Genomic DNA, 55,295 nt, shown 5'->3' with positions numbered 1-55,295 from the left:
CTCTGCCAGAGCAGGAAGCCGCCCAAGCGCTGCTCGCCGGAGGTGCGGATGACCAGGTCGGGGTCGGGCTGGCCCTTGGTGTAGAGGTGGTCGGCGATGTGCTCGACGTCGATCTGGCCGGCCAGCTCCTCGAGGGTGGTGCCGCGCTCGGCGTGCTCCTGCAGCAGGGAGCGGACCGCATCGGCGATCTCGCGGCGCCCGCCGTACCCCACGGCCACGTTGACGAGCATCCCGTCGACCTCGCGGGTCGCCTCGGCGGCGGCCTTGAGCCGCTCGGCGGTCCGGGCCGGCAGCAGGTCGAGGGCCCCGACGGGGTGCAGGCGCCAGCGCTGCTGGGCGGCGAGGCTGTCGACGGCGTCCTCGATGATCTCCAGCAGCGGGGCGAGCTCGGCGGCCGGCCGGTTCAGGTTGTCGGTCGAGAGCAGCCAGAGGGTGACGACCTCGATGCCCACCTCGTCGCACCAGCCGAGCAGCGGCTCGATGTTCGCCGCGCCGGCGCGGTGGCCGTGCGCGGTCTCGCGCCCGACGGCGCGCGCCCACCGGCGGTTCCCGTCGAGCATCACCCCGACGTGCTTGGGCAGCTGCTCGGTCGGCAGGCGGCGCAGCATCCGGGCCTCGTAGGCCGGGTAGAGCACCCGTCGCACGCCCCGCTTCCAGTCCGCCACGGGCAGCAGGGTACGCCGCCGGGCCGGTCCCCCGGACCCTCCGGACGGTCCCGTCCGCAGGTGACGTCGACCGTCACACCCGGCACCCGACCGGGTCACTCCCGCCGGCCGGTAACTTCGTGGCATGAGCCGGAGCAACGACGTGCGCGCAGGACTGGAGCACCGACTCGAGCACCTCGGCGAGTCGATCCACGACACGATCGCCGAGATCAAGCCGAAGCTGCGGGGCTGGCTGCACCTGGCCAGTGCGCCGATGACCCTGGCGGCGGGCATCGTGCTGGTGGCCCTCTCGCCCGACGCGACCACGCGCATCGGGTCGGCGGTCTTCACCGCGACCGCCCTGCTGCTCTTCACGGTCTCCGCGATCTACCACACCGGGACCTGGTCACCGCGGACGTGGGCGTTCCTCCGCCGCTTCGACCACTCGAACATCTTCCTGCTCATCGCCGGCTCCTACACGCCGTTCGCGCTGATGCTGCTCGACGGCCTCGAGCGGACCGCGCTGCTCACCGCGGTCTGGACCGGAGCGCTGCTGGGCGTGGGCTTCCGCGTGTTCTGGACCGATGCCCCCCGCTGGCTCTACGTCCCCATCTACATCGCCCTGGGGTGGGCGGCGGTGTTCTTCATCCCGAGCCTGCTCGACGGCGCGCTCGACCTCGGCATCGGCATCGGCGTCGCGGTGTTCGTGATGATCGTGGCCGGCGGGATGCTCTACACCCTCGGCGGCGTCGTGTACGGCTTCAAGCGGCCCAACCCGTGGCCGCGCTGGTTCGGCTTCCACGAGGTGTTCCACACCTTCACGATCCTGGCCTTCGCCGCGCACTACGTGGGCGTCTCGCTCGCGACGTACTCCCTGCGCTGACCCCGTCGGAGGTCCGTCGGGGTCCGTCGAGGTCCGGCCGGCCGGTCAGCCGAGCGGCGGCCCGGTCGTCGCGCGCAGCACCAGCTCGGTCGGGAGCACGACGTCGTCGGGGACCTCCTCGGTCACCTCGCCGAGCCGGGCGAGCACCTGCCGGGCCGCGGTGCGGCCCTGCTGGTCGACCGGCTGCCGGATCGTGGCGAGGTCGAAGAACGACGCCGCCTCGTGGTCGTCGATGCCGATGACCGACAGGTCCCCCGGCACGCTGCAGCCGGTCTCCCGGGCCGCGCGCAGCACCCCGATGGCCATCTCGTCCGAGGCCGCCAGGACGGCCGTCGGCGGCCGCTCGGAGGCCAGCAGCCGTCGGCCGGCGGACAGGCCGCCGTCCATGGTGAACAGCCCCTCGGCCTCGAGTGCCGGGTCCGCCGCGATGCCGGCGTCCGCGAGCGCCGCCCGGTAGCCGCGGCGGCGGGCCGTCGGCACGGCCAGGTCGAACGGCAGGTCGTCGCCCAGGCCGCCGACGTACCCGATCCTGCGGTGACCCAGCGCGACCAGGTGCTCCACGGCGGTGCGCGCGGCCGCGTGGTCGTCGATGCGCACGCTCGGCCAGCCCTCGACCGAGGAGCCCACCAGCGCGACCGGCCGGCCAGCCCGCTCGAGCTGGCGCACCTCCTGGGCGGTCGGCGTCAGGCCGAGCACCAGCATGGCGTCGGCCCGCTTGGTGAGCAGGCCGCGGCCGAAGACCCGGTCACGGGCGTGGGTGTCGCCGGCGAGGTTGTAGAGCAGCAGGTCGTAGCCGCGCTCGCGCAGCACCTGCTCGGCGCCGTGCACGACGGTGCCGAAGAACCACCGCGTCACGAACGGCACCACCACCGCGACCGTGCGGGTGCGGCCGGTCGCCAGCCCCCGCGCGCTCGCGCTGGGCACGTAGCCGAGCCGGACGGCCGCGTCGACGACCCGCTGCCGGGTCTCCTCGGAGACCCGCGGGAGCCCGCGCAGCGCGCGGGAGACCGTCGCGGTCGAGACGCCGACCTCGCGGGCGAGGTCGTCGATGCTGGTCATCGGGCCCCCACCCGCGGGCCGGTCACCCCTTGACGCTTCCCGCGAGCAGGCCGCGGACGAAGTAGCGCTGCAGGGCCAGGAACACCACGAGCGGGACGATCAGCGACACGAACGCGCCCGCGGACAGCAGGTACCAGTCCTGCCCGCGCGTGCCCGAGAGCTCCGCGAGCCGCACCGTCAGCGGGGCGATCTCCGGGTTGCTGCCGAAGACCAGCGCGACGAGCAGGTCGTTCCAGACCCACAGGAACTGGAAGATGCCGAACGCCGCGATCGCGGGCGCCATGAGCGGCAGCATGATCTTGGTGAAGATCTGCACGTGCCCCGCGCCGTCGACCCGGGCGGACTCGATGAGCTCGCCGGGGATCTGGTTCATGAAGTTGTGCAGCAGGTAGATCGCAAGCGGCAGCGCGAAGATCGAGTGCGAGAGCCAGATCGTGTAGAGCCCGCCGCCCGGCGCGTCCGAGCCCGCGAGCGGCTGCAGGTTGAACGGCGGCTGCACGTAGAGCTTGAGCAGCGGGATCATCGTGACCTGGATCGGCACGATCTGCAGCGCGAAGATCGCCACGAACAGGAAGTCGCGGCCGGGGAACTTCATCCACGCGAAGGCGTAGGCCGCCATCGTCGCGATGCTGATCGGGATCAGCACCGAGGGGATGGTGATGACGATCGAGTTGATGAAGTACGTCGCGAGGTTGGTCGTGGAGCCGTTGAGCACCTCGTCGTAGTTGTCGAGGGTGAACCCCCAGTTCCACAGCGACGTCCACCAGCCGCTGCTGGTGATCTCCTCCTCGGGCCGGAAGGAGGTGACCAGCAGGCCGAAGGTCGGGATGGTCCACACGACCGCGATGACCACGGCCGCCAGGGACGCCCACGGCGAGCTCAGGCCCCGCTTGGCGCTCGAGGCCACGGACTCCTGGGCGACGATCGCCTCGACGCCCTTCTCCTCGGGGATGACGGTCATCGTGCCTCCAGCTTGCGCATCTGACGGACGTTGTAGATCACGATCGGCATGACGAGCACGAAGATCAGGACGGCGATCGCGGTGGCCGTGCCCTGGTCGTAGGAGCGGAAGTACTCCACGTAGAACTGGTAGGCCAGCACGCTGGTGTCGTAGTTGCCACCGGTCGTCGTGCGGACGATGTCGAAGGCCTTGAGCGTGGTGATGCTGATCGTGGTGAGCACGACGATGAGCGAGGGCCGGATGCTCGGCACGGTGATGTGGCGGAACATCTTCATGCCGCCCACGCCGTCGAGCCGGGCCGCCTCGATGATGTCCTCGGGGATCGCCTTGATGGAGGCCGAGAGGATCGTCATCGCGAAGCCGGCCTGGACCCAGATCAGGATGACGATCAGGAAGACGGTGTTCCAGGGCTCGGTGAGCAGGAACCGGTAGGAGTCGATGCCGACCCAGTTGAGCAGCTGGTTGGCCAGGCCGATCTGGCCGCGGCTGCTGTCGCGGTAGTCGTAGACGAACTTCCAGATGATCGACGCGCCGACCAGCGAGATGGCCATCGGCAGGAAGATCAGCGCCTTGGCGAACTTCTCGAACCGGGAGCGGTCGACCAGCACGGCGTACACCAGGCCGACGAGGGTGGAGACGACCGGCACCAGGATCACCCAGGCGGCGGTGTTGAGCAGCACGCGCACCTGGTCGGAGTCGGTGAAGATCGTCTGGTAGTTCTCGAGCCCGACGACCTCGTCGCCGGTGTTGTCGAGGAACGACTGGTAGATGCTGGTGATGGCCGGGTAGAGCAGGCCGAGGGCGATCAGCAGGACCGCCGGCAGCACGAAGGCGGCCGACTGCACCAGCTCGCCGCGGCGCGACCGGAGACGTTGGGTCAGCAGCAGGATCAGCCCGACCACGGCGAAGAACACCGCGACCGCGATCACCATCTGGGTGAACTTCTCACCGGTTGACATGGGGCACTCCGGAGGGCTCGGGCCGGGCGCGGACGCTCACCGGCCGGGTCGTACGACGGGGGCAGGACGACAGAGGCCTCCCGGCCGGTCGTCACGACCGGCCGGGAGGGTCCTCAGTCACTCCTCCCAGGACTCCTCGATCTTGGTGAGGGAGTCCTCGGTGCTCTGGTCCTGCGCGATCCAGGCCGTCATCTCGGTCCAGAAGGAGCCGGCGCCGACGGCACCGGGCATCTGGTCGGAGCCGTCGAAGCGGAAGACCGCGTCGGGGTCCTGGAAGATCTCCGCCGACAGCTGGTCGATCGGGCTGGAGAGGTTGGAGATCTCCAGGCCGGTGTTGGCGCTGACCCAGCCGCCGCCCGGGGTGGCCTTGGCCTTCTCGTTGGCCCACACGTCGCTGGACAGGTAGGTCTGGAAGGCCTGGACCTCCGGCTCGTCGGAGAACGCCGCGACGAACTCGCCGCCGCCGAGGACCGGGCTGCCGAAGTCCTCACCGATCGCCGGGAGGTAGAAGGCGAAGACGTCGCCGTCCTCGGCGATCTTGGTGCCCTCGGGCCAGTTGGCGGCGTAGAAGCTCGCCATCCGGTGCATGGCGCACTCCTCGTCGAGGATCGGCAGGCCGCCCTCCTGGAAGGGGGTCGTCGCGATCGACTTCACGTCGCCGATGCCGCCGTTGACGTACTCCTCGTTCTTGAGGATCCCGCCGACGGTGTCGAGGCCCTCGACGACCGCGGGGTCGTTGAAGGGGATCTCGTGGTTGACCCACTGGTCGTAGACGTCCGGGCCGCCGGTGCGCAGCAGGACGTCCTCGAGCCAGTCGGTGGCCGGCCAGCCGGTCGCCTCGCCGGACTCGATGCCGGCGCACCAGGGCTTGATCTTGCCGTCCTGGGCGATCTGGTCGGACAGGGCGATCATGTCGTCCCAGGTCTCGGGGATCTCCCAGCCGTTCTCCTCGAACATCGACGGGGAGTACCAGACGAACGACTTGACGTTGGCGCCCAGCGGGGCGGCGTAGAACTTGCCGTCGACGCTGCCGTAGCCCTTCCAGTCCTCGCCGAAGAACTCGTCGACGTTCGCCTCGGTGCCCTCGGGCGCCTCGACGACCTTGCCGGTGCTGACCAGGTTCTTCAGCAGGCCCGGCTGCGGGACGTAGGCGATGTCCGGCGGGTTGCCGGCCTGCACGCGCACCTGCAGCTGCGCCTCGAACTCCTTGGAGCCCTCGTACTTGACGTCGGCCCCGGTGCAGTCCTCGAAGACCTTCCAGGAGTCGATGTGCGGCTGGTCCTCGGGGGCGACGATCGAGGTGTAGACCGTGACGTCGCGACCGCTCAGGTCGCCGAACTCCGTCAGGCCCTCGCACTCGGCCTTGCCCTCGCCGGGCGAGGTGCCGCCGGCGCTGCCGCCGCCGCCTTCGCTGTCGTCGGCGCACCCTGCGAGCACCGCGCTGGCGGCGAGCAGGACGGCCGCGCCTGCGAGGCCGGATCTCTTCAGTGAACGCATGCGTTCTCCCTATCTTGTCCCGTGGTCGGTCGCCTGCGTCGGACTCGCGGCGACCGTGCCGCAACAGATGCAAGCGCTTGCGCACCCTGTGGTCAAGGTCACCGGCGGGGCGTCGCGTCACGATTCTGTAACACGACCGTCGCCTCGCGGTCCCCTGGGTGGAAACGCTTCCACTGGTCTGGACCAGCGCCGTGCCGAGTCGTCGCCCGGAGAGGTCGGCAGGGCGGTCGTCGGCCCGGTCCGGCCGTCACCCGGCGCGTCGTACCGTTGAGGCATGGCGACCATCGAGCTGACCGCTGCGAACTTCGAGCAGAACGTCGCGGGGAGCGACATCCTCCTCGTCGACTTCTGGGCGAGCTGGTGCGGCCCGTGCCGCCAGTTCGCGCCGACCTACGAGGCGGCCTCCGAGCAGCACTCCGACATCACCTTCGGCTCGGTCGACACCGAGGCCCAGCAGGAGCTCGCCGCAGCGGCCCGGATCACCTCGATCCCGACGCTGATGGCGTTCCGCGAGGGGATCCTCGTGTTCGCCCAGCCCGGTGCGCTCCCGCCGCAGGGCCTCGAGCAGCTCATCGGCGCGGTGCGCGAGCTCGACATGGACGACGTGCGTCGCCAGGCTGCCGCGGCCGGCCAGGACACCGCCGGCGCCTGACCCGGCGCGCGGCGACCCGGCGTGCTTGGATCGGGCGGTGGACGCCGAGGACTGGGACGAGCGGTACGCCACCAGCGAGCTCGTCTGGTCCGCCGGGCCGAACGTGTTCATCGCCGAGGCCTGCGCCGACCTGCCCCCGGGCCGCGCGCTCGACCTGGCGGCCGGCGAGGGACGCAACGCCCTCTGGCTGGCTCACCGCGGCTGGTCGGTGACCGCGCTCGACTTCTCCCCGGTCGCGCTGGACAAGGGCCGCCGGCTCGCCGGCGACACGGCCGTGGAGTGGGTGCTGGCCGACGCGACCACCTGGCGCCCGCCGGCCGGCACGGCGTACGACCTGGTGGTGGTGGCCTACCTGCAGCTGCCCGCCGTCGAGCGCCGCGCCGCCGTCGCGACGGCGTACGACGCACTGGTGCCGGGTGGCACGCTCCTGCTCGTCGCGCACGACAGCAGCAACCTCGCCGAGGGCACCGGCGGCCCCCGCGACCCCGCGGTGCTGATGACCGCCGAGGACGTCCTCGGCGACCTCGCCGACCGGCCGCACGAGGTGGTGCGGGCCGAGCGCGCCGCGCGCACCGTCGAGCCGGGTCACGGCGGGGAGGCCGAGCGGACGGCGTGGGACTGCGTCGTTCAGGTCCGGCGCGCGAGCGCGCCGCCGGGGGCTAGCCCAGCGGGCTGATCGTCACCGTCGCGTGGATGAACGCGTGGTCGGTCGCGGACCGCACCGGAGCGCCGTAGTCGACGACGTGACCGCTGAAGGACACTCCCCCGACGCCCATGATCTTGTCGATCTTCACGGGCCCGGCACCCACGCAGGACGACGGCGTCGCGCCGTTCGAGCCGACCATGCCCGTCGCCGCGGCGACGCGGCAGCCGAACTCGGTGTGCTCGTTGGTGTCACCCATCAGCAGCACCGGGTGGCCGCTGGCGCGCAGCCGCTGGACCAGCGCGATCTCGGCGGCCGTGGCGCTGTCGCGGTCGGCCTCCTGGTCGCGCGGGGAGTTGTGGACGTCGATCACCCAGAACTCGCCACCGGTCGCCAGGTCGCGCAGCAGCACGTACGGGATCGGGCGCTGCTGGTGGTCGAACGTGGTCGTGATGGAGCCGCTGTCGACGAGCGTGAAGAGGTCGTTGCGCCAGCCGATCTGGAGCCGGACGCCCTGGTTCCCCAGCGCCTGGCCCGGCCAGATCGTCCAGCCCGGCAGGCGGCCCTGCAGGACCGCGAGCTGGTCGTCCTGCACCTCCTGCAGCCCCACGAGGTCGACCCCGCGGCCGAGGATCGTCGTCGCGTGCATCGCGGCGCGTCCGGTGCCGTTGGCGCGGTGCTGGCTGCCTTGGACGTTGAGCGTGCCGATGTCGAAGGTGAACGGCGCACCGCTCGCCTGCCCGGTCATGGCGGTGGTCCCGGACTCCACCGCGTCCACCAGGCCGGCGGCCGACCGCACCGAGACCTTCGGCAGGCGGCGCAGCGGGGCGCCGGCCTCCTCGAGGCGGTACGGCGGGGCGGCCGGCGCGACGAGGCCGGAGACTGCTGCGACGCGGCCACGGGAGGCCTCGGCGGCGCGGCCCGCGGACCGCGAGACCTGGTCGGCACGGGCGACCACGCGGGCTCCGCTCACCTCTGCCGGCGTGCCGACCGCGATCGGCACGCGCACCTCGCGCGGGGCGAGGGTCAGGCCGGCGGCAACCGCGAGCCCGGTGAGGATCGCGGCCACCACGAGGACGACAGGGACGGTGGGACGGCGACGCACCGCAGCAGGGTACCGGTCCTGCACGTCTCCGTGTCCTTCCTGCGCGAGCTGGTCCCGCGGGTCAGCGCCCGCGCGCCGGGCGCACGCGCACCCGGGCGTGGATGAGCTCGTGGTCGCTCGACTTCCGGACGCGGGGGCCGCGGTCCTCCTGGTAGTGGCTGAACTTCACCCGGCGGCCGCCGAGGACCCAGTCGATGCGCAGGCGTCGCTTCGGCGGCTTGCAGCCACGGGCGCCGGGGTTGCCGCCGTTCGCGGCGCGCAGGTCGGTGCGGGCGGTGAGCTTGCAGTAGAACTCGCGCTTCTCGTTGGCGTCGGCGGTCAGGAACACCGGGTTGCCCTTCCTCCGCAGCCGCTGGACGAGCCGGACCTGCTTGGCGGTGGCGGAGTCGCGCTCGCCCTCCATGCCCCTGGGCGAGTTGTGCACGTCGATGACGAAGAAGCGGCGGTCGGTGCGCCGGTCCCGCAGGCGCACCCACGGGATCGGGCGCCGCTGGCGGTCGAAGCGGGTCACCACGGAGCCGTGGCCGACCATCTCGAACTGCCGCTTGCGGAAGGCGATCTGCAGCCGCACGCCCTGGTTGCCCAGGCTGGTGCCGGGCCAGATCCGGTAGCCGGGCAGCCGGTTGCGCAGCACGCGCAGCTGGTCCTTCTGCACCTCCTGCAGGCCGATGACGTCGATCCCGCGCTTCTGGATCGAGCCGGCGGTCCACCGGGCGCGCTGGGTGCCGGGCGCGAAGCCGCCGCGGCCACGCGTGTGCTGGCTGCCGAGCACGTTGAAGGTGCCGATCTTGAAGCCGAAGCCGGTCGGCTTGCGCGCCGACTCCACGGCAGCGCGCGCGGGCGCGCCCACCAGGAGGCTGGCGGCGAGGGCCATCACGAGCGCGAGGGTGACGGTGACCGTGTGGGTGCGGGCCGGTCGCTGGGGGCCCTGGGCGTGGGTGACGGACGGTGCGGTCGTGACTCGGGGCATCCGGGGACGGTAGTCAGGACTGGTCCAGACCAGCAAGTCGCCTTACCTTCGCGGCACCGCCCGCGGACCGGGCCGTCGCGTCAGCGGCGACGCGCCCGCATGGTGACCGACGCCCGGACCAGGGCGTGGTCGCTGGCCACCCGCACCGAGGACCCCTCCAGGACGCCGTAGCCGGAGAACCTCATCGGACCACCGCCGAAGATCCAGTCGATGAGCAGGCGGCCCGGCGGCGGGCTGCACTCGCGTGGGGAGGCGGCCGACCCTCCGTTCGCGGCGACGAGGTCGGTCCGGCCTACCAGCGAGCAGAAGACCTCCTCGTGCTCGTTCATGTCGCCCACGACGAAGACTGCCCGACCCGTGGCGCGCAGCTCGCGCACGAGCCGGACCACCTTGCGGGTGGCCGAGTCGCGCTCGGCCTCCAGGCCGCGGGGGCTGTTGTGCACGTCGACGACGTAGAGCTTGCGGCCGGTGCCGCGGTGCTCCAGCAGCACCCACGGGACCGGTCGCCGCTGCCGGTCGAACGCCGTGGTGACGCTGCCGTGGTCGAGCAGGCGGAACATCCAGGACTTCCACGCGATCTGGAGCCGGAGGCCGCCGCCGCCGAGCGACGTGCCCGGCCACACGGCGTACCCGTCGAGCCGGCGCTGCAGCACCTGCAGCTGGTCGGCCTGGACCTCCTGGAAGCCCACGACGTCGAGGCCCTTGCGCTGCACCAGGCCGGCGGTGACCCGCGCGCGCATCCGCCCGGGCCCCCAGCCGCCCTTGCCGGCGGTGTGCTGGCTGCCGAGCTGGTTGAAGGTGCCGATGTCGAAGGTCGGGCTGATCGGGCGGGCGGGCTCCGCACCCGCCGGGGGCAGCAGCGGCGCGGCGACCGGTCCGGTCGCCAGGACGGCCGCCACGAGGGCGGTCACGCAGCAGGCGACGAGGGCGCGGACGCGTCGTCCGGGCGCGGGGCTGGAGGAGGGCACTGCGCGACCCTAGGCAGGACGGGTGCCCCGACCGAAGGGTCCGGACCCAGATGCAGCCGTCCGCGCGGAGGAATGGCCCGTGCGGGCCATCCGCGCCCTCTCAGTCGGTGGAGGGGCCGGGTGACCCGGGCGACTCCGGCGCGCCGGGCGACTCCCGCCGCATCTCCTCGGCACGCGCCTGCGGCTCCTCCGAGCGCGGGCGGCGGTCCGAGGGGTCGTACCGGCCGGCGTCCTCGGAGGACTGGGCGTTGCGCAGCCGGTGGGTCAGGCTCCACCCGAGCAGGCCGACCGCGACCGCGAGCGCGATGAAGATGCCGAAGGCCAGCCAGCCGGCCTTGACGTCCTCGGGCTCCGGCGCCTGCTCCGCGGCACGGACGAGCGCGTCGGTGAGGAGCGGGACGAGGTCGAGGGCCATGGTGCCCATCCTCTCAGGCGGGGTCGGTGATGCCGGCGAAGAGGTCGCTCTCGGGGACCTCGGAGGGGACGTGGCTCACGACGAGCTCGAAGTCCTCGGTCGGCCACACCTCCTCCTGGATCTCCCGCGGCACCGCGAACCACATGCCGTCGGGGTCGATCTGGGTGGCGTGGGCGAGGAGGGCCTGGTCGCGGACGCCGAAGTACTCCGCGCAGGGCACCCGGGTGGTGATCCGCGCGTCCCAGTCGGGCTCGGGCTTCCAGTCCGCGAGCCGCTCGACGTACGGCGACTCCAGCCCGTGGGCCAGCATCGCGTCGTGGATCGCCTGGGTCTTGGGGCGGTTGAAGCCGTGGTGGTAGTAGAGCTTGAGCGGCTGCCACGGCTCACCGAGGTCGGGGTACCGCTCGGGGTCGCCGGCCGCCTCGAACGCCGCGACGGTCACCTCGTGGCACTTGATGTGGTCGGGGTGGGGGTAGCCCCCGCGCTCGTCGTACGTCGTGACGACGTGCGGGCGCAGCTCGCGGATCAGCCGCACGAGCGGCGCGGCCGCCTCCTCCAGCGGCACCAGCGCGAAGCAGCCCTCGGGCAGCGGCGGCTTCGGGTCCCCCTCGGGCCAGCCGGAGTCGACGAAGCCGAGCCAGTCCTGGGTGACGCCGAGGATGTCGCGGGCCCGCTCCATCTCCTGGCGCCGGATCTCGGTGATGTTCGCCGCGATGTCGGGCCGGTCCATCTTCGGGTTCAGGATCGAGCCGCGCTCGCCACCGGTGCAGGTGACGACGTGGACGTCGACCCCCTGGGCGACGTACATCGCCGTGGACGCGGCGCCCTTGCTCGACTCGTCGTCGGGGTGGGCGTGGACGTGCATCAGCCGGAGACCCGACCGGGGCTGCGGTGACCCGTGGTGCGACATGGGGCCGATCCTAGGTCGCCCGCCCCCGGCCACCGGACGGGTGGGACCATGGGAGCCATGAGCACCGACGTCCTGGCCGAGCGGTACGGCGCCCCGGCGCCCTGGCGACGTCGGGCGTCGGTGGTCGCGGCGGTGGTCCTGGGGGTCCTCTTCCTCGGCTGGCTGGCCTGGACGGCGTGGGCGCACTCGACCCCCGAGGTCACCTCGGAGCTGGAGACGTTCGAGGTCGTCGACGAGCACACCGTCGACGCGGTGGTGGTCGTCGACCTGCGCGACGACGGCGTGGAGGCGGACTGCCTGCTGCGCGCCTTCGCCGAGGACCACACCACGGTGGGCGAGCTGGAGTTCCGGCCCGACCCGGCCCTGGGGCAGCGCCAGGAGCAGTCGGTGCGCACCGACCGCCGCGCGACGTCCCTGGAGCTGCTCGGCTGCAAGGCCGACGGGCAGACCCGCTATCGCTGACCTGCGGAACCGGTGGCCGCTTGTTACAGTGGCCGATCTGACTGTCCCGCCCGGGCCGTCCAGAGGAGGGCCCGAGACGCCGGCCCACGGCGTCAGCACCAGTGCCGCGGCGTACGAGCACACCCTCGGCGCACCCGATCGGGACCAGTTCCACGCACGCAGGGCGGGCACCCCCCGCCCCACCCGTTCGCACCATCAGGAGTTGCCATGACCCAGTCGACCGAGCAGGGCACCGTCTGGCTGACCCAGGACGCCCACGACAAGCTCGCGGCCGAGCTCGAGAACCTCAAGGGCCCCGTCCGCCAGGAGGTCATCGAGCGGATCGCCGCCGCCCGCGACGAGGGCGATCTGAAGGAGAACGGCGGCTACCACGCCGCCCGTGAGGAGCAGGGTCGCGTCGAGGGCCGGATCCGGCAGCTCGAGGACATGCTGCGCCGCGCCGAGATCGGCGAGACGCCTCCCGACGACGGCATCGTCGAGCCCGGCATGATCGTGACCTACAAGTTCGTCGGCGACGACGACGACGAGACCGAGACGTTCCTCCTCGGTGCCCGCGAGATCGAGCCCGAAGGCCTCACGGTGTACTCCCCGCAGTCGCCGCTCGGCTCGGCGATCAACGGCAAGAAGAAGGGCGACACCGTCGCCTACGAGGCGCCGAACGGCAAGACCCTCGAGGTCGTCATCGTCGACGCCACGCCGTACACCGGCTGACGCGCCTCCACCCAGCAGGAGCCCCACCAGCAGCGCCCCCGGCCGGTCGGCCGGGGGCGCTGCTGCGTCCTGGGGGCGTCGCGACGCCGCGCCGGACGCCGCGCCGGCTTGCAACGCGCTGTCCAGAGGTCTACCGCGCCGACGGGTCGGCGCGGTAGACGCTCGACCGGCGCGGTAGACGCTCGACCGGCGCGGTAGACGCTCGACCGGCGCGGTACACGCTCGAACAGCGCGGTAGGCCACCGGACGACGCGGTGGATGAGCGAACGGCGCGTTGCATCCCGCGACGGCTCAGGAGCGACCCTCGGCGACGCGGTAGCCGCGCTCGCGGAGCCGGGCGACCACCCGCTCGGCGTGCGGCGCGCCCCGGGTCTCCAGCTGGAGGTGCACCTCGACCTCGTCGAGGTGCAGGGTGGGCGAGATCCGCTCGTGCACGACCTCGAGGACGTTCGCGCCCGCGGCGCTGACCTCGACCAGGAGCTGGGCGAGGCCGCCGGGGACGTCGGGGATCGTCAGCGTCAGGTTGACGTAGCGACCGGCGGCGGCCATGCCGTGCCGGATCACCTTGCCCAGCAGGAGGGGGTCGATGTTGCCGCCGGAGAGCACCGCGACCGCGGGCGTCGGGAAGCCGGCCGGGTCGTCGAGCAGCGCCGCCACGGCGGCGGCACCGGCGGGCTCGACGACCATCTTGGCCCGCTCGACCAGCGCGAGGAGGGCGCGCGATAGCGAGTCCTCCGAGACCGTCCGGATCTCGTCGACGTGGTCGCGGACGGCGGCGAAGGTGAGGTCGCCGGGCAGTCCGACCGCGATGCCGTCGGCCATCGTCTTCATCGTCTCCAGGGCGACCGGCCGGCCCTGTTCCAGCGAGGCGGGGTACGCCGCGGCGCCGGCCGCCTGGACGCCGACGACGCGGACGTCGGGCCGGGCCGCCTTGACCGCCATCGCGATCCCGGCCAGCAGTCCCCCGCCACCGGTCGGCACCAGCACGGTCCGCACCTCGGGCGCCTGCTCGAGGACCTCGAGCCCGGCCGTGGCCTGCCCGACCACGATGTCGGCGTGGTCGAAGGGGTGGATGAGCACCGCACCGGTCTCGGCCTCGAAGCGGCGGGCCGCGACCAGCGACTCCTCGAGGAAGCGGCCCTCGAACACCACTTCCGCGCCGTACCCGCGGGTCGCCTTCTCCTTGTTGATCGGGGCGCCCTCGGGCATGAAGACGGTGGCCTTGGTGCCGAGCATCCGCGCGGCCAGCGCCACGCCCTGGGCGTGGTTGCCGGCCGAGGCCGCGACCACGCCGCGGGCGCGCTCCTCCTCGGAGAGCCGCGCGATCCGGACGTAGGCGCCGCGGGCCTTGAAGGACCCGGTGCGCTGCAGGTTCTCGCACTTGAGCAGCACCGGCCCCCCGGCGAGGTCGGAGAGCCAGCGCGACTCCTCCATCGGCGTGCGCACGGCCACGCCCTCGAGCAGCTCGCGGGCGGCCTCGATCTCGGCGAGGGAGACGGGCCCGGTGGTCACAGCGGGCTCTCCGGGTCCTCCGGCACCTCGACCTGGGCACCGGTCTCCTCGTAGTCCTCCTGCAGCTCCTCGACGGGATCCGCGTCGGGCGCGGTGTTGGCGGCCAGGTGGGCGACCACCGCGTTGCCGGCGGCGGCGAGCGGCACGGCGACCAGGGCACCGGCGACGCCGGCGACGACGACGCCGCAGGCGATGGCGACGATGACCGCCAGCGGGTGGACCGAGACCCAGCGACCGAGCAGGAACGGCTGCAGCACGTGTCCCTCGACCTGCTGGACCACGATCACGCCGGCGAGCATGAGCAGCGCGGTGATGGGTCCCTGGTCGACCAGCGCGACCAGCACCGCCACCGAGCCGGCTATGGTCGCACCGATCATCGGGACGAACGAGCCGAGGAAGACCAGCACGCCGATTGCCAGCACGAACGGGACGCCCAGCACCGCGGCGACGATCGCGATGCCGATGGCGTCCACGAGCGCGACGATCACCGTCGCCCGCACGAACTGGGTCAGCGAGACCCAGGCGACGCGGCCGGAGCTGTCGACGTGCTCGCGGGCGGCGCGGGGCGCGATCCGGACGAGGAACGCCCAGATCCGCTCGCCGTCGGCCAGGAAGAAGTACGTCGCGAACAGCACGATGAAGAAGCCGGCGAACACGTGGGTGACCGCCGAGCCGACCTCGCTGACCTGCGAGACGACCCCGCCGTTGCGCGAGCCCTCGGTGATCGCCTGCTGCGTGGCGTCGATGTAGTCGTTGATCTGGCTGTCGCTGGCGTTGAGCGGCCCGTCCTTGAGCCAGGTCTTGATCTCGCCGAGCCCCTTGACGGTCTGGTCGGCGAGGTCGGTCGCGCCCGTGGCGACCTGCTGCCCGGCGAAGGTCAGCAGCAGCGCCACCAGCCCGAGCCCGCCGATGACCACCGAGATCGACGCCAGCCCCCGCGGCAGGCCGAGGCGGTGCAGGCCCGCCACGATCGGCGAGACCAGCGCGGCGACGAGCAGCGCCACCGCGAGCGGGATGCTGATGACCGAGAAGAACCCGACCAGCCGCAGCAGCAGGTAGCTGGCCGCACAGATGACCAGCAGCCGCCAGGCCCACGCCGCAGCGAGGTCGACGCCCCAGGGCACTTGGGCCCGCGAGAAGTTCGACGGCCCGGTCGGGATCGGCGCCGGCGCCGGGCGGCGGTCCACGCGCATCTGCGCCCACTGCTGGGCGAGCCGCTGCGCGAGCCCGTCGTCGTCGTCGGCGATCCGCGGCAGCCGCAGCGCCAGGCGCCGGCGGTGCTCCTGCTCGGCCCGCTCCCGGCCGCCGCCTCCCGCCGTGCCCGCCGGCGGGCCTGCCGCCGGACCGCTGTCCGGGCTCTCTGCGGGGCCCTTGCCCGGCTGCTCGTCCACCTCGTCGACCTAGCCGCGCGTCCCGAGCGCCTGGGCCAGGTCGGCGACCAGGTCCTCGGCGGTCTCGATGCCGACGCTGAGGCGGACCAAGTCCGCGGGGACCTCGAGATCGGTGCCCGCGACGCTCGCGTGGGTCATCCGGCCCGGGTGCTCGATGAGCGACTCGACGCCGCCGAGGGACTCACCGAGGGTGAATACCCGGGCGCGCTCGCAGACCTGGAGCGCCTGCTGCTCGCCGCCGGCGACGCGGAAGGACACCATGCCGCCGTACCGCTTCATCTGCCTGCTGGCGGTCGCGTGGCCCGGGTGCTCCTCGAGGCCGGGGTAGATCACCTGCGTCACGTCGGGGTGGCTGCTGAGGAACTCCACGACCCGCTCGGCGTTGTCGCAGTGCCGCTCCATCCGCAGGGCGAGCGTCTTCAGCCCGCGCAGCACCAGCCAGGAGTCGAACGGGCCGGCCACCGAGCCCATGGCGTTCTGGTGGAAGGCGATGCTCTCGGCCAGCTCGAGGTCGCGGACGACGAGCGCACCGCCGACGACGTCGGAGTGGCCGCCGCAGTACTTCGTCGTCGAGTGCACGACCACGTCCGCGCCGAGCGTGAGCGGCTGCTGGAGGTACGGCGAGGCGAAGGTGTTGTCGACGACGAGGAGCGCGCCCGCCTCGTGCGCCACACCGGCGAGCGCCTCGATGTCGGCGATGTTGAGCAGCGGGTTGGTCGGCGTCTCGATCCAGACCATCTTCGTGCGGCCCGGCTCGATCGCGGCGCGGACCGCGTCGACGTCGGAGACCGCCGCGGTGGTGTGGTCGACGCCCCAGACCTTGACGACCTTGTCGAAGAGGCGGTGCGTGCCGCCGTAGGCGTCGTCGGGGAAGACCACGTGGTCGCCGGCCTTGAGCGCCGAGCGCACGAGGGTGTCCTCGGCCGCGAGGCCGGAGGCGAACGCGAAGCCTCGCTCCCCCTCCTCCAGCGCGGCGATGTTGCCCTCCAGCGCGGTGCGCGTGGGGTTGCCGGACCGGCTGTACTCGTAGCCGCCGCGCAGTCCTCCCACGCCGTCCTGCTTGTACGTCGACGTCGCGTAGATGGGCGGGATGACCGCACCGGTCGCGGCGTCGGGCTCGTAGCCCGCGTGGATCGCCCGCGTCTCGAACCCTGCCTTCTGCTGCTGTTCGCTCACCCCGTGAGGTTACCCACGACCGGCGACGTCCAGCGGGGCGGGAACGTCTCGACCGGCCGCGGTGTTGGACCTGGTGCCAGGATCGGGACGACCCCCAGGAGGCCCACGTGTTCTTCGCCCGCAAGCAGACCCAGCTGATCGACGCCGAGCAGACGCTGCCCGGACGCACCGAGCGCTGGTTCGACCTGACCGACAAGCACCTGGTGCTGGGCACGCCGGTCGTGACCGACGAGGCGCCGGCCGGCCTCGAGGTGGCGGTCTTCGGGCTCGGCTGCTTCTGGGGCGCCGAGGAGATCTACTGGCAGCAGCCCGGCGTGTGGTCGACGTCGGTCGGGTACGCCGGCGGCACGACGCCGCACCCGTCGTACGAGGAGGTGTGCTCGGGCGCGACGAACCACACCGAGGCCGTGCGCGTCGTCTTCGACCCCGCGGTCGTCTCCTACGCCGACCTGGTCAAGATCTTCTTCGAGGTCCACGACCCGACCCAGGGCATGCGCCAGGGCAACGACGTGGGCACGCAGTACCGCTCGGCGCTGTACTTCACCAGCCCCGAGCAGGAGCGGGTCGCCCGCGAGCTGACCGAGGTGTACGGCGCCGAGCTGCGCCGCCGCGGGCTGGGCGAGATCACCACCGAGATCCGCGAGGTCCCGACGTACTACTACGCCGAGGACGTGCACCAGCAGTACCTCGCGAAGAACCCGCACGGCTACCGCTGCCACGCCAACACCGGCGTGAAGTTCCCGCAGACCGCCTGATCGACCGACGACGGGCCCCCGCCTCGCAGGCGGGGGCCCGTCGTCGCTCGCGGGCGGGGCTCAGGAGAGCCACTCCACGAGGTGCTCGGTCGCGGGGCCGTCGTCTGCCCCGGGCTCCACGCCCGGCGCCGGCTCCCCACCCACCTCCTGGATCGTGCTCCACAGCGTGAGGTCGGACCCGTCCGGCACCGGCTCCCGGCTGGTCCAGAGCGACGTCGCGGCCCCCACCGCCCACAGCTCCCCGCTCACCGGGTCCAGGACGTAGGGGCCGCCCTCGCCGCCGGAGACCACCGCGACCCGGCCCCCGTCGCCGATGTGCCCGCCGACGCCCGCGTCGTCGATGGTGAGGACCCGGTCCCCCTCCGTGGTGACGACCTGCAACCGGTCTCTCGAGCGGCCGCAGACCTGGCCGAGCAGCAGCCGGTCCCCGATCCGCTCCAGCGCCTGGACGCCGCAGCCCGGGTCCAGGTGCGGGTCGATCGACTGCTCCTCCCCGGAGACCAGGTCCCGCACGTGCACGCGGGCCGCCGTCCCGGTCGACCCGTCGGACCAGGTCAGCTCGTCACCGGTGACGTCGAGGTCACCCACCACGGTCGCGTGCTCGTCGCGGACGTCCGAGCTGTCGTCGAGCGACACCGACCAGAGCTCGTGCTCGGCCTGCCCCGGCTCGGTGTAGAGCGTGAGGTAGAGGCGCCCGTCGTGCTCGGTCGGGCTGTACGCCTGTGCCGGGGGCAGCCCGGGCCAGCGCATGGTCGACCAGGTGCCGGCGGCGCGGTCGAGGACGCGCACGGCCAGCCGCTCGTCGGACCAGTGGCTCTCGCGGAAGACCAGGCGGTCCTCGCCGAGAGCGATCGTCGAGGTCTCGTCGAGGGGCTGGGGACCGCCGGGCAGCCAGCTCGTCGCGCCGTCGGACGGGTCGACGATCCCCACCGGCGTGCGACCGCCTCGCCCGGTGGACGCGCGGAGGACGACTCCCTGACCGTCGTCGGTGACCCCCACGAACCTCTCGGCCCGTCGGCGGTCCTCCAGGCGGCTGGCCAGCACGCGGTAGTCGGTGCCCTCGACCGCGGGCCGGGCCTCGTCGAGCGTCACCGACGGGCCGGCGGAGCCGTCCGTCGCGGGCGCCGGGCCGTCGGGTCCCGGCCCGCCGACGGTCGCACCGACCACGGCCACCATCGCCGTGGCTGCGGCGACCGACGCGACCGTCGCCGCGCGGCGGTGGCGGCGCCGGCGTCCCCCGAGCCGCACCACCTCCGTGAGGTCGAGGTGGTCGGGCGGCTCGGTGGCCGACGTGTCGTGCAGCAGCTGCCTGAGCTCGTTCACGGGTACCTCCGGGTGCCGGGGATGGCGAGCTCGTCGGACGACGCGCTCTCGAACATGTCGCGCAGCGAGGCGATGCCTCGGGCGGTCTGGCTCTTGACCGTGCCCTCGCGGCAGCCGAGGACCGCCGCGGTCTCGCGGACGTCGAGGTCCTCGAAGTACCGCAGGACGACGCAGGCCCGTTGCCGCCGCGGCAACCGGCCGAGGGCCGCCATCAGCGCCGCCCGGTCGGTGACCGCGGCGGCGACGTCCTCACCCGACGCCAGGGTGACGTCGGCCTCCACCGGTCTCTCCCGGCTCGAGCGGCGCCGGCTCGCGTCCAGGAACGCGCTGACCACCGCGCGCCGCGCGTAGGCCATCTCGCCGCCCTGCCGCTCCAGGCGGGGCCAGTTCGTGTAGACCCGGACCAGCGCCTCCTGGACGTGGTCGGAGGCCCGGTCCCAGTCGCCGCACATGAGGTACGCCGTACGTCGGAGCCGGCCGCGGGCGGCCACCGCGAACTCGGTGAACCCCTCGTCGGTGCGGTCCCGTCGCCCGGTCACCGGTCGCTCCTGCTCAGCTGCACGCCCCATGAACGAGGTGGGCGGCGGATCGGTTGCACGCCCACGGCCAGGTCGTGCTCCCGGCGACGCCACGCCCGGACCGCCCCGACGGGTGCCCACCCCGACGGCATGATGGAGCCATGACCGAGCTCCCGCGCAAGGCGGTCGCCCGCACCGCTCGGCTGGCGGCCCTGCCGCTCGGCTTCGCCGGGCGCAACGCACTCGGGCTGGGCAAGCGCCTCGGCGGCCGGCCGGCCGAGACGGTGATGACCGAGATCCAGCAGCGCACGGCCGAGCAGCTCTTCCGCACCCTCGGCGAGCTCAAGGGCGGGGCGATGAAGTTCGGGCAAGCGCTCTCGGTGCTCGAGGCGGCCCTGCCCGACGAGCTCGCCGGTCCCTACCGCGAGCAGCTCACCCTGCTGCAGGACTCCGCTCCCCCGATGCCCACCTCCACCGTCCGAGAGGCGCTCGCCCGGGACCTCGGCCCCGGCTGGCGCGAGCAGCTGGTCTGGCTCGACGGCGGGCCGACCGCGGCCGCCTCCATCGGCCAGGTCCACCGCGGCCGCTGGCACGACGGGCGCGAGGTCGCGGTCAAGGTGCAGTACCCCGGCGCCGGCGACGCCCTCCGCTCCGACCTGCGCCAGCTCGCGCGGCTCGCCCGCACCGTGGGCTCGGTCGTGCCCGGCGTCGACATCAAGCCGCTGGTCGCCGAGCTGCAGGCGCGCGCGGTCGACGAGCTCGACTACCGGCTCGAGGCGGAGGCGCAGCAGGTGTACGCCGACGCGTTCGCCGGCGACCCCGACATCGCGGTCCCGGGCGTGGTCGCCGTCGGCGAGACCGTCCTGGTCACCGAGTGGCTCGAGAGCGAGTCGTCCCTCGCGGCCGTCATCGCCGGGGGCACCCGGGAGGACCGCGACCGCTTCGGCGAGCTGTTCGCCCGCTTCCTCTTCGCCGGGCCCGAGCGCACCGGCATGCTGCACGCCGACCCGCACCCCGGGAACTTCCGCGTCGTCCGGGACCCCGACGGCGGACCGGCGAGGATGGGCGTGCTCGACTACGGCGCCGTCGCCCGGCTGGAGACCCAGGGCCTGCCGGAGGCCATGGGCACGCTGATCCGGCTCGCCGCGGCCGGCGACACCCAGGGACTGGTCGAGGGCCTGCGCGCGGAGGGCTTCCTGCGCCCCGGCATCCAGGTCGACCCCGAGCTGGTGCTGGAGTACCTCGCGCCGTTCGTCGAGCCGACCCAGGTCGAGCGGTTCCGGTTCTCCCGGGAGTGGATGCGCGAGCAGTTCCAGCGGATCAACGACCCCCGCTCCCCGACGTACACGCTGGCGATGAAGCTGAACCTGCCGCCGTCGTACCTGCTCATCCACCGCACCTGGCTGGGTGGGATCGGGGTGCTCAGCCAGCTCGAGGCCGAGGCGCCGTTCCGCGCGATCCTGGAGGAGCACCTGCCCGGGTTCGCCGGCTGACTCAGGCCGGCGGCGGCACGTCGGGCACGCGGTCGGTGATGCAGTACGCCGGCCCCACGGGCGGCCGCAGCACGGTCCACTCCTCGTGGACGCCCGCCACCTCCGCGCCGAGGGCGACGTGCCGCGCGGTCTCGGCGGCCCGGTCGGTGGTGGCGAGGTCGAGGTGCGCGGTGACCTGCTCCTGGTCGTCGTCGAGGCGCTGGACGAGGACCTGGAGCGGGAGCTGCGGCGGGCGCGTGAGCCGGTGGAACTCCGAGCCCGACGACTGCACCGGCCAGCCGGTCACCGCCGACCAGAAGGCGAGCTCCGCGTCGTGCAGCCGCGGCGGCACGTCCAGGCACACCTGGTCGACCGCCGAGGTGTGCCCGCCCCAGTCGACCGGTGCGGGTCGCACCACCGCACGGTGGGTGACGAAGCAGAACGGCAGCCCTCCGGGCGAGCGGAGGACGGCGTAGTCCCCCGACCGCACGAGCGTCGCACCCTCGGCGACCGCACGCTCGACGGCCGGGCCGACCTCGGCCACGTGGAGGTCGAGGTGGATGCGGGAGGGACCCTCGCCGAGGCGCTGGACCCGCAGGTGGTCGTCGCCGTCGGCGGGCAGCAGCGTGGCGAACTCGCCATCGTCGCCGCGGGTGGTGGAGACCCCGTAGCCGGTGACGGCCGCCCAGTGGGCGAGCCCGCGCTCGAGCTCGTCGGGGGCCAGGTCGAGGAACGCGCTGAGCCAGGACGGGTGCACGCCCACCAGCCTAGGGAACGTCGACCCAGCGCTCACCGGCGTTCCGGGCCGACGCCGCCCCGTGGGTCAGCTCGGCCAGGAGCGCGTGCAGCCGGTCCTCCTCCTGCGGGGCGACCCCGACGGTCAGCTCGACGGTCGCGGCGTACGCCGTGCCGAGCACCGCCACGCCGCGCGTGCGCAGCTCGGTCTCGACCCGTCCGGCGTCCGCGTGGGCGACCTCGACGACCAGCTCCCGGCGCAGCTCGCGGCGCAGGGTGCCGGCCGCCTCCAGCCCCGCGCGCACCGCGTCGCCGTAGGCACGGACCAGGCCGCCCGCACCCAGGAGGGTCCCGCCGAACCAGCGGGTCACCACGGCCACCACGTCGGAGACCTCGTTCCCGCGGAGCACCTCCAGCATCGGCGCGCCGGCCGTGCCGGCGGGCTCGCCGTCGTCGCTGGACCGCTCGACCGGGACCGGTGGCGGGCCCAGGACGAACGCGCTGCAGTGGTGCCGGGCGTCCCAGTGCTCCTTGCGCAGCGCCTCGACCACCGCCCGGGCCGCCGGCTCGTCCTCGACCCGGCGCAGGGTGCACCGGAAGCGCGAGCGCTTGACCTCGATCTCCGCCTCGGCGGCACGGGCGAGCGTGCGGTAGCCGCTCAGGACCACAGCCCGAGCACCTCGCCGCCGATGCGCACGACGAAGGCGGCGACCACCAGCACGAAGAAGACCCGGACGAAGCCCGAGCCGCGGCTCACGGCGGTGCGCGCGCCGAGGTACCCGCCGACCAGGTTGCACACGCCCAGGACCAGGCCGGTGCGCCACAGCACGGCGCCCTGAGGCACGAACAGCAGCAGCGCACCGAGGTTGGTGGCCCAGTTGGCCAGCCGCGCCTTCGCCGACGCCTCGAGGAAGCCGTAGCCGAGCAGGCCGACCAGCGCGAAGACGAAGAAGCTGCCGGTGCCCGGCCCCAGGGCGCCGTCGTAGAAACCGATCACGAAGCCCACGAGCATCGCCAGGCCGACGTGCTGGTGGCCGCTGAAGCGCAGCGCGGTGGCCTCGCCCAGCCGCGGCTTCGCGAGCACGTAGGCGCCGACGAGCACCAGCACGACCAGGACGATCGGCTCGAACGCCTCCCGTGGGACCTGCGAGGCCGCCAGCGCTCCGAGGAACGCACCGGCCAGTGCGAGCGCCATCATCGGCAGGAACGTCCGGGGGTCCGGACGGACCCGTCGGTAGTACGTCGCGGAGCTGACGGTGGTGCCGCAGACCGAGCCCAGCTTGTTGGTCGCCAGGATCTCGACCGGCGAGGCGGCCGGGAGACCCACCAGCAGCGCGGGCAGCTGGATGAGTCCCCCGCCGCCGACCACCGCGTCCACGAAGCCTGCGGTCAGCGCCGCCAGCCCGAGGAGGGCCAGCACGGTCAGCGTCGGGTCCTCCACCGGGAGGACGCTAGTCGCCGGCCGGTCAGGCGGTGTGGGCGGCCTTCTTCTGCCGGCGGCCGGTCAGGACCAGGGCGATGCCGGCCAGGACGCACAGCGCGCCGCCGATGAACCCGACGAGCGGCACCGTCTTGGTGAGCAGGTCGACGCTGGCGATGTTGTCCTTCGTGTCGGCGACGTTGTCGGCGACCTCCTCGTCGGTGTACTGCATCTGCAGGTCCAGCACCTCGGTGCCGTCGGCGAGGTAGCGCTGCTGGTCGATGACCTGCTTGATGATCGCGCCGGTGCGCGGGTCGACGGAGTACTCCTTGCGGTCGGAGTAGAGGCCGTCGATGTCGCTGCCGAGGTCGATCGGGGCGCGCTCGGTCTCGGTGACGTAGACGTTCACGTCGAGGCCGTCGATCTCCTCGGTGCGGTCGAAGCGCGCGGTGACCGGCTCGTCGATCACGTTGTCGTAGACCTCGTAGTCCTTCTCCTCGGCGTCGAAGGGCCACTTGTTGACCAGGCCCTCGAAGGGCTCGACGTCGTCGGGCAGCTCTGAGCCGTCGACCGCCAGCGCGGTCTCCCGGTCGGTGGCGAAGGTCTCCTCGCCGGCGGAGATCAGCCGGTCGTCGTCCTCCGCGACGCAGTCGGGCGTCTCCCCGTCGACCTCGACCAGGCAGGTGGCCTGCTTGAAGTAGACGGTGTCGTCGTCCGAGGCGTCGGTGTCGGACTTGGTGGTGCTGGTGTACCTCACCTCGAGCTCCCGGGTCTCCCCGGTCGAGGTGTTCAACCGCTCCGCCGTGCCGGTCAGGTCGGTCTTCTGGTCGACCTCCACCGGCGTCTTCTTCACCGCCCCCGGCGCCCAGGCGACACCCAGGATCCCGGCCACCAGCAGAAAGGCGCCCAGCCCCAGCAGAACTCGTCCCACGATCACACGCACGTTTGCTCCCGTACCTCTCCCTAGAACCCTCGGGCGGAAAGTTACCGTGTGGTAGCCGTCACGCCCGAATCGGGTGTGACCTGGACCTCCCACCTAGGGTCCGAGGCATGCGCATCGTCTCCCTGCTCCCGTCGACCACGGAGGTCCTCTTCGCCCTCGGCGCGGGCACCGACGTGGTCGGCGTGACCTTCGAGTGCGACCACCCGCCCGAGGCGCGGGACCGCCCGATCGTCTCGACGTCGGCGATGCCACCCGGGCTCCCGCCGGCCGAGATCGACGCGTACGTCGCGCGGGCGGTGGCGGCCGGCGAGGACCTCTACCACCTCGACGAGGGCGCGCTGGCGGGGCTGGACGCCGACCTGGTCGTCACCCAGGACCTCTGCGCGGTGTGCGCGGTCGACGTCTCGGTCGTCGACGACGCGCTGGCCCACCTCGGCTGCACCGCGGACGTGCTGACCGTCGACCCGCACACGCTGGAGGAGGTCCTGGACTCCTTCCTGCGGCTCGGCGCGGCCACCGGGCGCACCGCCGAGGCCGGGGCGCTCGTCGCCGCCACCCGCGCCCGGCTGGCGGCCGTGGCCGCGCACGTGGCCGGCCGCCGACGGCCCCGGGTCGCGGTGCTGGAGTGGACCGACCCGCCGTACGCGCCGGGCCACTGGATCCCCGAGATGGTCGAGCTCGCCGGCGGCACGTGCGTGCTGGGCGCGGCCGGGAAGAAGTCGGAGCGGGTCACCTGGGAGACCGTCCGCGCGGCCGAGCCGGAGGTGTACGTCGTCGCGCCGTGCGGGTTCGACCGGGCCGGCGCGCAGGCGCAGGCCGACGCCCTGCTGGCCGCCGGGCTGCTCCCCGCCGGAGCCCGCGTGCTCGCCGTCGACGCCGACGCCTCCTGGGCCCGCCCCGGCACCCGGCTGGTCGACGGCGTCGAGGAGCTGGCGGGTTTCCTGCACGGGTGGGGCGCGACGCAGGGGTCCCCGGTCCACCGGTGACTCCCTCGCTTCCCGGGGCAGATCTGCCCCGGTAAGCGAGGGACTGCCCCGGGAAGCCGCCGCTCGGCACCGTCGGTGGTCGCCGGTAGGACGGTCCCCGTGCGTGCCGAGTGCCTCGTCTGCTTCACCACCCGCCAGGTCCTGCTGGAGGGGTGCGACCACACACTGCGGTGGGTGGGGACGTTCCGGGAGCTGCGGTCGCCCACCGCCACGGGCCTGGAGAAGCGGGTCGCGTCGTGCGACTGCGCCACCCTCGAGCGGTGGACCCTGGGGCGGCACCTGCTCGTGCGCGACGTGCGCACCGACGAGCTCGAGCAGCCGCCCGAGGCGCCCCGCTGCGCCGGGGTCGGCGCGACCTCGACGCACCCCTGCGCGAACTGGGAGCGGGTACGGCGTCAGCCGACCCAGAAGCCCCGCCCGCCGAACCAGCCGCCCAGGTCCCCGGAGCCACCGGCCCCGCCGGACGAGCCGCCCCTGCTGCCGAGGTAGGAGCCGACCACGGCCGCGCCGAGGTCGTCGAGCTCCGGCGCGACGACCCGGCCGTCGACCCGGCGGGCCATCGACTCGATGAAGCGGGCCAGGCCGGGGTCCTCGCCGAGGCGGAAGAAGGTGGTCTGGGCACCGAGCCGCCCCGCGTTGTCCAGCTCGCGCACGGCGTACGCGACGGTCAGCGGGTGCGGCGGGTAGCTGAACCACACCTCGCCGCCGGGCTCGAGGTGGGAGGTCGGCTCGCCGTCGGTGACGATCAGCAGCACCGGCTGGGCGTTGGGGTGCTTGCGGAAGTGGCGGTTGGCGAGCAGCAGCGCGTGGTGGAGGTTGGTCCCCTTGTCCCACATCGCGTCCAGCGCGGTGAGCTGCTCGATGCCCATGACCTCCGCGTGCCGGCCGAAGCCGATCAGCTGGAGGTGGTCGCCGCGGAAGCGGGAGCGGATCAGCGTGTGCAGCGCGAGCGCGGTGCGCTTCATCGGCACCCACCGGCCGTCCATCGCCATCGAGAACGACGTGTCGACCAGCAGCGCGACCGCGGCCTGCGTCCGGGCCTCGGTCTCCTGGACCTCGACGTCGCCGATCTCGACCAGCGGTCCGCCCGGGTCGCCGGCGCGCCGCAGGACCCCGTTGAGCACGGTGCGGGTGACGTCCCACGGCTCGGTGTCGCCGAACGCCCACTCGCGGGTGGCCCCGGAGCGCTCGCCGGCAGCGCCCGCGCGGTCCATGTCGCGCTGGCCCTGGCGGCCCGAGAGCCGCTGGGCCACGTCGCGCAGCAGCGCCTTGCCGAGCTGGCGCATCGCCTTCGGCGTCAGCCGCAGCTGCCCGGAGGAGTCGCGCTTGAGGGTCCCGGAGTCGCGCAGCGCCTTCTCCAGCTGCTGCAGCGTCCGGGCGTCGACGGCGGCCTGGTCCCCGAGCTGGCGGGCCAGCTTGTCGAGGTCCAGGTCGTCCATCCGGGCGCCGCCGTAGGACTGCGAGAGCTGGTCGGACAGCTCGTCGAGGTCGGCCAGGTCCTGGAAGACCCCGGTGCCGTCGCCGAGGCCGAGTCCCTCCTCGCCGTCCATCCGCTCCGAGCCGCCCCAGTCCTCGTCGGGACGCAGCGCCTGCAGGTTCGAGTCGAGCTGGGACAGGGAGTCCATCAGCTCGGGGCTGCCGAAGGCCTCGGCCGCGAGCGCGTCGAGCTCGTCGCGCTGCTCCTGGGTCATCGAGTTGCGCATCCGCTGGGCCGCGGCCGCGCGTTGGGCGAGGGAGTCGAGCAGCTCGTCGACGTTCGAGGGACCCTCGGGGAAGAAGTCCCCGTGCTTGTCCATGAACTCCGCGAACTGCTCGTCGGTGTCCTCACCACGGCGGTGCGCGTCGAGCAGCCGGTTGAGGTCCTGCAGCATCTCGTTGACGCGCGCGCGGTCCTCGTCGGTCGCGCCCTCGAGCGCCTGCTTCATGCCGGCGAACCGCTGCTCCAGCATCTCCCGCCCGAGCAGGTCCTTGATCCGCTCGTAGTCCTCGCGCGCCTGCCGGCTCTGCCAGTCGTACGACGACAGCTCGCTCACCGCGGCCGCGGGACTGCTCGGCAGGTTCTCCAGCTGCATCTCCCGGAAGGACCGGTCCGCGTCGTCCATCATCGCGTCGCGGGCCAGCTGCTTGCGCTCCTCCAGCACCGCCCGGTCGAGCAGCTCCTTGACCTCCTGCAGCGTCCCGTCGAGGTTGTGCCGCTGGAGCAGCTCGCGCCGCCGCTCGGCCACCCGCCGCGCCAGGTCGTCGAGCCCGCGCTGGTCCTGCCCGCCGCGGCGCAGGAACTCCTGCATCGCCCGCTCCGGGGAGTAGCCGGCCATGACGTCCTCGCCGATGGCGTCGAGCGCCTCGGCGAGGTCCACCGGCGGCGCGAGCGGGTCACCCCCCTCGTAGCGCCGGAACCGCGTGCGGTCCTTCATCAGCCGTAGACCGTCTCGGAGCCGTCGGTGTCCTTGCCGACCTTCCGCGCGAGGTAGAGGCCCTCGAGGGCGAGCTCGATGGCACCGGCGCGCTGGCCGTCGTTGGTGGCCCCCAGCCGGTCGCAGATGTCGTCGTACAGCTCGGACTCGCCCAGCACCGGCAGGCCGGTCAGGAAGTCCCGGGCCGTGACCCGCTCGCCGGTGGTGACCATCGCGCCGTTCTCGATCGCGTCGACCAGCAGGCTCATGTCGAGCCCGCGCAGGTGGGTCCGGACGGTCTCGGCGGTGGCGGTGCGCAGCAGGTGCGTCAGCACCTCCTCCTCGCGGCCCTCCTCGCCCGACTCGAACTCGACCTTGCCGCCGAGCACCTCGACCGCGGTCTCGAGGTCGACGACCCGGGCGACCGCCTCGTCCTCGCCGCGGCTGGTCGCGCGGTGGATCGCGGCGGCGGCGATGGTCTCGGCGCCCGCGATCGCGAAGCGGGCGGAGACGCCCGAGCGCTGGTCGACGGCGCTGGACTCGCGCAGGTTGCGGGTGAAGCGGGCGAGGATCTCGACGAGGTGGTCGGGGACCTCGGCGACGAGGTCGGCCTCCTGCCGGATGACGGCGACTTCGTCCTCGAGCGCCGTCGGGTAGTGGGTGCGGATCTCCGCGCCGAAGCGGTCCTTGAGCGGGGTGATGATCCGGCCGCGGTTGGTGTAGTCCTCAGGGTTGGCGCTGGCCACGACGAGCACGTCGAGCGGCAGCCGGAGCACGTAGCCGCGGATCTGGATGTCGCGCTCCTCCATCACGTTGAGCATCGCGACCTGGATGCGCTCGGCGAGGTCGGGCAGCTCGTTGATCGCCACGATGCCGCGGTGGCTGCGCGGGATCAGCCCGAAGTGGATCGTCTCGGGGTCCCCGAGGCTGCGGCCCTCGGCCACCTTCATCGGGTCCACGTCGCCGATCAGGTCGGCCACGCTGGTGTCGGGGGTGGCCAGCTTCTCGGCGTACCGATCGTCGCGGTGCCGCCACTCGACGGGCAGGTCGTCGCCGAGCTCGGCGGCGCGGCGCCGGGAGACGTGGGTGATGGGGTCGAACGGGTGCTCGCCGAGCTCGGAGCCGGCGATGACCGGCGTCCACTCGTCGAGCAGGCCGACCATCGTGCGCAGCAGGCGGGTCTTGCCCTGGCCGCGCTCGCCGAGCAGGACGACGTCGTGGCCGGCGATGAGCGCCCGCTCGAGCTGGGGGACGACGGTGTCCTCGAAGCCGTGCAGGCCGGGCCAGGGGTCGCGGCCCTCGCGGAGGGCGGCGAGCAGGTTGTCGCGGATCTCGACGCGCAGGGGCCGGTGCACGTGGCCCGACGCGCGGAGCTCGCCGACGGTGGAGATCGTGGGAGCAGAAGTCACGCTTTCACGCTACTCAGCAGGCAAACCCGCGACCCCGGCCCCCGTACCGTCGGCACGTGAGCGCCCCGCCCCTGCGACCCCTGTGCCCCTGCGGATCCGGCGAGGCGTACGACGCGTGCTGCGGCCGGCTGCACCGCGGCGCCGCGCAGGCGGCGACGGCCGAGGAGCTGATGCGCTCGCGGTACGCCGCGTTCGCGCTCGGCGACACGGCGTACCTCTGGCGCACCTGGCACCCGCGCACCCGCCCCGACGACCTCGTCCTGGACGCCTCGCAGACCTGGACCGGTCTCGCCGTGCTCGGCTCCGGCGAGGACTGGGTGGAGTTCGTGGCGTCCTACGACTCCCCGGCGGGGCCGGGCGAGCTGCGGGAGCGGTCCCGCTTCGAGCGGCGCGGCGGTCGCTGGGTCTACCTGGACGGGGTCGTCGGGTGAGCACGGCGGGCGTGGTCGTCCGGCCACGCCGGCCCGACGACGTACCCGTCCTGGTGGAGGTGCTGGCCGAGCAGCAGCCCGGCTCGCGCTACCCGATGCGGTGGCCGCTGCCGTTCCCCGTCGAGCGCTTCCTGGTCCGAGGGACCGAGGAGGCGGCCTGGGTCGCGGAGCTGGACGGCCGCGTCGTCGGCCACGTCGCCGTCTGCTCGGTCCCCGACCCCGAGGTCTTCGGGGTCCCCGGCGACCTGGTCTCGGTCGCCGTGCTGTTCGTCGGCCTCGCCGTCCGCGGCACCGGCACCGGCGGGCTGCTGCTCGACACCGCCGTGGCGTGGGCCCATGAGCACGAGCGCTTGCCGGTGCTCGACGTCGTCCCCCGCCACTCCCGCGCGATCGCGGTCTACCGCCACCGCGGCTGGGTCGAGGTCGGCCGGGTCCGCCCTGACTGGCTGCCGGCCGACGAGGACGACGTGGTCCTGATGACCCTGCCGCCCGGGCCTGTGGAGAGAGGCGGGCGAGCGGTGCCCGCCTGAACCAGACTCGGCCGCGTGCCGGACGTCGTCGAGCTGCTCGCCGACCTCGGCGGGGTCGCCCGCCGGGGAGTGCTGCTGGCAGCCGTCGACCGAGGGATGCTGGAGGCCGCCGTCTCCGCCGGCCGGGTCGGCCGCGTCGGGCGCGGTCTCTACGCGCTGCCCGGGGTCGACGAGTCGGTCGAGGTCGCGGCGCGCCTGGGCGGCGTGGTGTCCCACACCAGTGCGGCGCTGCGCCACGGCTGGGGCGTCGCGACCGTGCCCACCCGGCCGCACGTGACCGTCAGCCGAGGGCGGCGCCTCGGGTCGAGGGCCGGCGCCGCGACGGTCCACCGCGCCGAGCTCGCCCCCTGCGAGATCGAGGACGGCGTGACGAGCCCCGCGCGGACCCTGCTCGACTGCGCCCGGTCGCTGCCGTTCAGCGAGGCGCTCGCCGTGGCCGACTCCGCACTGCGCGAGTCCGGCTGCCACCAGCTGCTGCAGCAGGTCGCGGACCGGGCCCAGGGGCCGGGCTCACGACGGGTGCGGGCCGTGGCGGAGCAGGCGACGGCCCTGGCGGCGAACCCGTTCGAGTCGACGCTCCGCGCCGTCTGCATGGACGTGCCGGGCCTCGCGGTGCGTCCGCAGGTGACCGTCACCGACGGCGCGTTCGCGGCCCGCCCGGACCTGGTCGACGAGCGGCTGCGCATCGTGTGCGAGGCCGACTCCTTCGAGTGGCACGGCGGGCGGTCCGCGCTGGCCTCCGACGCCCGCCGCTACAACCGGCTGGTGGTCGCGGGCTGGATCGTCCTCCGGTTCAGCTACGAGGACGTGATGTTCCACCCCGACGAGGTGCGCGCAGTGCTCCTGCGAGCGGTAGCGCTCGCCGCAGTGCTGAACCAACGAGGCCCGGGGGGACGGGACGCCGCCTGAGCGAGTCGTGGACCGCGACGTTGGTTCAGCACTTCGGCGTGAGCGCCGGCCTCAGCGCGGCCTCGGTGCGGGCTCAGCGGGTGAGCACGACCGAGGACCCGTGGCCGAAGAGACCCTGGTTGGCGGTGATGCCGACGCGGGCGCCCTCGACCTGGCGGCCCTCGGCCTGCCCGCGCAGCTGCCAGGTGAGCTCGCAGACCTGCGCGAGCGCCTGGGCAGGGACGGCCTCGCCGAAGCAGGCCAGGCCGCCGGACGGGTTGACCGGGATCCGGCCGCCGATGGTGGTCTCCCCGGCACGCAGCAGCTTCTCGGCCTCGCCGGGCCCACACAGCGCGAGGTCCTCGATCCAGTCCAGCTCCAGCGCGGTGGAGAGGTCGTAGACCTCGGCGACGTCCACGTCCGCCGGTCCCACCCCGGCCTCCTCGTACGCCGCGTGGCCGATGGAGGACTTGAAGGTCCGCTCGGGCTCGCCCGTGGCGACGGTGGAGTCGGTGGAGAGGTTCGGCATGTCCATGACCGTGTTCGGGAAGGTCGGGGTGACCGTGGAGATGCCGGCGATCCGGACCGCGTCGCCGAGGCCGTGCCGCTGGGCGTACTCCGTGCTGGTCACCAGCACCGCGGCGGCGCCGTCGGAGGTCGCGCAGATGTCGAGCAGGTGCAGCGGGTCGGAGACGACCGCGGACCCGAGGACGTCCGCGACGGTGACCTCCTTGCGGTAGCGCGCGTAGGGGTTGGCCAGGCCGTGGCGGGCGTTCTTGACCTTCACCTGCGCGAAGTCCTCGCTGGTGGCGCCGTAGAGGTCCATCCGGCGGCGGGCGTAGAGCGCGAAGTAGGCCGGGTTGGTCATGCCGAGCAGGCGGAACCGCAGCCAGTCGGGGTCGTCCCAGCGCTCGCCGGCGTTGGGGGCGAGGAAGCCCTTGGGCGTCGTGTCGGCACCGACGACCAGCGCGACCTCGGAGAGCCCGGCGAGGATCCGTGCCCGGGCGGTGTCGAGCGCCTGTGCGCCGGTCGCGCACGCGGCGTACGACGTGGCGACGCGGGCGCCGTTCCACCCCAGCGCCTGCGCGAACGTCGCGCCGGCGACGTACCCGCCGTAGCCGTTGCGGACCGTCTCGCCGCCGACGACGAGGTCGACGTCGCCCCAGGCGACGCCGGCGTCGGCGAGCGCGGCGCGGGCGGCGTGCACGCCGTACTCCACGAACGGCTTGCCCCACTTGCCCCAGGGGTGCATGCCCACCCCGAGGACGCTGACCTGACCTGCGCTCACTGCTCGGCCTCCTCGCCCAGCTCGGTCACGGGCTTCCAGCGCCAGATCGACCGCTCGCCCGTCTCGTCGGTGTAGAGCGTCTCGACGACCAGCTCGGCCTCGGCACCCACCCGCAGGTCGGCCACGCCGTAGCCCTCGGCGACCTGGCCCAGGACCGTCAGGCCCTCGGGCAGCTCGACGGCGGCGAGGGCGAAGGGCACGTAGGGGTCGGTGGCCGGCACGTACGGCGGCGGCGGCTGGTACTGCGCGTCGGTGTAGGACCAGATGGTCCCCCGCCGCGAGAGCTCGACCTGCTCGAACTCCTCACCCGAGCACGCCGGGTTCCGGCAGAAACCGCCGGCGGGCGGGAAGTACACCGTGGTGCACGCGGTGCAGCGTGATCCGACGAGGGCCGGCTCGGCCCCCGTGGTGAACCACCCGTCGATCGCGGGCGTGGCGGTCGTCGTCATCCGGCCTCCGAAACTAGAACGTGTTTCGACCCTAGCGTCGTCGGCCCGATGACGGCCCGTGGAGTCTCAGGCGCCGGCGAGGAAGCTGAGCAGGTCCTGGCGGGTGACGACGCCGACCGGCTTGCCCTCCTCCTGGACCAGCAGGGCGTCGGCGCCCTCGAGCAGCGCGACGGCGTCGCGGGCGTCGGCGTTGGCGCCGATCGTCGGCAGCGCCGGCGACATGTGCTGCTCCACCGGGTCGGTCAGCTTGGCGTGGCCGGCGAAGAGCGCGTCGAGCAGGGTCCGGGACGACACCGACCCCGCGACCTCCGCGGCGACCAGCGGCGGCTCGGCGCGGACGACGGGCATCTGGGACACGCCGTACTCCTCGAGGATCTGCACCGCCTCGGCGAGCGTCTCGCCGGGGTGGGTGTGCACGAGGTCGGGCACCCGGCCGTCCTTGCCGCGCAGGACCTCGCCGACGGTCTGGGCGGCCTGCTCGCCGCCGAAGCCGTACTGCGAGAGCCACTCGTCGTTGAAGATCTTGCCGAGGTAGCCGCGGCCGGAGTCCGGCAGCAGCACCACGACCACCGCGTCGGTGCGGCCCGCCGCGGCGAGCTCGGTCGCCAGCTGCTTCGCGGCGTACGCCGCCATCCCGGAGGAGCCGCCGACGAGCAGCGCCTCCTCACGGGCCAGCCGGCGGGTGAAGGCGAAGGAGTCGGCGTCGGAGACCTCGATGACCCGGTCGGCGACGCTGCGGTCGTAGGTGTCGGGCCAGAAGTCCTCGCCGACGCCCTCGACGAGGTAGGGCCGGCCGGTCCCGCCGGAGTAGACCGAGCCCGAGGGGTCGGCGCCGACCACCTGGATCTCGGGGTTCTGCTCCTTGAGGTAGCGGCCGACGCCGCTGATGGTGCCGCCGGTGCCCATGCCGGTGACGAAGTGGGTGATCCGCCCCTCGGTCTGCGCCCAGATCTCCGGACCGGTGGTCTCGTAGTGGGAGCGGGGGTTGTTCTGGTTGGCGTACTGGTTCGGCTTCCACGCGCCCGGCTGGGAGGAGAGCCGGTCGGAGACGTTGTAGTAGGAGTCCGGGTGGTCGGGGTCGACGGCGGTCGGGCAGACCACGACCTCCGCGCCGTACGCACGCAGCACGTTGCGCTTGTCCTCGCTGACCTTGTCCGGGCACACGAAGACGCACTTGTAGCCGCGCTGCTGGGCGACCATGGCCAGGCCGACACCGGTGTTGCCCGAGGTCGGCTCGACGATGGTGCCGCCGGGCTGGAGCTCGCCGGAGGCCTCCGCCGCGTCGATCATCCGCGTCGCGATGCGGTCCTTCACCGACCCGCCGGGGTTGAGGTACTCGACCTTGGCGAGCACGAGCGGGCCCTCGGCGCCGCCCAGGTCGTCGAGCGTGCGACCGAGGCGGAGCAGCGGGGTGTTGCCGATGAGGTCGAGGAGCGAGTTCACGTACTGCACCGAACCAGGCTAGAGGCGGTCGTCACGCCCGTCTAAACCCCGCGCTCATCCCCGCACCCACCCGGCGAGGGGCATCCGTAGAGTGCACGCGTGGGGAAAGCAGCTGCAGCACGGAAGCTCGCCGGCGCCGCGGCCTTCGGAGGGGGCGGGGTGTCCGCGCTGGGCGCCGCGCTCTACGGGGTGATGCGCGTCGAGGCGAAGCTGGCCCGCAAGACGATCGGCGAGCCGCGCGACGAGCCGCCCCCGGACGCGACCGGGTGGTACGGCCGGGGTCGTCCCGGACCGGCCGTCAAGGTCGCGCTGCTCGGTGACTCCAGCGCCGCCGGGTACGGCGCGGAGCGGGTCGAGGAGACCCCCGGGGCCCTGCTCGCCAGCGGCGTCGCGGAGCGCGCCCACCGGCGCGTCTACCTGCGCAGCTTCGCCGTCGTGGGGGCCAAGTCCTCCGACCTCGACGAGCAGATCACGCGCGCGCTGCCGATCGAGCCGGACGTCGCGGTGATCCTCGTGGGCGCCAACGACGTCACCCACACCGTGCTGCCGTCGCACTCGGTCCGCCACCTCGCCGAGGGCGTCCGTCGCCTGCGCGAGGCCGGCGTCGCGGTGCTCGTCGGCACCTGCCCGGACCTGGGCACCCTCAAGCCGATCGCTCCCCCGCTCAAGCAGGTCGCCCGCGCTTGGTCGCGGCGGCTCGCCGCCGGCCAGACGATCGCCGTGGTCGAGGAGGGCGGGCGGACCGTCTCGCTGGCCTCGATCCTCGGCCCGGAGTTCGCCGCGGCGCCGGCCCTGCTCTTCGGGCCCGACCAGTTCCACCCCTCCGCGCAGGGCTACCGCTCGCTGGCCTCGGTCCTCCTCCCCTCGACGCTCGCCGCGCTCGGCCTGCTCGCCGTCGGCGACACCGACGTCGAGCCGTACCGCGGCGAGGGCGTCCTGCCGATCACCGCGGCCGCGCTGCAGGCGGTCAACACGCCGGGCACCGAGCTCGGCGGCACCGAGGTCGGCGGCAACCGCCGCGGTGTGCGCGGCCTCTGGGTCGAGCTGCGGCACCGCCGCCGCCACCCCTCCACCGACGGCACCGCGCCCGAGCAGGCCGACGACGAGGCCGGCGACCAGTCGGCCACGGAGACGGAGCCCGCCCAGACCTGAGCGGGTCCGGACGCACGACGGCCCCGGACCGAGGTCCGGGGCCGTCGTGTACCGCGCCGACCGTTGCGGGGGTCGGAACCTGGGGGTCAGTCCTGGCTGAAGATCGCCAGGAGGCGCAGCAGGTTGGTGTAGATCCAGACGAGGCTGACCGTCATCGCGAACGCCGCGCGCCACGACTCACGCTCGGGGACGCGGTTGGCGACACCCTGCTCGACGAAGTCGAAGTCGAGGATCAGCATGAAGACACCGAGCACCAGGCCGGCCAGCGAGAACAGCAGGCCCACGCCGCCGAAGCCGTAGAGGCCCAGCGAGGGGCCGAAGAACCCGAGCACGAGCTCGAGCAGGCTCAGCGCCACCATGCCGAAGACGGCGGCGACGACGAAGGTGCGGAACTTCTGCCCGACCTGGATGTTGAAGAACTTGTACGCCGCGAGCGTGCCCGCGAACGCCGCGAAGGTGCCGATGACCGCCTGGGTCACGATGCCGCCGCCGAACTGGGCGTCAAACACCTTGCTCAGGCCGCCGAGGGCCACGCCCTCGAGCGCCGCGAACGCCAGCACCAGGGCCGGGCTGATCACGCGCTTGAAGGAGTTCACCATCGAGAGGAGGAAGGCGCCGAGGGCACCGATCGTCACGGCGGCGTAGAGGCCGCTGAGGTCCTCGGCGGTGGTCGCGGTGTCGATGGCCGGGGTCAGGACCCAGGTCAGGAACGCGAACACGATGACGGTGCCGAGCGTGATCGCGGTCTTCTGCACCGTCGAGTCGATCGTCATCGGGCCGCCGGTGGCCTGCGGGGTGGTGGGGGCACCCGGGGTGCCCACGCCCCACTGGGACGGGTCGGAGCCGCCGGGGTAGGAGGCTCCTCCGGCGTACGTCTGGTTGCCGTAGGTGTTCGCGCCGCCGCGGTTGAACTCCTCCGAGCGACGGAACACCGGGTTGTTGCTCTGCATGGTCTCTCCTTGGAGGCCGTGGAACTGGTGGGCCCACCCTAGTGGGGCCTGTGCAGGTACAACGCCCGGCGAGCGTCCCGCGTTCCCGTCCCGGCGCGTTTCCCTCAGGAGATCCGCACGGCCCGGACAACGGAGTCGTGGACGGTGACCTCGCGGCCCTCGACCAGCTGCCGGCGCGCCTGCACCTCGGCCACCCGGACGTCCCAGGTGGCGGGGTCCAGGTGGGCGACGACGTCCTCCGGCGTGGGCATCAGCGGCAGCATCGCCGCGTGCTGGTCGCGCGCAGCGAGGTCCTGGGGGTGGTGACCGACGTACAGCAGCGTGCCGCCGACGGTCACCGCCGCGCCCAGCCGGCGCAGGACGTCGCCGCGCAGCTCGACCGGCGGGTGCAGGAAGTGCGCCGAGACCAGGTCGTACGTCGCCGGGAGCCCCTCCCCCGCGACCAGGTCGACCAGCGCCCACTCCACCGTCACCCCGGCCGCGGCGGCGTGGGCCGCCGCCTTCTGCAGCGCCACCGGGGAGACGTCGACCCCGGTGACCTGCCAGCCCTGCTGGGCCAGCCAGACGGCGTCGGCACCCTCGCCGCACCCGACGTCGACCGCGCGACCCGGCGCGAGGTCGGCGACCTGCTCGACCAGCCGCCGGTTGGGGTTGCCCGACCAGACCGCGTCGGTGGCGCCGTACCTCTCGTCCCAGAAGCCGGCGGTCCACATGGCCGGGTCGATCGGCCGGCTCGGGTCGTGGTTATCAGAGCCGTGCCGGTGGGTGTGCTCGGGACTGTGCGTGTGCTCGCTCATGTCGAGGAGCCTGCCGCTTCAGGTCGACCTGAAGTCAAGCGTGCCGGACCCGACGGTGCCCCCGGCGGGACTCGAACCCGCAACTACCCGCTTTTAAGGCGGTCTCCTCTGCCGGTTGGGACACGGGGGCCCGCAGCCACGGCGTGGCTACAGGTAAGTCTTGCGCGGGTGGATCGCGTGCGCGCCGGCGACCCGGTCCACGAACAGGAAGCCGTCGGTGTGGTCGATCTCGTGCTGCAGGGCCCGCGCCTCGAAGGCGTTGGCGGTCACGGTGACCTCCTCGCCGCTGCCGGGGAGCTGCCCGCGGACGACGACCCGGGAGGCGCGCTTCACGTCGCCGGTGAGGTCTGGGACGCTCATGCAGCCCTCACGGGCCTTCTCGTTGCGGCTGGACTCCACGACCTCGGCGTTGCACAGCACGAACGTGCCGTGGTGGTCGCGGGTCTTGGGGTGCTCGGAGACGTCCACGCAGAAGACGCGCGCCGACACCCCGACCTGGTTGGCGGCGAGCCCGACGCAGCCGGGGCTGACCCGCATGGTGGCGACCAGGTCGGCGGCGAGCCGGACCGTTGCGGCGTCCGTGGGGTCGACGTCGGCCCCACGGGTCGACAGCACCGGGTCCGGCGCGCGGACGACGTCGAGCACCCGCCCCTCGACGCCGAGCTCCCGCTCCGACCAGCCGAGGACGGTGTCGTTGACGCTCACAGGTCGTCTGCCTCCACCGCACGCAGGGTCGCGCCGACGCCGAGCTCGGCGGCGGCCGCGCCGACGGCGGCCTCGAGGGCCGGCACGTCCGCACCCGCGGGCAGGTCGATCTCGGCGACGAGCAGGTAGAGGTCGCCGGCCAGGCGGGTGGTGAGGTCGGTGATGTTGCCGCCGACCGCGGCGACGCGCGCCACGACCGACGAGACGATGCCGGGCCGGTCACCGCCGTGGACGGTGAGCACCCACGAGGTGCCGGCCGGACCGGCGGCGTCCTCCTGCGGCACGTCGCGGACGGTGACGGTCAGGGTGCCGTCGGCGGTCAGCGGCTGCAGCGCGGCCTCGATGGCGGCGACCTCGGCCGGGCCCGCGCACAGCAGCATCATCGCGAAGTGACCCCGCAGCAGGGTCATCGTGGAGTCCTCGAGGTTGAGCCCGAGGTCGGCCAGCCGACCGGTGGCCTCGGCGATGATGCCGGGCCGGTCGTGGCCCAGGACGGTGATGGCGTGCAGGGGTGCGGGGGTGGTCACCCGGGCATTCTCGCAAGGGCCGCCGCACGGCCGAGCACCTCGTCCAGCATCGGCTCGGTCAGGGTGCCCGTGAAGGTGTTCTGCTGGCTGGGGTGGTAGCAGCCGAGCAGGGTCACTCCCCCACCCTCCGCGGGAAGCTCGACCTCCGCGCCGTGCCCGAACCGCGGCTTGGGGACGGGTACGGCGTGCCCCGCCCGACGGTAGGTGCGCAGCGCGGCGTCCCAGCCGAAGGAGCCGAGGGCGACGACAACGCGGACCGAGTCGGCGACCAGCGCCACCTCGCGGTCCAGCCACGGGGCGCAGGTGTCGCGCTCCTCGGGGGTCGGCTTGTTCAGCGGCGGTGCGCACCGGACGGTGGCCACCAGCCGGGTGTCGACCAGCGCCAGCCCGTCGGCCGCGTGCACGCTGGTCGGCCGGTTGGCGAGACCCACCCGGTGCAGGCTCGCGAACAGCCAGTCCCCGGAGCGGTCGCCGGTGAAGACCCGACCGGTCCGGTTGGCGCCGTTCGCGGCCGGTGCCAGGCCGACGACCAGGATGCGCGGGTGCCCGGCGCCGAAGCCGGGGATCGGGCGGCCCCAGTAGGGCTCGCCGGCGAACGACGCCCGCTTCGTGTGCGCGACGTCCTCGCGCCACCGGACGAGCCGGGGGCAGGCCCGGCACACGCTGACGCCGGCCCCCAGCTCGTGGAGGCCGGCGTCGCGGGCGGTGCGGCGTACCTGTGCCGGCGTGGTGGCCACCGGGGTGGCCGCGTCGGCCGGGTCCCCCGGCCAGCCCGTGCCGGGCGGCACGGGCGAGGCGAACAGCCGCCCGGTCGCCGGGTGCGGGAGGAGGCTGCCGGTGTCCTCGGTCAGGGCGCGGGCTGGATCGAGGTCTCGCGGCGGGCCTTGTCGGCGACGCTGGAGGCGGCCTCGGTGGCCTTGTCCTTGGCGGCCTCGGCCACGGCGGCGGCCTGCTCGGTCGCCTTGGCCGCGGCGGTCTGCACGGTCGGGTTCTCCGCGACCTTGCTGGCGCCGGCGCGGATCTGCTCGTAGCGCTCGCGCCCGGCCTTGGAGCCCAGGACGTAGCCGATGGCGATGCCGGTCAGCAGGATGAGCTTCTTCACGGTTGCTCCTCGAGGGTGGTGCGGTGGATGGACAGGTCTGCGGGTCGGTGGGCCGGGGTCAGCGCCGGGAGCGCCGGGAGCGCCACACCTTGAGCACGACGACGAGGAGGACCACGCCGCCGGCGGCGCCCAGGACGACCGGCGGGCCGCCGAGCTCGTCGACCTTGCGGCGTGCCCGGGTCTTGACGTCGAGCTTGGCCTGCAGCTCGGTGACGGTCCCGGCCAGCTCCGCGCGCTGGCGCGCGATGTCGGCCTCGATCTCCTCCGGCGTCTGGCTCATGACCGGGCTCCCTTCACCGTCGCGACGTCCTGCTTGACGCCCGCGACCGCTCGCTCGGGAGCCGCCGGGGTCGCCTGCTGGACCTCCTTCTTGCCGACCAGCGCGGCGATGCCCGCGCAGACCAGCAGGACCGCGGCCACGATCAGCGCGGCGGCCCAGGCGGGCAGCACGAGGTCGAGCGCCAGGACGGCGGTCGCGACGAGCGTCGCGAGGCCGAGGAACCCGAGCAGCCCGGCCACGCTGAAGAGGCCCACGCCGAGACCGGCCTTCTTGCCCTTCTCGGCGAGCTCGGCCTGGGCCAGCCGCATCTCGCTGCGGATCAGGTCGGGGACCTGCTCGCTCAGCCGGTGCACCAGCGCGCCGACCGTGGTGTCGTCCCCCGGCTCGTCCCGGGGAGGGCCGGCGTGGCTGCCGTGCGCCGTCGTCGAGTGGCTCATGCCTGACCCGGTTGCCCGAGGCGCGAGCCGCAAACGGTCACGGCCCGGTTGCGGCGCTCAGTCGACCAGCGACCAGGCGATGCCGTCGAGGATGTCGGACTCCGAGACCACCAGCCGGCCGACGCCGGAGCGGCGCAGCACCTGCCGCAGGACGATCGCCCCCGCGCCGACCACGTCGGCCCGGCCGGGGTGCATGAACGGCAGGGCGCGCCGCTGCTCGACGGTCATCGCGACGAGCCGGTCGACGGCGGCGTGCACGTCCGCGACGTCCAGCACCTGCTGGTCGATCGCGCCGGCGTCGTACGCCGTGAGGTCCAGCGCCGCCGCCGCGACCGTCGTGATCGTGCCGGCGACCCCGACGACCGTCGCGGCCCGGGCCGGGTCGACCGGGCAGGCGTCGAGCGCGGCGTCGACGTCGCGGGCGCAGGCGTCGACCTCCGCCGCCGTCGGCGGGTCGGAGAATGCGTGCCGCTCGTGCAGGCGCACCGAGCCGACGTCCATCGAGTGCCCCTCCGGCGGCCCGTCGGGGCCACCGAGGACCAGCTCGGTGGAGCCGCCGCCGAGGTCGACCACGAGGACCGGCCAGGCCGGCTCCTCGCGCAGCCCGCGGGCGGCGCCGGCGAACGACAGTGCGGCCTCCTCCTCGCCGGTCACCACGTCGGGGTCGATCCCCAGGCGCTCGCGGACGCCGGCGGCGAACACCTCGGCGTTCGCCGCGTCCCGCGTCGCCGAGGTCGCGCAGAGCCGGACCCGGGCCGCGCCGTGCTCGCGGACCAGCGCGGCGTACTCGTCGAGCGCCGCGAAGGTCCGCGCCAGCGCGGCCTCCGACATCCGACCCGTCGCGTCGATGCCCTCCCCGAGCCGGACCACGCGCATCTCGCGGACCACCGGCCGGTGGGGGGTCTCGCAGACGAGCAGGCGGATCGAGTTGGTCCCGCAGTCGACCGCGGCGATCACGCCGACGGGGCCTCGGGCGTCACGCACGGGCCGGCCGCCCACCACTCGCCGAGCAGGTCGAGGACCTCGTCGCCGAGCGGGTTCACCCCGCGTCCCTGGGCCAGCGACTGGCCCGCGAGCACGTGCAGGCACTTGACCCGGTCGGGCATGCCGCCGGCCGAGATGCCCGCGATCTCCGGCACGTCGAGCCCGGCCTCCCGGCCGATCGCGTCGCGGGCCTCGAGGTAGCGCTCGTGCGCCGCGGCGTACTGCTCGGCGAGCGCGGGGTCCTCGGCCAGCCGCTCCTGCATCTCCTTCATCAGCCCCGAGCCCTCCAGGGTGCCGATGCGGGAGGCCGCGCGCGGGCAGGTCAGGTAGAACGTCGTCGGGAACGGGGTCCCGTTCGGCAGCCGCGGCTCGGTGGTCACGACGTCGGGGTTGCCGCAGGGGCAGCGGTGCCCGACCTCGTGGATGGCTCGCGGCTCACGTCCCAGCTGCGAGGCGATGGCCGCCTCGTCGCGGGGCTCGATCACTCGGTCTCCTCGTTCTCTTCGGCGCTGCCGTCGATCTCGGCGGCCGGGGGTGCGCCGTCCTTGGGTGGGTGGCCGGCCAGCTCGACCGACTCCCAGGCGCCGACCCACCACGCCTCGGGGGCCTGCTCCGGCAGGTCGTCGGGGTCGCTGAGGCGAGCTCCGGTCGTCAGCGGCTCGTCGTCCTGGAGCACGACGAACGGCGTCTCACCGGGCAGCACGTAGCCGAGCTCGGCCCGAGCCCGGGACTGCACGAACGCCGGGTCCTGCCAGCGCTTCTTCTCCCGCTCCAGGTCGTCGATCGCGGCCTTGCGCTCGGCGATCTGCGCCTTGAGCTCGGCGATCTCGCCCCGCTGGTGCAGGAAGGCCCGCATCGAGGAGGCGTAGGAGACCGCCAGCACGGCGAGCACCAGCACGAGCACCGCCGCCCGGCCGGTGAGCCGGGGGCGGCGCCGCGCGGGTGCGTCGTCCGGGCGGCCGGGCCGGGTGCCGCGCGCCGCTCCGGCAGCAGCACCGGCGCTCGGCCGGCCAGGCCCGGTGCGCCCCCGCGGGCGTCGTGCCCCACGGGGGTCGCGTCGGTCGTCGGCCATGGGCCAAGCCTGCCCGACGATCAGCCCTGGTAGCGGGGGAACGCGCCGGGGCCGGCGTAGCGGGCTGCGTCACCCAGCTCGTCCTCGATGCGCAGCAGCTGGTTGTACTTGGCGACGCGCTCGGACCGGGCGGGGGCGCCGGTCTTGATCTGGCCGCAGTTGGTGGCCACGGCGAGGTCGGCGATGGTGGTGTCCTCGGTCTCGCCGGAGCGGTGGCTCATCATGCAGCGGTAGCCGTTGCGGTGCGCGAGCTCCACGGAGTCGAGGGTCTCGGTGAGCGAGCCGATCTGGTTGACCTTGACCAGCAGCGCGTTGGCCTGGCCGCCGGTGATGCCGCGCTGCAGCCGCTCCACGTTGGTGACGAACAGGTCGTCGCCGACGAGCTGGGTCGTCGCACCGAGCTGGTCGGTGATGGCCTTCCAGCCGTCCCAGTCGTCCTCGTCGAGCGGGTCCTCGATGGAGACGATCGGGTAGGAGGAGACCAGGTCGGCGTAGTAGGCCGTCATCTGCTCGGCGCTCTTCTGCTGGCCCTCGAAGGTGTAGGAGCCGCCCTCGCAGAACTCCGAGGCGGCGACGTCCAGCGCGAGGACGACGTCCCGGCCGAGCGTGAGGCCGGCGGCCCCGACCGCCTCGGCGATCAGGTCGAGCGCGGCGCGGTTGGACTCCAGGTCCGGCGCGAAGCCGCCCTCGTCGCCGACGCCGGTGGCCAGGCCGCGCTGCTTGAGCACCGACTTCAGCGCGTGGTAGACCTCCGCGCCGGTGCGCAGCGCCTCGCGGAAGGTGGGCGCGCCGATCGGCGCGATCATGAACTCCTGGATGTCGACGTTCGTGTCGGCGTGCGCGCCACCGTTGAGGATGTTCATCATCGGCACCGGGAGCAGGTGGGCGTTGGGGCCGCCGACGTACCGGTAGAGCGGGAGGCCGGCGGAGTCCGCAGCCGCGCGGGCGACGGCGAGGGAGACACCGAGGATCGCGTTCGCGCCGAGCGTCGCCTTGTTGGGCGTGGCGTCCGCGTCGAGCATCGTCTGGTCGACGACGCGCTGGTCGTCGGCGTCGAGACCCTCGATGGCGGGGCCGATCGTCTGGATCACGGCCTCGACGGCCTTCTCGACGCCCTTGCCGAGGTACCGGTCGCCGCCGTCGCGCAGCTCGACCGCCTCGAAGGCGCCGGTGGAGGCGCCGCTGGGGACCGCGGCGCGGGCGAACGCGCCGTCGTCGAGGAGGACCTCGACCTCGACCGTGGGGTTGCCGCGCGAGTCCAGGATCTCGCGGGCGCCGACAGCTTCGATGGATGCCACGTTGGGTTGTCTCCTACGGTTCTCGGGGCGGAACGGGCCGTGGCCGACCCTAGTCCCGCGGCCCCTCCGCCTGCCGCAGTGCCCGGCGTACGGCGTCGCGCAGCGCCTGCTCGGGGTCGGTGCCCGCCGCGCGGGACTCCGCCACGAGCGCGAGCAGCCGGTCCCCCACGTCGTCGCCCCGGCTCGCGGCGACCGGCGTGCCGGCCCGCTCGAGCCGGTCGAGCACCTTGTCGGCGTAGAGCAGCGCGGGGAGCCCGGGCGGCAGCCCCTCGGTGACCGAGGAGCGCTGCTTCTCCGCGGCCTTGGCGGCCTCCCACGCCTCGTTCACCGCGGCCGGGTCGTCGGCGTCGACCCCTGCGGCGTCCGCGGCGGAGCCGAAGACGTGCGGGTTGCGCCGGTGCATCTTCGCGGTCACGTCGGCGGCCACGTCGTCGAGGGTGAACGCCCCGCGCTCCTCGGCCACGACCGCGTGGAAGTAGACCTGGAGCAGCAGGTCGCCGAGCTCCTCGCGCAGGTGGGACCAGTCGCCGGTCTCCTCCCCCAGGTCGATCGCCTCGAGCGTCTCGTGGGTCTCCTCGAGCAGGTGCCGGGCCAGGGTGCGGTGGGTCTGGGCGCGCTTCCAGCCGCACTCGGCCCGCAACCGGCGCATGACGGCCAGGAACTCCAGCAGCGGTGCCCCGTCGGTCTGCGGGTCGGTCTGCGGGTCGGACTGCGGGTCGGGCATGCGGTCAGCCGCAGCGCTGCGACTCGGGCAGCGTGGCGGCGTACTCCGCGTCGGGCGACTCGGCCATCGCGGCGGTGGCGACGTCCCCGACCGCGACCGAGGTCGAGGTGTCGGTGTCCACCGGCTGCCCGCCCTCGAGCGTCACGCCGTAGCGCGGGTTGACCTCCACGTCGTGGTCGTCGATCCAGGCGGCGAGGGCCTCGTTGCCGAGCTGGGCGACCTGCTCCTCGGAGGCGTCGGCCAGGCCCTGGTCCTCGGCCAGCCGGCGGCCGACCCCGATGACGAGGTCGCTGACCAGGCTGCCGGCCGACTCGACCTCGACGACCGCCTCCTGCTGGTCCTCGGGGAGGTCGGCGACGGCGGACTCGAGCTGGGCGACCTGCCCGGAGTACTCCGCACCGGGCTCGACGCCGTTCTCCTCGGCCAGCTGCTCGGCGGCCGCCGCGAGCGTCAGCTGCCCGGCGACGCCGCTGGTCAGGTAGCTGTTCGGCAGCACCTGCCCCTCGAGCTGCGGCGTGATCGCGTCGCAGTACGACGCCGCCAGCCCGTCCACCCGGTCGACCGTGATGTCGGTGTCCCCGACCGAGGCGGCGACGCCCGGGGAGAACCCGGTCCCCGCCACCCCGCACCCGCTGAGCAGGCCGGAGGCGAGCAGGGTCGAGGCGGCGGCGAGGCCGAGGAGGGGACGGGCTTGCTTCACGGCGTCTCCTGGAGGTGGACCGGGGCGGTCAGCTGGTGGTCTCCGGCGGGTCGATGATGGCGTCGATCACACCGTGGGTCCATTGAAGCAGGGCGATGCCGGCGATGGGCTTGCCGCCCACGACCGCGGTCTGCGGTCGCGGCACCAGGATCGTGTCGAGGGCCGGCTTGACGATCGACTTCGGGTACATCCGGTTGAGCCGGACCACCCGCGACTCGGGGAGGCTGACCGGCGCGAAGCGGATGTTCTTGCCCGCGGCCGTCACCTCGCCGACCCCGGCCTTGCGGGCCCGGGCCCGGAAGCGGGCCACGAGCAGCAGGGACGTGACGACCTCCGGCGGCTCGCCGTACCGGTCCACGAGCTCCTCGCGGATCTGGTCGACGTCGGCGTCGCTGCGGACCTCGGCCAGGCGCTTGTAGACCTCCAGCCGCAGCCGCTCGCTGGGGATGTAGTCGTGGGGCAGGTGGGCGTCGACGGGCAGCTCGATGCGCACCTCGTTGAGCTCCGGCTCGGCCTCGCCCTTGAACTCGGTGACCGCCTCGCCGACGAGCCGCACGTAGAGGTCGAAGCCGACGTCGGCGATGTGCCCGGACTGCTCGCCCCCGAGCAGGTTGCCGGCGCCGCGGATCTCGAGGTCCTTCATCGCGATCGCCATGCCGCCGCCGAGGTCGGAGTGCTGGGCCAGCGTCGCGAGCCGCTCGTGGGCGGTCTCGGTCAGCGGCTTCTCGGCGGGGTAGAGGAAGTAGGCGTACGCACGCTCGCGCGAGCGCCCCACCCGGCCGCGCAGCTGGTGCAGCTGGGAGAGCCCGAGGGTGTCGGAGCGCTCGATGATCATCGTGTTGGCGTTGGAGACGTCCAGGCCCGACTCCACCAGCGTCGTGCAGACCAGCACGTCGAAGCGCTTCTCCCAGAAGTCGAGCATGACCTGCTCGAGCTGCTTCTCCCCCATCTGGCCGTGGGCGGTCGCCACCCGCGCCTCGGGGACGAGCTCCTTGAGCTTGGCGGCGGCCTTCTCGATGGAGTTCACCCGGTTGTGGATGTAGAAGACCTGGCCCTCGCGCAGCAGCTCGCGGCGGATCGCGGCGATCACCTGCCGGTCCTCGTAGGCACCGACGTACGTCAGCACCGGGTGCCGCTCCTCGGGCGGGGTGGTGATCGTCGACATCTCGCGGATGCCGGTGATCGCCATCTCCAGGGTGCGCGGGATCGGCGTCGCCGACATCGAGAGCACGTCGACCGAGGTGCGGAGCCGCTTCATCTGCTCCTTGTGCTCCACGCCGAAGCGCTGCTCCTCGTCGACGATGATCAGGCCCAGGTCCTTGAACCGGATGTCGGGGTTGAGCAGCCGGTGGGTGCCGACCACGATGTCGATGCTGCCCTCGGTGACGCCGGCCATCACCTCGGCCGCCTCCTTGTCGCTCTGGAAGCGCGAGAGCGCCTTGAGCACGACCGGGAAGCCGGCCATGCGCTCGGCGAACGTCGAGAGGTGCTGGGTGACCAGCAGCGTGGTCGGCACGAGGACGGCGACCTGCTTGCCGTCCTGGACGGCCTTGAACGCCGCCCGCACCGCGATCTCGGTCTTGCCGTAGCCCACGTCGCCGCAGATGAGCCGGTCCATCGGCATGGTGCGCCGCATGTCGGACTTGACCTCGTCGACCGTGCTCAGCTGGTCGGGGGTCTCCTGGAACGGGAAGGCGTCCTCGAGCTCGCGCTGCCAGGGCGTGTCCGGGCCGAAGGCGTAGCCCTGGGTGGCCTGCCGCGCGGCGTAGAGCTTGATCAGCTCCGCCGCGATCTCCCGGACCGCCTTGCGGGCCCGGCCCTTGCGCTTGGCCCAGTCCGCGCCGCCGAGGCGGTCGAGGCTCGGCTGCTCGCCACCGACGTACCGGGTGACCTGGTCCAGCGCGTCGGCGGGGACGTAGAGCCGGTCGGCGGGGCCGCCGCGCTTGGAGGCGCCGTACTCCAGCACGAGGTACTCGCGGACCGCGCCGCCGACCTCGCGCTGCTTCATCTCCACGAACCGGCCCACGCCGTGCTGCTCGTGGACGACGAAGTCCCCGGCCTTCAGCTCGAGGGGGTCGATCTGCTTCTTGCGGCGCGCGGGCATCTTCCGCATGTCGCGCGTCGAGGACTTCTGGCCGGTGAGGTCCTCGCCGGTCAGCAGGACGGTGCGGCCGATCTCGTCGACGAACCCGTGCGCGGCGGAGGCGCAGGTGACCGTGACGACACCGGTGGCCGGCGGCTCCCCGAGGTCCTCGACCAGCCGGGCCGGCACGTCGTGCTCGCCGAGCACCTCGACCATGCGCTGCGCCGGGCCGTGGCCCGGGTGCGCGACGACGGTGCGGTAGCCCTCGGCCACCCAGGTGGCGATGTCCTTGACCGCGCGCTCGAGGTCACCGCGGTAGGCGTCGACCGGTCGCATCGGCAGCCCGCGGCTCGGGACGGCGCCGTCGATCGCGTCGACGTCGGTGACGGGGCGGGCGCCCTCGCCGTCGTCGCCGATGCCGAAGGGGCTCATCGTCCACCACGGCTTGTGCTGGTCCAGGGAGTGCTCGCGGACGTCGGAGAGCGAGCGGTACGACGCCGCGCCCAGGTCGATCGGAGCGGTCCCGCCGCTGGCCGCTGCGGCCCAGCTGGCGCCGAGGAACTCCTCGCTCGTGGCCACCAGGTCGTGGGCCCGGCTGCGCGCGCGCTCCGGGTCGAGGACGAGCACGTGGGTGTCCGGCGGCATGAGGTCGACGAGCAGCTCCATCTCGTCGACGAGCACCGGGGCGAGGGACTCCATGCCGTCGACCGCGATGCCGGCGGCGATCTTGTCGGTCAGCTCGACCAGCGTCGGGTGCCGGCGGCCCAGCTCGGCGGCCCGCTCGCGGACCTCGTCGGTGAGCAGCAGCTCGCGGCACGGCGGGGCCCAGAGCCGCTCGGCCGTGTCCAGGGTGCGCTGGTCGGCGACGGAGAACGTGCGGATCTCCTCGACGTCGTCGCCCCAGAACTCCACCCGGAGCGGGTGCTCCTCGGTGGGCGGGAAGACGTCGACGATCCCACCGCGGACGGCGAACTCGCCGCGCTTCTCGACCAGGTCGACTCGGGAGTACGCCGCGTCCGCCAGGCGACGCACGACGTCGTCGAGGGGCGCGGTGTCACCGGGGACCAGCTCGACCGGTGCGAGCTCACCGAGACCCTTGACCTGCGGCTGCAGCACGCTGCGGACCGGCGCGACCACGACCTGGAGCGGGCCGTTGGTGGCGTCGTCACCCGGGTGCACCAGCCGGCGCAGCACCGCGAGCCGCTTGCCGACGGTGTCGCTGCGGGGGCTGAGCCGCTCGTGGGGCAGCGTCTCCCAGCTCGGGTAGTAGGCGATGGTCGCCGGGTCGAGGAAGCAGCCCAGCGCGTCGACGAGGTCCTCGGCCTCGCGCGCGGTCGCGGTGACCGCGAGGACGGTGCGGCCCGCGCGGACCAGGCCGGTCACGACGAAGGGGCGCAGCGCCTCGGGACCGGTGAGGTCCAGGGCACGCACGGCGCCGCCCCGCGCGTCCTCGACGGCGGCGGAGAGGGTCGGGTCGGCGAGGACGGCGTCGGCCAGGCCGGTGAGGCTCACGGTGCTCCTGTGGGGGTGTCTCAGCAGTGCTGTGCAGCACGAACGCCCCGGGTCGGGACGACACGGGGGCAGTACCCCATCCTACGGACGCCCCGGCTACCGCTCGTCGCCGAAGGCCGCCTCGCGCAGCAGGGCCAGCTCCGGCCGGTCGCGGTAGTAGGCGCGGCCGTCGGCACCGACCTCCTCGAGCCAGTCCGCGCGGGCGGCCAGGTGCGCGACGTAGGCCCCGCGCTGCTCGCGCAGGCCGCGGTGGACGGCGAGGACGTCGGCCCCGCGGCAGGTGGCGAGCGCCTCGCGCACCGCGGGGACGGCCTCCCGGGCCTGCTCGGCGACCAGGTCGTAGAAGCCGTCCTGGCTGCTGCCGGCCGGTACCGAGAGCAGCGCCGGCTGCACGTAGGCCCGGATCATCGCCATCGAGCGGTCGGTGCGTCCCGTGGCCGCGACCGCCTGCTCGCGGCACGCGGCGACCGCCTGCTCCTCCTGTCCCCGGAGGCCGTGGTCGACGGCCCAGGCGCCGGCGAGGACGAGCGCGCCCGCCCCGAGCAGCGCCCAGGTACGCCGCCGCACCGGCGCGCGGCCGGGCTGGTCGAGGACCTCCGGCTGGGGCTGGCCGTGCTGGTCGGGCGGGTCGGGCGGGTCGTGCGGGTCGGGCGGGGCCACCCGTCCAGTGTGCGCCGGGGTCGGTCAGCCGACGCCGTTGCGCTTGACGAAGTCCACGATCTGCTCGGCCAGCTCGGGGCGGCACACGATGAGGTCGGGGAGGTAGACGTCCTCCTGGTTGTACTCCAGCGGCGTCCCGTCGACCCGGCTGGTGAACAGCCCCGCCGCGCGGGCCACCGCCACAGGCGCGGCGGAGTCCCACTCGAACTGGCCCCCGGCGTGGACGTAGGCGTCGGTGACGTCGCGCGCGACGCTGATGACCTTCACGCCCGCGGACCCCATCGCCACCAGCTCGGCGTCGAGCTCGGCGGCCAGCGCGTGCACGAACTCCGGCGGGCGGCTGCGCGAGACCGCGATCCGCGGCCGCTCGCTGGTGCGCGGCGGCACCACCGGCGGCTGGCCGGTGTTGAACGTCTCCCCGAGGGCCGGCTGCGCGACGGCGCCGGCGACGAGGTCGCCGTCCTGCCAGAGCGCGACGTGCACCGCCCAGTCCTCGCGCGGCACCTCGGAGAACTCCCGGGTGCCGTCCAGCGGGTCGACGATCCAGACCCGGGCCCGCTGCAGGCGCGCCTTGTCGTCCTTGCCCTCCTCGGAGAGCACCGCGTCGTCGGGCCGGTGCTCGGCGATCAGCCGCATCAGCAGCTCGTGCGCGGCACGGTCGCCGGCGTCCTTGAGCTCCTTGCCCTCGAGCCCCTCGCCGCGGACCTCGAGCAGCCGCTCGCCGGCCACCGTGGCCAGCCAGGTCGCCAGGACGTGGTCGTCGTGGGCAGCGGACTCGGGAGGGGAACCGGCGTCGAAGGTCACGGGCGCCACCCTAAGGCTCGGCGGGCCCGTCAGATCGGGAGGCCCTCGGCGCGCAGCCGCTCCCGCAGCGCGTCCGGTCCGTCGTCCACGGCCCACACCACGCCGCGCAGGCCGGCCGCCCGGGCCGCCTCGACGAAGCGGTCCTTGTCGTCCACGTGCAGCACCTCGGACGGCTCGAGGCCGAGCTGCTCGACGACCCGCCCGAAGAAGGCCGGGTCGTCCTTGGTGACGCCGAGCTCGCAGGAGGTGAACGTCGAGTCGAGGAGGTCGCCGTACCCCAACTCCTCGCGCATGTACGCCGTGCGCAGGTCGTGCTGGTTGGTGGCGAGGTGGACCGGCACGCCGGCCCCGCGCAGGTCGCGCACCACCTCGGCGGTGTCGGAGACGACCTCGATGTGGTGGTAGTGGTCGACCAGGTCGTCGGCCCGCTCCGGGGCGCCCCAGTGGTCGAGCACCTCGGCGACGACGTCGCGGAAGGACCGGCGGCCGGTCATCGCGGCCTGCTCGGCCTCGAAGAGGTGCTCGCTGAACTTCTCCCCCGACCCCGCGGGGACCAGCGCCTGCAGCGTCTCGAGCCACCCGGGCGGGTTGACCTGCAGCACGCCGTCGGCGTCGAGGAGGACGGCCCGGACGGCGGGGCGACCCGCGGGCATCAGGAGTTAAACTTCTGCTGGGTCCGCTCGAGGCCCTCGAGCACCAGGCACTCCACGGCGTCCGCGGCGGTGTCGACCTGGAACGGCAGCACCTTGCGCTCGGCGGCGGAGTAGTTCGACAGCACGAAGTCGGCGACCTCCTGCCGACCCGGCGGCCGGCCGATCCCCACGCGGACGCGGTGGAAGTCGCCCGTGCCCAGCGAGGAGCGCATCGACTTCAGTCCGTTGTGCCCGTTGTCGCCGCCGCCGAGCTTGGCGCGCATGGTGTCGAAGGGGATGTCCAGCTCGTCGTGGATCGCCACGACCCGCTCGGGCGGCACCTTGTAGAAGGTCGCGAGCGCCTTGACCGGGCCGCCGACCTCGTTCATGTACGACCGCGGCCGGGCCAGCACCACCCGGGCCTGGTCGGAGCCGGGTGCGCCGAACCGGCCCTCGACGACGTCGGCGCGGCCCGACTTGTGGGCTCGGAACCCCGAGCCCATCCGGCGGGCGAGCTCGTCGGCCACCATGTAGCCGATGTTGTGCCGGTGACCGGAGTAGGAAGGGCCGGGATTCCCGAGGCCGACGACGAGCCACACGGGGGTAGCGGTGTCGGTCACGGGTTCCCGGCCCTTCCTGGATCCGAGCAGGTGCACGCCGTACGACGTGCCCCGCTCGGGGTTGTCTTGCTCGGAGCCTTACTCGGAGTCGGCGGCCTGCGCGTCGCCCGCGGCGTCCGCCTCGGCACCGGCCTCGGCGGCCTCGCCCTCGGACGCGTCGGACTCCTCGCGCTCGATGCCGGCCTCGGCCTCGGCGTCGGCCAGCTCGGCCTCGAGGGCCTCGGCGGAGACCTGCTCGGTGATGTTCACGACCAGGGTCTCGCCGTCGACCAGGAGGGTCGAGCCGGAGGGCAGCTCCAGCTGCGAGGCGAGGATCTGGGTGCCGGCGGGCAGGCCCTCGACCGAGACCTCGATGGACTCGGGGATGTGGGTGGCCTCGGCCTCGAGAGAGACGGTGGCGTTCTCGGTGACGACGAGCGTCTCGCGGGCGGCCTCGCCGGTGACGAGCACGGGGACGTCGACGGTGACCTTCTCGCCGCGGACGACCGCGACGAAGTCGACGTGCTCGAGGTGACGCTTGATCGGGTCGATCTGGACCTGCTTGGTCAGCGCGAGCTGGGTGTCGCCGTCGATGTCGAGCTCGAGGAGCGCGTTCGCGCCGCCGTGCTTGAGCGCGAGCATCGTGGCGTGGCCCGGCAGGGTCACGTGGATCGGGTCGTTGCCGTGGCCGTAGATGACGGCCGGCACCTTGTTCTCGCGGCGGATGCGGCGGGCGGCGCCCTTGCCGAACTCGGTCCGCTTCTCGGCGGTGATCTTCTCGGTGGCCATCGTGGCTTCTCCTCGTGCGTGCTGGCTGGAACGGTTGCGTCGGGGGCCTCGGCTCGACGGCGCGGCACACCCGGAGGCACAGCCAGCCCTGTCGATCACGGAGCGGGTCCACAGCCGGTGCGGCCGGACACTCCCTCGCCGAGGCAACCGCAGCAGTCTAGGCGCGGGCGCCCCGCGGGGCCAATCGGGGTGCGGTCCGGGGTGCGGTCCGGGGCAGCCGGTACCCGTGCTCGACGGACGTCGGGAGGGTCAGGCGTGGCCGTCGAACATCGAGGTGACCGAGCCGTCCTCGAAGACCTCGCGGATGGCGCGGGCGACCAGCGGCGCGATCGACAGGATCGTCAGCTTGTCGAACTCCCGCTCCGGGGCGATCGGCAGGGTGTTGGTGACGATCACCTCGACCGCCGGGCTGTTCTTGAGCCGGTCGACGGCGGGGTCGGAGAGGATGGCGTGGGTGGCGGCGATGATCACGCCGGCCGCGCCGTCGGCCATCAGCGCCTCGGCGGCCTTCACGATGGTGCCGCCGGTGTCGATCATGTCGTCGGTCAGCACGCACATCTTCCCGGCGACCTCACCGACGACGCGGTTCGCGACGGTCTCGTTGGGGCGGTCGGTGCGGCGCGTCTTGTGGATGAAGGCCAGCGGCACGCCGCCGAGCTTGGCCGACCAGCGCTCCGCGACCTTGATCCGGCCGGCGTCCGGGGAGACGACGCACAGCTGCTCGTGGCCGTACTTCTCCTTGACGTGCTCGGTCAGGATCGGCAGCGCCATCAGGTGGTCGACCGGGCCGTCGAAGTAGCCCTGGATCTGGTCGGCGTGGAGGTCGACCGAGATCAGGCGGTCCGCGCCGGCGGTCTTGAACAGGTCGGCCATCAGGCGCGCGGAGATGGGCTCGCGGCCGCGGTGCTTCTTGTCCTGACGGGCGTAGCCGTAGAACGGCATGACCACGGTGATCCGCTTGGCGCTCGCCCGCTTCAGGGCGTCGACCATGATCAGGTGCTCCATGATCCACTCGTTGATCGGAGCGGTGTGGCTCTGCAGCACGAAGGCGTCGCAGCCGCGGACCGACTCCTCGTAGCGGACGTAGATCTCGGAGTTCGCGAACTCGTAGGCCGACGTCGGCACGAGGTCGGTGCCGAGGATCCCGGCCACCTCCTCGGCGAGCTCGGGGTGTGCCCGACCACTGAAGACCATCAGGTTCTTCTCGGTGGTCTTCTTCATTCCGGTCATCGTGGGGCTCCCTGGTCGCCGGAGGTGGGTGCGATCAGGATTCTGCCCCCGTCGAGGGGGTCTCCCCAACCCGAGTCCCGTCGCCCTGAGATGTTTTGTGAGCCGTGTCTCCCACGGGGGTGCCCACCGGGCTCCCCGTCGATGCCCCGGCCGCCTCCGCGGCGGCCGCCTGGGCGGTGCCGGGGCGCCGCTGGAGCGTCCACCCCTCGAGGTTGCGCTGGGGACCGGCGCTGACCGCGAGCGCGCCGGCCGGCACGTCGCGGCGTACGACGGCCCCGGCGCCGGTGCCCGCGCCGTCGCCGACGGTGACCGGCGCGACGAAGGTGTTGTTCGAGCCGGTGCGCGCCTGGCGCCCGATGGTCGTGCGGTGCTTGGCGACCCCGTCGTAGTTGGCGAAGATCGTGCCCGCGCCGATGTTGGTGCCCTCGCCGACCTCGGCGTCGCCGACGTAGGAGAGGTGCGGCACCTTCGCGCCCGCGGCGAGGTCGGCGTTCTTGGTCTCCACGAACGTGCCGATCTTGCCGCCCTCCCCCAGCTTCGTGCCGGGGCGCAGGTAGGCGAACGGGCCGACGTTCGCGCCGTCCCCGACGACGGCCAGCTGGCCGTGGGTCCGGACGACCCGGGCGCCGACGCCGACCTCGCAGTCCTCCAGCGTGGTGTCCGGCCCGACGACCGCGTCCTCCCCGACGACCGTCGTGCCGAGGAGCTGGGTGCCGGGCAGGATCGTGACGTCCTGGGCCAGCACCACGTCGGACTCGATCCACGTCGTCGCGGGGTCCATCACCGTCACGCCGGCCCGCATCCAGCGCGTGACGATCCGTCGGTTCATCTCCCGACCGAGCTCGGCGAGCTGGGCGCGGTCGTTGGCGCCCTCGGTCTGCAGCACGTCCGCGAGCGGGTGCGCCCCGACCGTGAGCCCGGCGTCGCGCGCCAGCTGCACGGTGTCGGTCAGGTAGTACTCGCCCTTGACGTTGTCGTTGCCGATCCGCGGCAGGGCCTCGGCGAGGAACGCGCCGTCGAAGGCGAGGATCCCGGAGTTGATCTCGTAGATGTCCCGCTGCGCGGGGGTCGCGTCCTTCTCCTCCACGATCGCCAGCACGTCGCCGTCGGCGTCGCGGACCACCCGGCCGTAGCCGAAGGGCTCCTGCAGGATCCCGCTGAGGATGCTCACGGCCCGCTCGGCCGCCTCGTGCTCGGCCACGAAGGCGCGCAGCGACTCCCCCTCCAGCAGCGGGGTGTCGCCGTACGCCACCAGGACGGTGCCCGACGTGCTGCCCGCGGCCTCCATGGCGATCCGGACGGCGTGCCCCGTGCCGAGCTGCTCCTCCTGGACGGCGAGCACGACGTCGGGGAGGTGCTCCTGGACGTGCGGGGCGACCTGCTCGCGCTGGTGACCGACGACGGCCACGACGCGCTCCGGCTCGACGGCGGCCACCGCCCTCAGCACGTGGCCGACCATGCTACGTCCGCACACCGGGTGAAGCACCTTGGGGGTCTTCGACCGCATCCGGGTACCGCCACCGGCCGCGAGCACGATGACCGTCAGGTTGTTCGTCATGCTCCCCGGGTAGGAGTCGAACCTACGTCGCTAGTCCTGATTCAAAGTCAGGCGGGCCCTGCCGGCAGACCAACCGGGGAACGTCCCCCGTGGAGGACCGGCCCAGCCTAGATGAGCGCCAGCCGGTCGAGCAGCGAGCGCCGCGCACTGTTGGTCGAGCAGCGAGCGCCGCGCACTGCTGGTCGAGCAGCGAGCGCCGCGCACTGCTGGTCGAGCAGCGAGCGCCAGCGAGCGCCGTCCACCGCTGGTCGAGCAGCGAGCGCCAGCGAGCGCCGTCCACCGCTGGTCGAGCAGCGAGCGCCAGCGAGCGTCGTCGAGACCCCCGCACCGACGCACGACCTCAGCCACCCGCACCGGCTCCGGAGACCGGTGGCGGCCGGCGCCGCCCACGGGCCAGCGCCGGCAGGTCGTCCACCCGTCCGTCGATCAAGGCCTGGCGCTTCGCCCTGCTCCACCCCTGCACCTGCTTCTCGAACGCGTACGCGTCGTCGATCCGGCCGAGCTCCGCGCACCAGGCGAGCCGGACCGGCCGTCGGCGTCGCGGGCGGGTGTACACCGCGCCGAGCCCCAGGTCGTGCTCGCTCAGCCGGCGCTCCATGTCGGTGGTGCTGCCGACGTAGAAGCTGCCGTCCGCGCACTCGAGGATGTAGGTCCAGGGCATGGGCGCCTCCTGCCCGGTGGCCCCGAGTGCCACGCACGGCGGTCGGCGAGCTGTGGACGACGCGGCCTCACCGCCCACCGCTGGTCGAGCAGCGAGCGCCGTGCACTGCTGGTCGAGCAGCGAGCGCCGTCCGCTGCT

General features: G+C 73.5%; 60 protein-coding genes and 2 tRNA genes (1 of these 62 running past the window's edge). 13 read left to right on the top strand and 49 right to left on the bottom strand.

Annotated elements, in window-relative coordinates; all coding sequences use genetic code 11:
• On the bottom strand, positions 1-665 hold the 5' portion of the coding sequence (locus OSR43_RS04850; RefSeq protein ID WP_302269940.1) for an isoprenyl transferase. The gene continues 112 nt to the left of window position 1, outside the view; the window shows 665 of its 777 coding nt (coding positions 1-665); the start codon lies at positions 663-665; the stop codon falls past the left edge of the window.
• Between the two features lie 124 nt (positions 666-789).
• On the opposite strand from OSR43_RS04850, the gene OSR43_RS04845 reads away from it, so the two are divergent.
• Complete coding sequence (locus tag OSR43_RS04845) at positions 790-1,527, top strand: hemolysin III family protein (RefSeq protein ID WP_302269939.1); 738 nt, start codon at positions 790-792, stop codon at positions 1,525-1,527.
• Between the two features lie 45 nt (positions 1,528-1,572).
• Here OSR43_RS04845 and OSR43_RS04840 read toward each other — a convergent pair whose 3' ends face one another.
• The 4 genes from OSR43_RS04840 to OSR43_RS04825 all read right to left on the bottom strand — a co-directional run bounded on the left by OSR43_RS04840 (position 1,573) and on the right by OSR43_RS04825 (position 6,003).
• Positions 1,573-2,586 (bottom strand): LacI family DNA-binding transcriptional regulator, encoded by a 1,014-nt coding sequence (locus tag OSR43_RS04840; RefSeq protein ID WP_302269937.1) that lies wholly within the window; start codon positions 2,584-2,586, stop codon positions 1,573-1,575.
• Positions 2,587-2,608: 22 nt separating this feature from the next.
• The gene (locus OSR43_RS04835) at positions 2,609-3,547 is read right to left on the bottom strand and encodes a carbohydrate ABC transporter permease (protein ID WP_302269936.1); all 939 of its coding nucleotides are present in this window, start codon (positions 3,545-3,547) and stop codon (positions 2,609-2,611) included.
• On the bottom strand, positions 3,544-4,506 hold the full coding sequence (locus tag OSR43_RS04830) for a carbohydrate ABC transporter permease (RefSeq protein ID WP_302269935.1): 963 nt from the start codon (positions 4,504-4,506) through the stop codon (positions 3,544-3,546). The genes OSR43_RS04835 and OSR43_RS04830 overlap by 4 nt, the downstream gene beginning before the upstream one ends.
• 117 nt (positions 4,507-4,623) lie before the next feature.
• Positions 4,624-6,003, bottom strand: a complete 1,380-nt coding sequence (locus OSR43_RS04825) for an ABC transporter substrate-binding protein (RefSeq protein ID WP_302269933.1) — start codon at positions 6,001-6,003, stop codon at positions 4,624-4,626.
• 274 nt (positions 6,004-6,277) lie between these two features.
• Between OSR43_RS04825 and OSR43_RS04820 the strand changes: the two genes are divergently transcribed.
• Together OSR43_RS04820 and OSR43_RS04815 are read left to right on the top strand one after the other, a co-directional pair.
• Positions 6,278-6,655, top strand: coding sequence for a co-chaperone YbbN (locus OSR43_RS04820; protein ID WP_302269932.1), 378 nt, complete (start codon positions 6,278-6,280; stop codon positions 6,653-6,655).
• Between the two features lie 37 nt (positions 6,656-6,692).
• A complete protein-coding gene (locus OSR43_RS04815; protein WP_302269931.1) occupies positions 6,693-7,331 on the top strand; it encodes a bifunctional 2-polyprenyl-6-hydroxyphenol methylase/3-demethylubiquinol 3-O-methyltransferase UbiG in 639 nt (212 codons plus the stop codon).
• On the opposite strand, the gene OSR43_RS04810 is transcribed toward OSR43_RS04815, so the two are convergent.
• From OSR43_RS04810 to mca, 5 genes are all read right to left on the bottom strand, one after another.
• Positions 7,315-8,403 (bottom strand): endonuclease/exonuclease/phosphatase family protein, encoded by a 1,089-nt coding sequence (locus OSR43_RS04810; protein WP_302269929.1) that lies wholly within the window; start codon positions 8,401-8,403, stop codon positions 7,315-7,317. The genes OSR43_RS04815 and OSR43_RS04810 overlap by 17 nt on opposite strands.
• A gap of 61 nt (positions 8,404-8,464) precedes the next feature.
• On the bottom strand, positions 8,465-9,373 hold the full coding sequence (locus tag OSR43_RS04805; protein WP_302269928.1) for an endonuclease/exonuclease/phosphatase family protein: 909 nt from the start codon (positions 9,371-9,373) through the stop codon (positions 8,465-8,467).
• An 80-nt stretch (positions 9,374-9,453) separates the two neighbouring features.
• A complete protein-coding gene (locus OSR43_RS04800) occupies positions 9,454-10,341 on the bottom strand; it encodes an endonuclease/exonuclease/phosphatase family protein (RefSeq protein WP_302269927.1) in 888 nt (295 codons plus the stop codon).
• A 100-nt stretch (positions 10,342-10,441) separates the two neighbouring features.
• Positions 10,442-10,756 (bottom strand): hypothetical protein, encoded by a 315-nt coding sequence (locus tag OSR43_RS04795; RefSeq protein ID WP_302269926.1) that lies wholly within the window; start codon positions 10,754-10,756, stop codon positions 10,442-10,444.
• Between the two features lie 13 nt (positions 10,757-10,769).
• Complete coding sequence (mca, locus tag OSR43_RS04790; RefSeq protein WP_302269925.1) at positions 10,770-11,666, bottom strand: mycothiol conjugate amidase Mca; 897 nt, start codon at positions 11,664-11,666, stop codon at positions 10,770-10,772.
• Between the two features lie 57 nt (positions 11,667-11,723).
• Between mca and OSR43_RS04785 the strand changes: the two genes are divergently transcribed.
• Together OSR43_RS04785 and greA are read left to right on the top strand one after the other, a co-directional pair.
• Positions 11,724-12,128: a DUF4307 domain-containing protein gene (locus OSR43_RS04785; RefSeq protein WP_302269924.1), complete on the top strand. Its 405-nt coding sequence runs from the start codon at positions 11,724-11,726 to the stop codon at positions 12,126-12,128.
• A gap of 207 nt (positions 12,129-12,335) precedes the next feature.
• On the top strand, positions 12,336-12,839 hold the full coding sequence (gene greA / locus OSR43_RS04780; RefSeq protein ID WP_302269923.1) for a transcription elongation factor GreA: 504 nt from the start codon (positions 12,336-12,338) through the stop codon (positions 12,837-12,839).
• A 291-nt stretch (positions 12,840-13,130) separates the two neighbouring features.
• On the opposite strand, the gene ilvA is transcribed toward greA, so the two are convergent.
• Genes ilvA through OSR43_RS04765 form a run of 3 tightly spaced genes read right to left on the bottom strand, consistent with a single transcriptional unit; the run spans position 13,131 to position 16,918 of the window.
• The gene (ilvA, locus tag OSR43_RS04775) at positions 13,131-14,351 is read right to left on the bottom strand and encodes a threonine ammonia-lyase (RefSeq protein ID WP_302269922.1); all 1,221 of its coding nucleotides are present in this window, start codon (positions 14,349-14,351) and stop codon (positions 13,131-13,133) included.
• A complete protein-coding gene (locus OSR43_RS04770) occupies positions 14,348-15,742 on the bottom strand; it encodes an AI-2E family transporter (RefSeq protein ID WP_302269921.1) in 1,395 nt (464 codons plus the stop codon). The genes ilvA and OSR43_RS04770 overlap by 4 nt, the downstream gene beginning before the upstream one ends.
• Positions 15,743-15,751: 9 nt before the next feature.
• Positions 15,752-16,918: a cystathionine gamma-synthase gene (locus OSR43_RS04765; protein ID WP_302269920.1), complete on the bottom strand. Its 1,167-nt coding sequence runs from the start codon at positions 16,916-16,918 to the stop codon at positions 15,752-15,754.
• 107 nt (positions 16,919-17,025) lie between these two features.
• On the opposite strand from OSR43_RS04765, the gene msrA reads away from it, so the two are divergent.
• A complete protein-coding gene (msrA, locus tag OSR43_RS04760) occupies positions 17,026-17,673 on the top strand; it encodes a peptide-methionine (S)-S-oxide reductase MsrA (RefSeq protein ID WP_302269918.1) in 648 nt (215 codons plus the stop codon).
• Between the two features lie 60 nt (positions 17,674-17,733).
• Here msrA and OSR43_RS04755 read toward each other — a convergent pair whose 3' ends face one another.
• Both OSR43_RS04755 and OSR43_RS04750 read right to left on the bottom strand, forming a co-directional pair.
• Entirely contained in the window at positions 17,734-18,996 is a 1,263-nt protein-coding gene (locus tag OSR43_RS04755; RefSeq protein ID WP_302269916.1) for a hypothetical protein, read from the bottom strand.
• The gene (locus OSR43_RS04750; protein ID WP_302269915.1) at positions 18,993-19,535 is read right to left on the bottom strand and encodes a SigE family RNA polymerase sigma factor; all 543 of its coding nucleotides are present in this window, start codon (positions 19,533-19,535) and stop codon (positions 18,993-18,995) included. Before OSR43_RS04750 ends, OSR43_RS04755 begins: the two co-directional genes overlap by 4 nt.
• Positions 19,536-19,675: 140 nt before the next feature.
• Here OSR43_RS04750 and OSR43_RS04745 point away from each other — a divergent pair, with 140 nt between their 5' ends.
• Positions 19,676-21,007, top strand: coding sequence for an AarF/ABC1/UbiB kinase family protein (locus OSR43_RS04745; RefSeq protein WP_302269914.1), 1,332 nt, complete (start codon positions 19,676-19,678; stop codon positions 21,005-21,007).
• Between the two features lies 1 nt (position 21,008).
• Here the strand turns inward: OSR43_RS04745 and OSR43_RS04740 are convergent, their stop codons facing one another.
• Genes OSR43_RS04740 through OSR43_RS04725 form a run of 4 tightly spaced genes read right to left on the bottom strand, consistent with a single transcriptional unit; the run spans position 21,009 to position 24,084 of the window.
• Positions 21,009-21,743, bottom strand: coding sequence for a VOC family protein (locus tag OSR43_RS04740; RefSeq protein ID WP_302269913.1), 735 nt, complete (start codon positions 21,741-21,743; stop codon positions 21,009-21,011).
• A gap of 10 nt (positions 21,744-21,753) precedes the next feature.
• Positions 21,754-22,389, bottom strand: a complete 636-nt coding sequence (locus OSR43_RS04735; protein ID WP_302269912.1) for a YigZ family protein — start codon at positions 22,387-22,389, stop codon at positions 21,754-21,756.
• Entirely contained in the window at positions 22,380-23,162 is a 783-nt protein-coding gene (locus OSR43_RS04730) for a TSUP family transporter (RefSeq protein WP_302269910.1), read from the bottom strand. The genes OSR43_RS04735 and OSR43_RS04730 overlap by 10 nt, the downstream gene beginning before the upstream one ends.
• A gap of 25 nt (positions 23,163-23,187) precedes the next feature.
• Complete coding sequence (locus OSR43_RS04725) at positions 23,188-24,084, bottom strand: DUF3068 domain-containing protein (protein WP_302269909.1); 897 nt, start codon at positions 24,082-24,084, stop codon at positions 23,188-23,190.
• Between the two features lie 107 nt (positions 24,085-24,191).
• Between OSR43_RS04725 and OSR43_RS04720 the strand changes: the two genes are divergently transcribed.
• Positions 24,192-25,070: a cobalamin-binding protein gene (locus tag OSR43_RS04720; protein ID WP_302269907.1), complete on the top strand. Its 879-nt coding sequence runs from the start codon at positions 24,192-24,194 to the stop codon at positions 25,068-25,070.
• Positions 25,071-25,169: 99 nt separating this feature from the next.
• Entirely contained in the window at positions 25,170-25,559 is a 390-nt protein-coding gene (locus OSR43_RS04715; protein WP_302269905.1) for a DUF2695 domain-containing protein, read from the top strand.
• Here the strand turns inward: OSR43_RS04715 and OSR43_RS04710 are convergent.
• Together OSR43_RS04710 and OSR43_RS04705 are read right to left on the bottom strand one after the other, a co-directional pair.
• Positions 25,466-27,484: a VWA domain-containing protein gene (locus OSR43_RS04710; RefSeq protein WP_302269904.1), complete on the bottom strand. Its 2,019-nt coding sequence runs from the start codon at positions 27,482-27,484 to the stop codon at positions 25,466-25,468. The two genes, OSR43_RS04715 and OSR43_RS04710, sit on opposite strands and share 94 nt — an antisense overlap.
• Positions 27,484-28,872, bottom strand: coding sequence for a magnesium chelatase (locus OSR43_RS04705; protein WP_302269903.1), 1,389 nt, complete (start codon positions 28,870-28,872; stop codon positions 27,484-27,486). The genes OSR43_RS04710 and OSR43_RS04705 overlap by 1 nt, the downstream gene beginning before the upstream one ends.
• A 71-nt stretch (positions 28,873-28,943) precedes the next feature.
• Here OSR43_RS04705 and OSR43_RS04700 point away from each other — a divergent pair, with 71 nt between their 5' ends.
• The 3 genes from OSR43_RS04700 to OSR43_RS04690 are packed head-to-tail and all read left to right on the top strand — an operon-like array spanning position 28,944 to position 30,742.
• Positions 28,944-29,303, top strand: coding sequence for a YchJ family protein (locus tag OSR43_RS04700; RefSeq protein WP_302271576.1), 360 nt, complete (start codon positions 28,944-28,946; stop codon positions 29,301-29,303).
• Positions 29,300-29,833: a GNAT family N-acetyltransferase gene (locus tag OSR43_RS04695; protein ID WP_302269902.1), complete on the top strand. Its 534-nt coding sequence runs from the start codon at positions 29,300-29,302 to the stop codon at positions 29,831-29,833. The genes OSR43_RS04700 and OSR43_RS04695 overlap by 4 nt, the downstream gene beginning before the upstream one ends.
• Positions 29,834-29,848: 15 nt before the next feature.
• Positions 29,849-30,742: a DUF559 domain-containing protein gene (locus tag OSR43_RS04690; protein ID WP_302269901.1), complete on the top strand. Its 894-nt coding sequence runs from the start codon at positions 29,849-29,851 to the stop codon at positions 30,740-30,742.
• Between the two features lie 73 nt (positions 30,743-30,815).
• Here OSR43_RS04690 and OSR43_RS04685 read toward each other — a convergent pair whose 3' ends face one another.
• From OSR43_RS04685 to OSR43_RS04675, 3 genes are all read right to left on the bottom strand, one after another.
• Positions 30,816-32,009 (bottom strand): lipid-transfer protein, encoded by a 1,194-nt coding sequence (locus OSR43_RS04685; RefSeq protein ID WP_302269900.1) that lies wholly within the window; start codon positions 32,007-32,009, stop codon positions 30,816-30,818.
• A complete protein-coding gene (locus tag OSR43_RS04680) occupies positions 32,006-32,458 on the bottom strand; it encodes a Zn-ribbon domain-containing OB-fold protein (protein WP_302269899.1) in 453 nt (150 codons plus the stop codon). Before OSR43_RS04680 ends, OSR43_RS04685 begins: the two co-directional genes overlap by 4 nt.
• A 66-nt stretch (positions 32,459-32,524) precedes the next feature.
• Positions 32,525-33,910 (bottom strand): cystathionine beta-synthase, encoded by a 1,386-nt coding sequence (locus OSR43_RS04675; RefSeq protein ID WP_302269898.1) that lies wholly within the window; start codon positions 33,908-33,910, stop codon positions 32,525-32,527.
• A 90-nt stretch (positions 33,911-34,000) separates the two neighbouring features.
• On the opposite strand from OSR43_RS04675, the gene OSR43_RS04670 reads away from it, so the two are divergent.
• A complete protein-coding gene (locus OSR43_RS04670; RefSeq protein WP_302269897.1) occupies positions 34,001-35,053 on the top strand; it encodes an SGNH/GDSL hydrolase family protein in 1,053 nt (350 codons plus the stop codon).
• 86 nt (positions 35,054-35,139) lie between these two features.
• Here OSR43_RS04670 and OSR43_RS04665 read toward each other — a convergent pair whose 3' ends face one another.
• From OSR43_RS04665 to OSR43_RS04545, 25 genes are all read right to left on the bottom strand, one after another.
• Positions 35,140-36,003: a Bax inhibitor-1/YccA family protein gene (locus tag OSR43_RS04665; protein WP_302269896.1), complete on the bottom strand. Its 864-nt coding sequence runs from the start codon at positions 36,001-36,003 to the stop codon at positions 35,140-35,142.
• A gap of 104 nt (positions 36,004-36,107) precedes the next feature.
• Entirely contained in the window at positions 36,108-36,800 is a 693-nt protein-coding gene (locus OSR43_RS04660) for a class I SAM-dependent methyltransferase (RefSeq protein ID WP_302269895.1), read from the bottom strand.
• A 56-nt stretch (positions 36,801-36,856) separates the two neighbouring features.
• Positions 36,857-36,930, bottom strand: a tRNA-Leu gene (locus OSR43_RS04655).
• Positions 36,931-36,947: 17 nt separating this feature from the next.
• The gene (gene def / locus OSR43_RS04650; protein WP_302269894.1) at positions 36,948-37,505 is read right to left on the bottom strand and encodes a peptide deformylase; all 558 of its coding nucleotides are present in this window, start codon (positions 37,503-37,505) and stop codon (positions 36,948-36,950) included.
• On the bottom strand, positions 37,502-38,032 hold the full coding sequence (locus tag OSR43_RS04645; RefSeq protein WP_302269893.1) for a glycine cleavage system protein R: 531 nt from the start codon (positions 38,030-38,032) through the stop codon (positions 37,502-37,504). Before OSR43_RS04645 ends, def begins: the two co-directional genes overlap by 4 nt.
• The gene (locus OSR43_RS04640; protein WP_302269892.1) at positions 38,029-38,820 is read right to left on the bottom strand and encodes a uracil-DNA glycosylase; all 792 of its coding nucleotides are present in this window, start codon (positions 38,818-38,820) and stop codon (positions 38,029-38,031) included. The genes OSR43_RS04645 and OSR43_RS04640 overlap by 4 nt, the downstream gene beginning before the upstream one ends.
• 59 nt (positions 38,821-38,879) lie before the next feature.
• Positions 38,880-39,134 (bottom strand): hypothetical protein, encoded by a 255-nt coding sequence (locus tag OSR43_RS04635; protein WP_302269890.1) that lies wholly within the window; start codon positions 39,132-39,134, stop codon positions 38,880-38,882.
• Between the two features lie 58 nt (positions 39,135-39,192).
• Complete coding sequence (locus tag OSR43_RS04630) at positions 39,193-39,414, bottom strand: DUF3618 domain-containing protein (protein WP_302269889.1); 222 nt, start codon at positions 39,412-39,414, stop codon at positions 39,193-39,195.
• Positions 39,411-39,851 (bottom strand): phage holin family protein, encoded by a 441-nt coding sequence (locus OSR43_RS04625; RefSeq protein ID WP_302269888.1) that lies wholly within the window; start codon positions 39,849-39,851, stop codon positions 39,411-39,413. Before OSR43_RS04625 ends, OSR43_RS04630 begins: the two co-directional genes overlap by 4 nt.
• Positions 39,852-39,908: 57 nt before the next feature.
• Positions 39,909-40,835 (bottom strand): Ppx/GppA phosphatase family protein, encoded by a 927-nt coding sequence (locus tag OSR43_RS04620; protein ID WP_302269887.1) that lies wholly within the window; start codon positions 40,833-40,835, stop codon positions 39,909-39,911.
• Positions 40,805-41,320, bottom strand: coding sequence for a DUF501 domain-containing protein (locus OSR43_RS04615; RefSeq protein ID WP_302269886.1), 516 nt, complete (start codon positions 41,318-41,320; stop codon positions 40,805-40,807). Before OSR43_RS04615 ends, OSR43_RS04620 begins: the two co-directional genes overlap by 31 nt.
• Positions 41,317-41,907 carry a septum formation initiator family protein gene (locus tag OSR43_RS04610; protein ID WP_302269885.1) on the bottom strand — a complete coding sequence of 197 codons (591 nt, stop codon included), beginning with the start codon at positions 41,905-41,907 and terminating at the stop codon, positions 41,317-41,319. The genes OSR43_RS04615 and OSR43_RS04610 overlap by 4 nt, the downstream gene beginning before the upstream one ends.
• Before the next feature lie 20 nt (positions 41,908-41,927).
• A complete protein-coding gene (gene eno / locus OSR43_RS04605) occupies positions 41,928-43,205 on the bottom strand; it encodes a phosphopyruvate hydratase (RefSeq protein ID WP_302269884.1) in 1,278 nt (425 codons plus the stop codon).
• 49 nt (positions 43,206-43,254) lie between these two features.
• Positions 43,255-43,929, bottom strand: coding sequence for a MazG nucleotide pyrophosphohydrolase domain-containing protein (locus tag OSR43_RS04600; protein ID WP_302269882.1), 675 nt, complete (start codon positions 43,927-43,929; stop codon positions 43,255-43,257).
• Between the two features lie 4 nt (positions 43,930-43,933).
• Positions 43,934-44,629 carry a hypothetical protein gene (locus OSR43_RS04595; protein ID WP_302269880.1) on the bottom strand — a complete coding sequence of 232 codons (696 nt, stop codon included), beginning with the start codon at positions 44,627-44,629 and terminating at the stop codon, positions 43,934-43,936.
• A 28-nt stretch (positions 44,630-44,657) separates the two neighbouring features.
• Positions 44,658-48,224, bottom strand: coding sequence for a transcription-repair coupling factor (gene mfd, locus OSR43_RS04590; protein ID WP_302269879.1), 3,567 nt, complete (start codon positions 48,222-48,224; stop codon positions 44,658-44,660).
• Between the two features lie 96 nt (positions 48,225-48,320).
• Complete coding sequence (locus OSR43_RS04585; protein WP_302269878.1) at positions 48,321-48,884, bottom strand: hypothetical protein; 564 nt, start codon at positions 48,882-48,884, stop codon at positions 48,321-48,323.
• 24 nt (positions 48,885-48,908) lie between these two features.
• Positions 48,909-49,688 (bottom strand): 3'(2'),5'-bisphosphate nucleotidase CysQ, encoded by a 780-nt coding sequence (locus tag OSR43_RS04580; protein ID WP_302269877.1) that lies wholly within the window; start codon positions 49,686-49,688, stop codon positions 48,909-48,911.
• A 29-nt stretch (positions 49,689-49,717) separates the two neighbouring features.
• Complete coding sequence (locus tag OSR43_RS04575) at positions 49,718-50,341, bottom strand: HAD family hydrolase (protein WP_302269876.1); 624 nt, start codon at positions 50,339-50,341, stop codon at positions 49,718-49,720.
• Positions 50,341-50,940 (bottom strand): aminoacyl-tRNA hydrolase, encoded by a 600-nt coding sequence (pth, locus tag OSR43_RS04570; RefSeq protein ID WP_302269875.1) that lies wholly within the window; start codon positions 50,938-50,940, stop codon positions 50,341-50,343. The genes OSR43_RS04575 and pth overlap by 1 nt, the downstream gene beginning before the upstream one ends.
• A gap of 78 nt (positions 50,941-51,018) precedes the next feature.
• Positions 51,019-51,708: a 50S ribosomal protein L25/general stress protein Ctc gene (locus tag OSR43_RS04565; protein WP_302269873.1), complete on the bottom strand. Its 690-nt coding sequence runs from the start codon at positions 51,706-51,708 to the stop codon at positions 51,019-51,021.
• Between the two features lie 249 nt (positions 51,709-51,957).
• A complete protein-coding gene (locus OSR43_RS04560; protein ID WP_302269872.1) occupies positions 51,958-52,938 on the bottom strand; it encodes a ribose-phosphate diphosphokinase in 981 nt (326 codons plus the stop codon).
• A gap of 34 nt (positions 52,939-52,972) precedes the next feature.
• Entirely contained in the window at positions 52,973-54,496 is a 1,524-nt protein-coding gene (glmU, locus tag OSR43_RS04555) for a bifunctional UDP-N-acetylglucosamine diphosphorylase/glucosamine-1-phosphate N-acetyltransferase GlmU (RefSeq protein ID WP_302269871.1), read from the bottom strand.
• Position 54,497: 1 nt separating this feature from the next.
• Positions 54,498-54,576 (bottom strand) — tRNA-Gln (locus OSR43_RS04550).
• A 260-nt stretch (positions 54,577-54,836) separates the two neighbouring features.
• Positions 54,837-55,157 carry a GIY-YIG nuclease family protein gene (locus tag OSR43_RS04545; RefSeq protein ID WP_302269870.1) on the bottom strand — a complete coding sequence of 107 codons (321 nt, stop codon included), beginning with the start codon at positions 55,155-55,157 and terminating at the stop codon, positions 54,837-54,839.
• Positions 55,158-55,295: the final 138 nt, after the last annotated feature.

Origin of the sequence: Nocardioides sp. Arc9.136 (assembly GCF_030506255.1) — a bacterium.
Lineage (GTDB): Bacteria > Actinomycetota > Actinomycetes > Propionibacteriales > Nocardioidaceae > Nocardioides.
The sequence above is the reverse complement of the archived record's forward strand: the minus strand, read 5'-3'. Positions and strand labels throughout refer to the sequence as shown.

What these genes read in the sequence shown, in the direction of transcription:
- OSR43_RS04845 (WP_302269939.1), top strand. Translation starts at nt 790, where the DNA reads ATGAGCCGGAGCAACGACGTGCGCGCAGGACTGGAGCACCGACTCGAG.
- OSR43_RS04840 (WP_302269937.1), bottom strand. Translation starts at nt 2,586, where the DNA reads ATGACCAGCATCGACGACCTCGCCCGCGAGGTCGGCGTCTCGACCGCG.
- OSR43_RS04835 (WP_302269936.1), bottom strand. Translation starts at nt 3,547, where the DNA reads ATGACCGTCATCCCCGAGGAGAAGGGCGTCGAGGCGATCGTCGCCCAG.
- OSR43_RS04830 (WP_302269935.1), bottom strand. Translation starts at nt 4,506, where the DNA reads ATGTCAACCGGTGAGAAGTTCACCCAGATGGTGATCGCGGTCGCGGTG.
- OSR43_RS04825 (WP_302269933.1), bottom strand. Translation starts at nt 6,003, where the DNA reads ATGCGTTCACTGAAGAGATCCGGCCTCGCAGGCGCGGCCGTCCTGCTC.
- OSR43_RS04820 (WP_302269932.1), top strand. Translation starts at nt 6,278, where the DNA reads ATGGCGACCATCGAGCTGACCGCTGCGAACTTCGAGCAGAACGTCGCG.
- OSR43_RS04805 (WP_302269928.1), bottom strand. Translation starts at nt 9,373, where the DNA reads ATGCCCCGAGTCACGACCGCACCGTCCGTCACCCACGCCCAGGGCCCC.
- OSR43_RS04795 (WP_302269926.1), bottom strand. Translation starts at nt 10,756, where the DNA reads ATGGCCCTCGACCTCGTCCCGCTCCTCACCGACGCGCTCGTCCGTGCC.
- mca (WP_302269925.1), bottom strand. Translation starts at nt 11,666, where the DNA reads ATGTCGCACCACGGGTCACCGCAGCCCCGGTCGGGTCTCCGGCTGATG.
- OSR43_RS04785 (WP_302269924.1), top strand. Translation starts at nt 11,724, where the DNA reads ATGAGCACCGACGTCCTGGCCGAGCGGTACGGCGCCCCGGCGCCCTGG.
- greA (WP_302269923.1), top strand. Translation starts at nt 12,336, where the DNA reads ATGACCCAGTCGACCGAGCAGGGCACCGTCTGGCTGACCCAGGACGCC.
- OSR43_RS04745 (WP_302269914.1), top strand. Translation starts at nt 19,676, where the DNA reads ATGACCGAGCTCCCGCGCAAGGCGGTCGCCCGCACCGCTCGGCTGGCG.
- OSR43_RS04720 (WP_302269907.1), top strand. Translation starts at nt 24,192, where the DNA reads ATGCGCATCGTCTCCCTGCTCCCGTCGACCACGGAGGTCCTCTTCGCC.
- OSR43_RS04710 (WP_302269904.1), bottom strand. Translation starts at nt 27,484, where the DNA reads ATGAAGGACCGCACGCGGTTCCGGCGCTACGAGGGGGGTGACCCGCTC.
- OSR43_RS04680 (WP_302269899.1), bottom strand. Translation starts at nt 32,458, where the DNA reads ATGACGACGACCGCCACGCCCGCGATCGACGGGTGGTTCACCACGGGG.
- OSR43_RS04665 (WP_302269896.1), bottom strand. Translation starts at nt 36,003, where the DNA reads ATGCAGAGCAACAACCCGGTGTTCCGTCGCTCGGAGGAGTTCAACCGC.
- OSR43_RS04660 (WP_302269895.1), bottom strand. Translation starts at nt 36,800, where the DNA reads ATGAGCGAGCACACGCACAGTCCCGAGCACACCCACCGGCACGGCTCT.
- OSR43_RS04630 (WP_302269889.1), bottom strand. Translation starts at nt 39,414, where the DNA reads ATGAGCCAGACGCCGGAGGAGATCGAGGCCGACATCGCGCGCCAGCGC.
- OSR43_RS04625 (WP_302269888.1), bottom strand. Translation starts at nt 39,851, where the DNA reads ATGAGCCACTCGACGACGGCGCACGGCAGCCACGCCGGCCCTCCCCGG.
- OSR43_RS04610 (WP_302269885.1), bottom strand. Translation starts at nt 41,907, where the DNA reads ATGGCCGACGACCGACGCGACCCCCGTGGGGCACGACGCCCGCGGGGG.
- OSR43_RS04600 (WP_302269882.1), bottom strand. Translation starts at nt 43,929, where the DNA reads ATGCCCGACCCGCAGTCCGACCCGCAGACCGACCCGCAGACCGACGGG.
- OSR43_RS04575 (WP_302269876.1), bottom strand. Translation starts at nt 50,341, where the DNA reads ATGCCCGCGGGTCGCCCCGCCGTCCGGGCCGTCCTCCTCGACGCCGAC.
- OSR43_RS04565 (WP_302269873.1), bottom strand. Translation starts at nt 51,708, where the DNA reads ATGGCCACCGAGAAGATCACCGCCGAGAAGCGGACCGAGTTCGGCAAG.
- OSR43_RS04560 (WP_302269872.1), bottom strand. Translation starts at nt 52,938, where the DNA reads ATGACCGGAATGAAGAAGACCACCGAGAAGAACCTGATGGTCTTCAGT.
- glmU (WP_302269871.1), bottom strand. Translation starts at nt 54,496, where the DNA reads ATGACGAACAACCTGACGGTCATCGTGCTCGCGGCCGGTGGCGGTACC.
- OSR43_RS04545 (WP_302269870.1), bottom strand. Translation starts at nt 55,157, where the DNA reads ATGCCCTGGACCTACATCCTCGAGTGCGCGGACGGCAGCTTCTACGTC.